The 56698-nt window shown below is 71.4% G+C and carries 53 protein-coding genes and 2 tRNA genes (1 of these 55 cut by a window edge); 14 read left to right on the forward strand and 41 right to left on the reverse strand.

All coding sequences use genetic code 11. The features are described 5' to 3' along the window. Positions 1-1913 (reverse strand): chromosome segregation SMC family protein (locus tag DC432_RS04175; RefSeq protein WP_165801174.1); only part of this gene is annotated, 1913 nt, incomplete at its 3' end. A 438-nt stretch (positions 1914-2351) separates the two neighbouring features. On the opposite strand from DC432_RS04175, the gene DC432_RS04180 reads away from it, so the two are divergent. Further along, positions 2352-2639 (forward strand): hypothetical protein, encoded by a 288-nt coding sequence (locus DC432_RS04180; RefSeq protein WP_116536815.1) that lies wholly within the window; start codon positions 2352-2354, stop codon positions 2637-2639. Between the two features lie 66 nt (positions 2640-2705). Next, a complete protein-coding gene (locus DC432_RS04185) occupies positions 2706-3788 on the forward strand; it encodes a GNAT family N-acetyltransferase (protein WP_116536816.1) in 1083 nt (360 codons plus the stop codon). Positions 3789-3861: 73 nt separating this feature from the next. Here DC432_RS04185 and mutM read toward each other — a convergent pair whose 3' ends face one another. The 6 genes from mutM to DC432_RS04215 form a co-directional block, all read right to left on the reverse strand. Then, entirely contained in the window at positions 3862-4752 is an 891-nt protein-coding gene (mutM, locus tag DC432_RS04190) for a bifunctional DNA-formamidopyrimidine glycosylase/DNA-(apurinic or apyrimidinic site) lyase (RefSeq protein ID WP_108319141.1), read from the reverse strand. Beyond that, positions 4745-5437 (reverse strand): ribonuclease III, encoded by a 693-nt coding sequence (rnc, locus tag DC432_RS04195; RefSeq protein WP_108319143.1) that lies wholly within the window; start codon positions 5435-5437, stop codon positions 4745-4747. Before rnc ends, mutM begins: the two co-directional genes overlap by 8 nt. A gap of 8 nt (positions 5438-5445) precedes the next feature. Next, positions 5446-5655 carry a 50S ribosomal protein L32 gene (rpmF, locus tag DC432_RS04200; RefSeq protein WP_013586329.1) on the reverse strand — a complete coding sequence of 70 codons (210 nt, stop codon included), beginning with the start codon at positions 5653-5655 and terminating at the stop codon, positions 5446-5448. A gap of 2 nt (positions 5656-5657) precedes the next feature. Continuing rightward, positions 5658-6152: a YceD family protein gene (locus DC432_RS04205; RefSeq protein WP_116536817.1), complete on the reverse strand. Its 495-nt coding sequence runs from the start codon at positions 6150-6152 to the stop codon at positions 5658-5660. A gap of 134 nt (positions 6153-6286) precedes the next feature. Next, complete coding sequence (coaD, locus tag DC432_RS04210) at positions 6287-6784, reverse strand: pantetheine-phosphate adenylyltransferase (RefSeq protein ID WP_116536818.1); 498 nt, start codon at positions 6782-6784, stop codon at positions 6287-6289. A 42-nt stretch (positions 6785-6826) separates the two neighbouring features. Next, positions 6827-9013 carry an ATP-dependent DNA helicase RecG gene (locus tag DC432_RS04215; protein WP_116536819.1) on the reverse strand — a complete coding sequence of 729 codons (2187 nt, stop codon included), beginning with the start codon at positions 9011-9013 and terminating at the stop codon, positions 6827-6829. A 93-nt stretch (positions 9014-9106) separates the two neighbouring features. On the opposite strand from DC432_RS04215, the gene rsmD reads away from it, so the two are divergent. Then, entirely contained in the window at positions 9107-9679 is a 573-nt protein-coding gene (gene rsmD, locus DC432_RS04220) for a 16S rRNA (guanine(966)-N(2))-methyltransferase RsmD (protein ID WP_116536820.1), read from the forward strand. Between the two features lie 6 nt (positions 9680-9685). On the opposite strand, the gene thiL is transcribed toward rsmD, so the two are convergent. Further along, positions 9686-10678, reverse strand: coding sequence for a thiamine-phosphate kinase (gene thiL / locus DC432_RS04225; protein WP_116536821.1), 993 nt, complete (start codon positions 10676-10678; stop codon positions 9686-9688). Positions 10679-10703: 25 nt separating this feature from the next. On the opposite strand from thiL, the gene DC432_RS04230 reads away from it, so the two are divergent. Further along, complete coding sequence (locus tag DC432_RS04230) at positions 10704-11195, forward strand: DUF3515 family protein (RefSeq protein ID WP_108317618.1); 492 nt, start codon at positions 10704-10706, stop codon at positions 11193-11195. Between the two features lie 645 nt (positions 11196-11840). Here DC432_RS04230 and DC432_RS04235 read toward each other — a convergent pair. From DC432_RS04235 to leuC, 6 genes are all read right to left on the reverse strand, one after another. Next, on the reverse strand, positions 11841-12917 hold the full coding sequence (locus DC432_RS04235; RefSeq protein WP_116536822.1) for a D-alanine--D-alanine ligase family protein: 1077 nt from the start codon (positions 12915-12917) through the stop codon (positions 11841-11843). Further along, positions 12817-13959, reverse strand: coding sequence for an NAD(P)H-dependent glycerol-3-phosphate dehydrogenase (locus DC432_RS04240; protein ID WP_116536823.1), 1143 nt, complete (start codon positions 13957-13959; stop codon positions 12817-12819). Before DC432_RS04240 ends, DC432_RS04235 begins: the two co-directional genes overlap by 101 nt. Beyond that, positions 13949-14689, reverse strand: a complete 741-nt coding sequence (locus DC432_RS04245; RefSeq protein ID WP_116536824.1) for a lysophospholipid acyltransferase family protein — start codon at positions 14687-14689, stop codon at positions 13949-13951. The genes DC432_RS04240 and DC432_RS04245 overlap by 11 nt, the downstream gene beginning before the upstream one ends. A gap of 5 nt (positions 14690-14694) precedes the next feature. Continuing rightward, a complete protein-coding gene (gene murA, locus DC432_RS04250) occupies positions 14695-16068 on the reverse strand; it encodes a UDP-N-acetylglucosamine 1-carboxyvinyltransferase (protein WP_108318620.1) in 1374 nt (457 codons plus the stop codon). Between the two features lie 63 nt (positions 16069-16131). Further along, complete coding sequence (gene leuD / locus DC432_RS04255) at positions 16132-16728, reverse strand: 3-isopropylmalate dehydratase small subunit (protein ID WP_116536825.1); 597 nt, start codon at positions 16726-16728, stop codon at positions 16132-16134. Position 16729: 1 nt separating this feature from the next. Continuing rightward, positions 16730-18211 carry a 3-isopropylmalate dehydratase large subunit gene (gene leuC / locus DC432_RS04260; protein ID WP_116536826.1) on the reverse strand — a complete coding sequence of 494 codons (1482 nt, stop codon included), beginning with the start codon at positions 18209-18211 and terminating at the stop codon, positions 16730-16732. 275 nt (positions 18212-18486) lie between these two features. Between leuC and DC432_RS04265 the strand changes: the two genes are divergently transcribed. Further along, positions 18487-19800, forward strand: coding sequence for an O-acetylhomoserine aminocarboxypropyltransferase/cysteine synthase family protein (locus tag DC432_RS04265; protein WP_116536827.1), 1314 nt, complete (start codon positions 18487-18489; stop codon positions 19798-19800). Further along, positions 19797-21110, forward strand: coding sequence for an LLM class flavin-dependent oxidoreductase (locus DC432_RS04270; RefSeq protein WP_116536828.1), 1314 nt, complete (start codon positions 19797-19799; stop codon positions 21108-21110). Before DC432_RS04265 ends, DC432_RS04270 begins: the two co-directional genes overlap by 4 nt. Positions 21111-21126: 16 nt before the next feature. Here the strand turns inward: DC432_RS04270 and DC432_RS04275 are convergent, their stop codons facing one another. Further along, the gene (locus DC432_RS04275; protein WP_116536829.1) at positions 21127-22188 is read right to left on the reverse strand and encodes a TerC family protein; all 1062 of its coding nucleotides are present in this window, start codon (positions 22186-22188) and stop codon (positions 21127-21129) included. A 171-nt stretch (positions 22189-22359) separates the two neighbouring features. Here DC432_RS04275 and DC432_RS04280 point away from each other — a divergent pair, with 171 nt between their 5' ends. Both DC432_RS04280 and DC432_RS04285 read left to right on the forward strand, forming a co-directional pair. Further along, the gene (locus DC432_RS04280) at positions 22360-22914 is read left to right on the forward strand and encodes an RNA polymerase sigma factor (protein WP_116536897.1); all 555 of its coding nucleotides are present in this window, start codon (positions 22360-22362) and stop codon (positions 22912-22914) included. Then, positions 22911-23963: a DUF4349 domain-containing protein gene (locus tag DC432_RS04285; RefSeq protein WP_116536830.1), complete on the forward strand. Its 1053-nt coding sequence runs from the start codon at positions 22911-22913 to the stop codon at positions 23961-23963. Before DC432_RS04280 ends, DC432_RS04285 begins: the two co-directional genes overlap by 4 nt. Positions 23964-24144: 181 nt before the next feature. Here DC432_RS04285 and DC432_RS04290 read toward each other — a convergent pair. Further along, a tRNA-Glu gene (locus DC432_RS04290) sits at positions 24145-24220 on the reverse strand. Positions 24221-24407: 187 nt separating this feature from the next. Between DC432_RS04290 and DC432_RS04295 the strand changes: the two genes are divergently transcribed. Then, a complete protein-coding gene (locus DC432_RS04295; protein ID WP_108319103.1) occupies positions 24408-25046 on the forward strand; it encodes an MBL fold metallo-hydrolase in 639 nt (212 codons plus the stop codon). Between the two features lie 84 nt (positions 25047-25130). On the opposite strand, the gene DC432_RS04300 is transcribed toward DC432_RS04295, so the two are convergent. Genes DC432_RS04300 through DC432_RS04315 form a run of 4 tightly spaced genes read right to left on the reverse strand, consistent with a single transcriptional unit; the run spans position 25131 to position 29260 of the window. Further along, positions 25131-25400: an HPr family phosphocarrier protein gene (locus tag DC432_RS04300; protein ID WP_108319101.1), complete on the reverse strand. Its 270-nt coding sequence runs from the start codon at positions 25398-25400 to the stop codon at positions 25131-25133. A gap of 27 nt (positions 25401-25427) precedes the next feature. Continuing rightward, positions 25428-27494, reverse strand: coding sequence for a PTS fructose transporter subunit IIABC (locus DC432_RS04305; RefSeq protein ID WP_116536831.1), 2067 nt, complete (start codon positions 27492-27494; stop codon positions 25428-25430). An 18-nt stretch (positions 27495-27512) separates the two neighbouring features. Further along, positions 27513-28478: a hexose kinase gene (locus DC432_RS04310; RefSeq protein WP_116536832.1), complete on the reverse strand. Its 966-nt coding sequence runs from the start codon at positions 28476-28478 to the stop codon at positions 27513-27515. After that, positions 28475-29260, reverse strand: coding sequence for a DeoR/GlpR family DNA-binding transcription regulator (locus DC432_RS04315; RefSeq protein ID WP_207770742.1), 786 nt, complete (start codon positions 29258-29260; stop codon positions 28475-28477). Before DC432_RS04315 ends, DC432_RS04310 begins: the two co-directional genes overlap by 4 nt. Before the next feature lie 161 nt (positions 29261-29421). Here DC432_RS04315 and DC432_RS16720 point away from each other — a divergent pair, with 161 nt between their 5' ends. Together DC432_RS16720 and DC432_RS04325 are read left to right on the forward strand one after the other, a co-directional pair. After that, complete coding sequence (locus DC432_RS16720; RefSeq protein WP_116536834.1) at positions 29422-30468, forward strand: ABC transporter substrate-binding protein; 1047 nt, start codon at positions 29422-29424, stop codon at positions 30466-30468. Between the two features lie 56 nt (positions 30469-30524). Beyond that, positions 30525-31514 carry a FecCD family ABC transporter permease gene (locus tag DC432_RS04325; protein WP_431739673.1) on the forward strand — a complete coding sequence of 330 codons (990 nt, stop codon included), beginning with the start codon at positions 30525-30527 and terminating at the stop codon, positions 31512-31514. Positions 31515-31579: 65 nt separating this feature from the next. Here the strand turns inward: DC432_RS04325 and DC432_RS04330 are convergent, their stop codons facing one another. The 5 genes from DC432_RS04330 to DC432_RS04350 all read right to left on the reverse strand — a co-directional run bounded on the left by DC432_RS04330 (position 31580) and on the right by DC432_RS04350 (position 35720). Further along, positions 31580-32008 (reverse strand): hypothetical protein, encoded by a 429-nt coding sequence (locus DC432_RS04330; protein WP_116536835.1) that lies wholly within the window; start codon positions 32006-32008, stop codon positions 31580-31582. Between the two features lie 228 nt (positions 32009-32236). Continuing rightward, positions 32237-32446, reverse strand: a complete 210-nt coding sequence (locus tag DC432_RS04335; RefSeq protein WP_116536836.1) for a hypothetical protein — start codon at positions 32444-32446, stop codon at positions 32237-32239. A gap of 199 nt (positions 32447-32645) precedes the next feature. Beyond that, positions 32646-32717, reverse strand: a tRNA-Gln gene (locus tag DC432_RS04340). Positions 32718-33250: 533 nt separating this feature from the next. Next, complete coding sequence (gene gltX, locus DC432_RS04345) at positions 33251-34759, reverse strand: glutamate--tRNA ligase (protein WP_116536837.1); 1509 nt, start codon at positions 34757-34759, stop codon at positions 33251-33253. A gap of 10 nt (positions 34760-34769) precedes the next feature. Then, positions 34770-35720, reverse strand: coding sequence for a LysR family transcriptional regulator (locus DC432_RS04350; RefSeq protein ID WP_243393024.1), 951 nt, complete (start codon positions 35718-35720; stop codon positions 34770-34772). Positions 35721-35801: 81 nt separating this feature from the next. On the opposite strand from DC432_RS04350, the gene DC432_RS04355 reads away from it, so the two are divergent. Next, entirely contained in the window at positions 35802-36890 is a 1089-nt protein-coding gene (locus DC432_RS04355; RefSeq protein WP_116536839.1) for an aminotransferase class V-fold PLP-dependent enzyme, read from the forward strand. A 366-nt stretch (positions 36891-37256) separates the two neighbouring features. On the opposite strand, the gene DC432_RS04360 is transcribed toward DC432_RS04355, so the two are convergent. The 5 genes from DC432_RS04360 to DC432_RS04380 all read right to left on the reverse strand — a co-directional run bounded on the left by DC432_RS04360 (position 37257) and on the right by DC432_RS04380 (position 43168). Then, positions 37257-38513 carry an MFS transporter gene (locus DC432_RS04360; RefSeq protein WP_116536840.1) on the reverse strand — a complete coding sequence of 419 codons (1257 nt, stop codon included), beginning with the start codon at positions 38511-38513 and terminating at the stop codon, positions 37257-37259. Then, positions 38506-39273: a fumarylacetoacetate hydrolase family protein gene (locus DC432_RS04365; protein WP_116536841.1), complete on the reverse strand. Its 768-nt coding sequence runs from the start codon at positions 39271-39273 to the stop codon at positions 38506-38508. The genes DC432_RS04360 and DC432_RS04365 overlap by 8 nt, the downstream gene beginning before the upstream one ends. 120 nt (positions 39274-39393) lie before the next feature. Continuing rightward, complete coding sequence (locus tag DC432_RS04370) at positions 39394-40500, reverse strand: branched-chain amino acid aminotransferase (RefSeq protein WP_116536842.1); 1107 nt, start codon at positions 40498-40500, stop codon at positions 39394-39396. 54 nt (positions 40501-40554) lie between these two features. Continuing rightward, positions 40555-41604 carry a 3-isopropylmalate dehydrogenase gene (locus DC432_RS04375; protein WP_116536843.1) on the reverse strand — a complete coding sequence of 350 codons (1050 nt, stop codon included), beginning with the start codon at positions 41602-41604 and terminating at the stop codon, positions 40555-40557. A 25-nt stretch (positions 41605-41629) separates the two neighbouring features. After that, positions 41630-43168 (reverse strand): MFS transporter, encoded by a 1539-nt coding sequence (locus DC432_RS04380; protein ID WP_116536844.1) that lies wholly within the window; start codon positions 43166-43168, stop codon positions 41630-41632. A 79-nt stretch (positions 43169-43247) separates the two neighbouring features. Between DC432_RS04380 and DC432_RS04385 the strand changes: the two genes are divergently transcribed. Continuing rightward, on the forward strand, positions 43248-43790 hold the full coding sequence (locus tag DC432_RS04385) for a TetR/AcrR family transcriptional regulator (protein WP_116536845.1): 543 nt from the start codon (positions 43248-43250) through the stop codon (positions 43788-43790). 97 nt (positions 43791-43887) lie between these two features. Here the strand turns inward: DC432_RS04385 and serA are convergent, their stop codons facing one another. The 9 genes from serA to otsA form a co-directional block, all read right to left on the reverse strand. Continuing rightward, positions 43888-45492 (reverse strand): phosphoglycerate dehydrogenase, encoded by a 1605-nt coding sequence (gene serA, locus DC432_RS04390; protein WP_116536846.1) that lies wholly within the window; start codon positions 45490-45492, stop codon positions 43888-43890. A 188-nt stretch (positions 45493-45680) separates the two neighbouring features. Continuing rightward, positions 45681-46031, reverse strand: coding sequence for a bacitracin resistance protein (locus tag DC432_RS04395; protein ID WP_108319083.1), 351 nt, complete (start codon positions 46029-46031; stop codon positions 45681-45683). Continuing rightward, entirely contained in the window at positions 46028-46603 is a 576-nt protein-coding gene (locus DC432_RS04400) for a DNA polymerase III subunit gamma/tau (protein ID WP_116536847.1), read from the reverse strand. Before DC432_RS04400 ends, DC432_RS04395 begins: the two co-directional genes overlap by 4 nt. 141 nt (positions 46604-46744) lie before the next feature. After that, positions 46745-47770 (reverse strand): ketol-acid reductoisomerase, encoded by a 1026-nt coding sequence (ilvC, locus tag DC432_RS04405; protein ID WP_108319079.1) that lies wholly within the window; start codon positions 47768-47770, stop codon positions 46745-46747. Between the two features lie 109 nt (positions 47771-47879). Further along, positions 47880-48389: an acetolactate synthase small subunit gene (gene ilvN, locus DC432_RS04410; RefSeq protein WP_108319077.1), complete on the reverse strand. Its 510-nt coding sequence runs from the start codon at positions 48387-48389 to the stop codon at positions 47880-47882. Between the two features lies 1 nt (position 48390). Continuing rightward, the gene (locus DC432_RS04415; RefSeq protein WP_116536848.1) at positions 48391-50199 is read right to left on the reverse strand and encodes an acetolactate synthase large subunit; all 1809 of its coding nucleotides are present in this window, start codon (positions 50197-50199) and stop codon (positions 48391-48393) included. Positions 50200-50243: 44 nt separating this feature from the next. Then, positions 50244-51962, reverse strand: a complete 1719-nt coding sequence (gene ilvD / locus DC432_RS04420) for a dihydroxy-acid dehydratase (RefSeq protein ID WP_116536849.1) — start codon at positions 51960-51962, stop codon at positions 50244-50246. Positions 51963-52051: 89 nt separating this feature from the next. Next, entirely contained in the window at positions 52052-52831 is a 780-nt protein-coding gene (gene otsB, locus DC432_RS04425) for a trehalose-phosphatase (protein WP_243393025.1), read from the reverse strand. 46 nt (positions 52832-52877) lie between these two features. Next, positions 52878-54365 (reverse strand): alpha,alpha-trehalose-phosphate synthase (UDP-forming), encoded by a 1488-nt coding sequence (otsA, locus tag DC432_RS04430; RefSeq protein ID WP_116536851.1) that lies wholly within the window; start codon positions 54363-54365, stop codon positions 52878-52880. A gap of 212 nt (positions 54366-54577) precedes the next feature. Here otsA and DC432_RS04435 point away from each other — a divergent pair, with 212 nt between their 5' ends. Next, positions 54578-54832: a hypothetical protein gene (locus tag DC432_RS04435; RefSeq protein WP_108317012.1), complete on the forward strand. Its 255-nt coding sequence runs from the start codon at positions 54578-54580 to the stop codon at positions 54830-54832. A 65-nt stretch (positions 54833-54897) separates the two neighbouring features. Here the strand turns inward: DC432_RS04435 and DC432_RS04440 are convergent, their stop codons facing one another. Then, on the reverse strand, positions 54898-56091 hold the full coding sequence (locus DC432_RS04440) for an acetyl-CoA C-acetyltransferase (RefSeq protein WP_116536852.1): 1194 nt from the start codon (positions 56089-56091) through the stop codon (positions 54898-54900). Next, on the reverse strand, positions 56088-56698 hold the 3' portion of the coding sequence (locus DC432_RS04445) for a CoA transferase subunit B (protein WP_207770743.1). Its footprint extends 61 nt past the window's final position; the window shows 611 of its 672 coding nt (coding positions 62-672); the start codon falls outside the window, past its right edge — the gene reads right to left on this strand; the stop codon is at positions 56088-56090. Before DC432_RS04445 ends, DC432_RS04440 begins: the two co-directional genes overlap by 4 nt.

A 56698-nucleotide genomic window follows, 5' to 3' on the forward strand; every position in this document is an offset into this window, starting at 1 on the left:
GAGCCGGCCCGCACGGTCAGGGCCGTGAGCACCTCGCCCGCGCGGGTCACCAGCGTCACCTCGGGGGGCAGTCCCGCCTGGAGCGCTCGACCCGCGGCGAGGTCGTCGACGACGAAGGTGCGGGACAGGATGCCGCGCACCCCCGCCGACGCGGTGACGACGTCGACGGCCGCGACCGTTCCCTCCACCTCGGGCGCGGTCGTCGGCGCGTCGGCTCCGGCGATCGCGATCTCGACGACCCCCATGTCGGCCGAGGCCGCCGTCCGCGCGGCGTCGAAAGCCGCCTCAGCGTCGTCGACGAGCAGTCCCTCGGCGAGCGAGCCGAGCGCCGCGGCGATGGCCGCCTCGTACCCGGCGGTGACCTTGACGTCGTCGCCGACCAGACCCCGTACGCCCGGACCGCCCGCGGCCAGCAGGTCGGCGGCCGCGTTGCGCACGTCGAGGGCGCGCCCCAGCGCCGTGGTCTGGGCCGTGAGGGCGTCGCGCTCGCGCTCGGCGGTGTGGAGTCGGTCGCGCATTCCGGCGACCGCGCTCTCGCGGTCGTTGGCGTCGCGCTGCGCGCGCTCGTACGCGGCGGCGTGCTCGGCGCTCGATGCGCCGGGGACGACCTCGGGATCGAGCTCGGCGCGGGCGCGCTCGGTCTCGGCGCGCCGCAGCAGGGCGGCGTCGAGGGCCCGCTGCTGCCGCTCGACACCCGCGCGGACCGCCGCGAGGGCCGAGCCGGCCGCCTCGGCGGTTCCCCGCAGGGCCTGAATGCGCATGTCGTGCTCGGAGACCAGCGCGCTCTGCGCGGCGATCTCGACGTCGAGCGCGTCGAGGTCCGCGCGCGCACGCGCCACCGCCCTCGTCGCCTCGGCCGCGGCATCCTGCACCTCTCCGAGACCCGCCGCGACCTCGTCGATCTCGGCGCGCAGGTCGTCGATGGCGTGCTGGCCGATCGTGGGGGTCAGCGTCGCCGCGTCGGCGCCCTCGTCACCGAGCAGGGTCAGCCGCTGGCCGGCCAGCGAGTACAGACCCCGCAGCCGTTCCTGCACCTGCTCGAGCGCGAAGGCGACGCTGCGCGCGCGGTCCACCGCCTCGGAACGCTGGTCGTTCTCGAGCCGCTCGACACGGCCGCGCAGACCCTCGGCCTGTTCCTGCAGTCCCAGCCGCTCGGTATGGCGCTCGGTCTCGGCGCGAGCCGCGTCGGCGAGTTGCGCGCGCAGACCCACGAGATCGTCCGCGTAGAGCCGGGCCTTCGCGTCGCGGACGACCGCGGCGATGGTCGCGGCCTCGCGCGCGATCTCGGCCTGCTTGCCCAGGGGCTTGAGCTGACGACGCAGCTCGCCCGCCAGGTCGCTCAGACGGGTGAGATTGGTCTCCATCGCCTCGAGCTTGCGCGCCGTCTTCTCTTTGCGACGGCGGTGCTTCAGGATGCCGGCGGCCTCTTCGATGAAGCCGCGCCGGTCCTCGGCGGTGGCCTGCAGCACCGTGTCCAAGCGCCCCTGGCCGACGATCACGTGCATCTCGCGTCCCAGGCCGGAGTCGCTCAGCAGCTCCTGCACGTCGAGCAGTCGGCAGGTCTGCCCGTTCATGGCGTACTCGCTCGCGCCAGTGCGGAACAGCGTGCGGCTGATCGTCACCTCGCTGTAGTCGATCGGCAGCGCACCGTCGCCGTTGTCGATGGTCAGCTGCACCTCGGCCCGGCCGAGTGGCCCGCGGGTCGAGGTCCCGGCGAAGATGACGTCCTCCATCTTGCCGCCGCGCAGGGTCTTGGCGCCCTGCTCGCCCATCACCCAGGCGAGGGCGTCGACGACGTTCGACTTGCCCGACCCGTTGGGACCGACGATGCAGGTGACCCCGGGCTCGAGGGCGAACGTGGTCGACTGCGCGAACGACTTGAAGCCCTTGAGCGTGAGGCTCTTCAGATGCACTCGCCGCTCCTCTCCTGTCGCCCGACGGGCACTGCGCCTCACGCTAGCCGAGGAACCGCGGAATTCCGCGGTGGCGAGCCGCGCGGTCGCCGCCGACGCGCCCGAGAGTCCATCGATTCTGAGCGAAAGCTTGACATTCGCTGAGCGCCTTCGCTAGCGTCGGGGGTCGCAACCGACGTCGAAAGGAGGTCCTCCCATGATTCGCACCATCACCGGCTTCACCGCCACCGGCTTCGTCGCCGTGCCCGTGCTCTCCGCACCCGTCACCGGAGTGACCACCGCCGTCGGCATGCCCCTCCGTCAGGGCTGACCGGTCGCGTCGAGACGCCTCGCGTCTCCGCCTCCCGTCGAGCGTTCGTTCGCTCGCCCGGACCGTCACGGTCCTCCACGCGCTCGTCGCGTCATCCATTCGTCTTCTCTTCCTCACGGAGCCTCCGCATGAACGCCCTGTTCACGCGCGCGCCGCAGCACGCCTCGGCCGCGCCTTCCACTCCTCCCACCCCTTCGACCGTCACGTTCGACACGACCGCCTACCGCCCGCTGGGCCTGCTGGACCGGCTGTCGCTGCGCGTCGGGCTGTGGCTGCTCGCCCGGCATGCCGATCGCGCCCGCGCACTCGACCACCAGGCCGTCTCGGCCTATCGGGCGCAGATGGCACAGGCCGAGCGCGAACGGCGCGAACGCGCCTGGCGGAGCGCCGCGGCCTTCAGCCGCCCGCCGTTCTGATCGGTGGGGCCGACCCCGGCGCCGGCCCCACCGGCATCCCCTCTTCTTCGACGCGAAAGCACCGTCATGACGACCCTTCCGGCCGGCCTCGAGCTGCGCCCCCTGCACATTCCCGCCCACATCGACGATCCGGATGCCGCGGACTTCCGCGAGATGGTCCGCCTGCGCAACCTCGTCTACGAGGAGATCTCGGGTCACACCGACGAATCCATCCCCGCCGATGAACTCCTCCCCGCGTTCCAGCCCCGTCCCGAGGTGAAGCGGTTCTCGTGGATCGCCGTCTTCCGCGGCGAGGTGGTCGGCCGCGCCGGTCTCGATCTGCCCCAAGAGGAGGGAGCGCGCACCGCCTCGTGGCTCATCGAGCTGCGCCGCAGCTCCTGGGGTCACGGCATCGGACGAGCCGCGTTCGCCCGGATCGAGCAGATCGCCCGCGCCGAAGGCCGCTCCGTCCTCCACACCTGGGCGGAGCACCCGGCCGCCCAGGGGCCGACTCTGTCGGCACCGACGGGATACGGGTCCGTGCCAGAGGATCACGCCGCGCGCTTCCTGCTGGCATCCGGCTGCACCCTCGAGCAGATCGTGCGGGTCAGCACCCTCGACCTCGCAGAGAACGGATCACGCCTGCGCGACCTGCTGACCGCGGCCGAGGCGGCGGCCGTGGGCTACCGGGTCGTGCAGTGGACATTGCCCACCCCCGATGAGTTCGTCGACCGGTTCGCGTGGATGAAGTCCCGGATGGCCACCGATGCGCCGTCCGCCGGCCTCGAGCACGACGAAGAGGTCTGGGATGCCGCCCGCCTGCGTCGCCACGAGGCCACCTACCTCGACGCCGGTCGCCACATGCTCGTCACCGCGGCGCAGCGCGTCGACACGGGTGAGCTGGCCGCGTTCAACGAACTGGTCATCGGCAAGGACCGCACCGCCGCGACGGGCCAGGAGGACACGCTCGTGGTGGCCGCCCATCGCGGTCACCGCCTGGGGATGCTCGTCAAGTGCGCGGGACTTCTCGCCTGGCGCGACGTCGCCCCGGACTCCCCGCGCGTGATCACGTACAACGCCGAAGAGAACCGCCCCATGCTCTCGATCAACGAGGCGATCGGCTTCGCGCCGATCTCGTACGAAGGGGTGTGGAAGAAGGTGCTCGACTGACCGCGCGAGTCACCGGTGTGTGCCGCCGGGCGCGCCTCGAGCGACGAATCCCGGCGACGCGCGCGAGGGGCGGTCAGCGCCTGCGCTGGCAGTGCGGGCAGAAGTGACTCGAGCGGTTCATGAACGACACCCGCACGATCGGGCGACCGCACCGCGGGCACGGCTGACCGGTGCGCCCGTAGGCGTTGAGCGAGTGCGCGAAGTACCCCGCCTGCCCGTTGACGTTGACGTACTGCGCGTCGAAGCTCGTGCCGCCCTCGGCCAGAGCCTTCTCGAGCACCGCCCGCACCTCGGCCAGCAGGCGGTTGACGGCCCGGGTCGGCAGGGCGGAGCCGGCGGTCTCGGGGTGGATGCGCGCCGCCCACAGCGACTCGTCGGCGTAGATGTTGCCGATGCCGCTGGCGACGGTCTGGTCCAGCAGGACGCGCTTGATCCCCGACGACGTCCGCGCGACGCGCGCGCGGAAGCGGCCCTCGTCGAACGCCGGGTCGAGGGGGTCCCGGGCGATGTGCGCGACCTGCGAGGGCACCCGGGCGAGAGAGGAACCCCGACCGCCGGCGGCGTGATCGGGGGTGTCGACGAGGGGATCGATCGCGAGCGAGCCGAAGGTGCGCTGGTCGGCGAAGACGACCGACAGCGACCCGTGCACCGGGTGCTCCAGCTCGACGCGGATCCGTTCGTGCCGTTCCTCGGGCGCCCCGGGGGTGCGCAGCAGCATCTGACCACTCATGCCGAGATGGGTGACGATCGCCTCGTCGTCCGAGACCGGCATCCACAGGAATTTTCCGCGACGCACGGCGGCCGAGATGCGCCGACCGGTCAGCTCGGCTTCGAAGTGCGCGGCTCCCCCGGTGTGGCGGGTGAGCGCGCGCTCGTCGCGGACGTCGACCGAGGTGATCAGTGCTCCCGCGACGGCGGGCTCGAGACCGGCGCGGACGACCTCGACCTCGGGGAGCTCAGGCACGCGCGTCGAGTTCGCGCCAGGCGGTGAGCGCGGCGGCCATCTCGGCCTGCTTCTTGCTCGAGCCCGGACCGGTGGCGACCACGTCGCCGACGGTGACCGTGGCGATGAAGCGTCGGTCGTGGTCGGGTCCGGTCGCCTCGACCCGGTACACGGGTGCCGGCAGGCCCTGTCGCGCGGCGATCTCCTGCAGGCTCGTCTTGGGATCCATCGCGGCGCCGTAGCGCTCGGGGTCGGCCAGCAGCGGCTCGACGAGCCGGAGCACCATGCGCGTCGCCTCATCGGGCCCGGCCGACAGGAAGGTCGCTCCGATGAGCGCCTCCATCGTGTCGGCGAGGATCGAATCCTTGTCGCGCCCGCCGGTGAGGATCTCACCTCGACCGAGACGGACGTACTCGCCGAGACCGATCGTGCGGGCGACCTCGGCGAGGGCCACGGTCGACACGACGCTCGCGCGCCGCTTGGCCAGGCTGCCCTCGTCGAGATCCGGGTGCCCGGTGAACAGCCGCACGGTGACGGCCTGCCCCAGCACGGAGTCGCCGAGGAATTCGAGGCGCTCGTTGTGCGGGATCGCGCCGTTCTCGTAGGCGAAGGAACGGTGCGTCAGGGCCAGCGAAAGAAGCTCGGGGTCGATGTCGACCCCGAGCTTCTCGGTGAGCGCTTGGCGCTCGGTGGTGTTTCGCGTCACGTCACCGATCAGACGTCGGCGACCTTGCGGCCCTTGTACTCGAGGAAGAGCTCGGTGCCCTGCGAGTCGGTGACGACCTTCGCCTGGTGGGGACGGCTGTAGACGACCTTGCCGTTCTCGATGGTCTTGACCAGCGCGGGGGCTTCGGCCTTCCACTGCGCGCGGCGCGAGCGGGTGTTGGAGCGGGAGACCTTCCGCTTCGGGGGGTTACCTGCCATGACTAGCTCTTCTCTGTCTTGGGGGCGGCGCGGAGCGCATCGCCGTCGTCTGGGGTGTACTGCTGGAGCGCAGCCCATCGAGGATCAACGGACGTCTGCTCCGATTCGCCGGGGCTTTCCGTCAGCCTCTCGCCCGTGTTCGGGTCGAGCCCGGGGCAATCCGGCTGACACACCGGCTGGAACGGAAGCGACAGGACGATGGCGTCCCGGACCAGGTTTTCAAGATCCACGTGGTCGTCTTGAACGCCGAAGTCACTCGCTTCGCCCCCAGGATACGCGAAAAGTTCCTGGAACTCGACTTCGACAGGCTCGGTGATGTCGATCAGGCAGCGCCCGCACACCCCGGTGGCGGTCGTGTCGACCGTGCCCGACACGAGGATGCCCTCGTGCACGGACTCCAGCCGCACGTCGAGCTCGAGGATCTCGCCCTCGGCGACCGAGACGAGCCCCTCGCCCCATTTCTCGGGCGTCGGCAGGTCGAGGCTGTGCTCGCGCATCTCTCCCGGGTGGCGCTCGATGTCGCGCACGGGGAGCTGGAAAGGTCCGGGTCGGTGAATTCTCACGGTCGACAATGCTACCCGCGCACCCCTGAACGGGGGCCGGGCGCCGCGCCCGATGCCGGGCGCACGGGTCAGATCCCGCGGGCCCCGGTGTCGAGCAACCGCGCGACCGCCGGGGGGACGTACGGCGACACGTCGCCGCCCAGGCCGGCGACCTGCCGCACGAGCGAGCTGGACACGAGAGCGTGCGAGGGGTCGGGCAGCAGGAACACCGTCTCGACATGGGCGAGGTCGCGATTGACGATCGCCATTGGCGTCTCGTACGCGACGTCGACCTGCGAGCGGATGCCCTTGACCAGCACGCGCGCCCCCACCTCGGTGGCGTAGTCGACGAGAAGGCCCACGCTCCACGCGGCCACGATCACGTCGCCCTCGATACCGGCCTCTTCGATCGACTGCTCGAGCAGGCTCTGCCGCTGCGCGATGGGCAGCATCGCCTCTTTGCCCGGGTTGTGCACGACCAGGACGTGAAGCTGGTCGAACAGCCCGGCGGCCCGGCGGATCACGTCGAGGTGGCCGAGGGTGGGCGGGTCGAACGAGCCGGGGACGACGGCGATCCGGGAGTCCATGCCGCCAGCCTACCGACGCCCCGCGGGCGAGCGGCCCGCCGGTCAGGACTTGGCCAGGGCGGCGCGCTCCTCGACGCCGACGCGGCGTTCGAGGGCGGCGGCGAGGGCCGGATGCCGCGTCAGGGCCGGGTCGTCGGCCAGCAGCTTCTCGCCCTCGGCCCGCGCCTCGGTGATGAGCGCCGCATCGGTGACCACGCGCAGCAACCGCAGCGACGACCGGGCCCCGGACTGCGCTCCGCCGAGCACGTCGCCCTCGCCGCGCAGGTCGAGGTCGATCTCGGCCAGGGCGAACCCGTCGAGGGTGGATGCCACGGCTTCCACCCGCGACCGGGCCGAGGTGCCGGGGGCGGCCTCGGTCACCAGCAGGCACAGCCCCGGCAGCCCGCCGCGGCCGACGCGGCCGCGCAGCTGATGCAGCTGCGACACGCCGAAGCGATCGGCCTCGAGGATCACCATGGTGGATGCGTTGGGGACGTCGACGCCGACCTCGATCACCGTCGTCGCCACGAGCACGTCGATGTCGCCGCGGGCGAAGGCCTGCATCACGGCATCCTTCTCGTCCGAGGGCATCTTGCCGTGCAGGATCTGCACCCGGATGTCGCGGAACGACGGCAGATTCGACAGCAGCGCGTCGACCTGCACGACGCCCCAGCGGGTGCGGTTGCCCTCGGCCGCGGTGGGGGCCGGGGCGTCCGGCGCGTCGGCGGGCTCGTCGCTCTTGCCGTCGGCGGCGACCTGGTCGGAGTCGATCGCCGGGCACACGACGAAGGCCTGGCGCCCGAGCGCGACCTCTTCGGCCACGCGGTCCCACACGCGCGCGAACCAGCCCGGCTTCTCGGCGAGGGGCGCGACGAACGATTGGATGCCGGCCCGCCCGGCCGGCATGGTCCGGATCGTCGAGACGTCGAGGTCGCCGAAGACCGTCATGGCGACCGTGCGAGGGATGGGGGTCGCCGTGAGGACGAGGGTGTGCGGAGCCTCGCCCTTCGAGCGCAGGGCGTCGCGCTGGTCGACGCCGAACCGGTGCTGCTCGTCGACCACGACGAAACCCAGGTCGGCGAAGGTGGTCGTGGCACTGAGCAGAGCGTGCGTGCCGACGACGATCCGAGCCTGACCGGATGCCACCCGCAGGGCCGCGCGGCGGCGTTCGGCCGCGGGCATCTGACCGGTCAGCAGCGTCGGCATGAGCTCGGGGGCCAGCTCGGGGCCGAGCATGCGCGCGATCGAGCGCAGATGCTGACCGGCGAGGACCTCGGTCGGGGCGATCAGGGCGGACTGCCCCCCGGACTCGGCGACCTGCAGCATGGCGCGCAGGGCCACCAGGGTCTTTCCGGAACCGACTTCTCCCTGCACGAGGCGGCTCATCGGCCAGTCGCCGACGAGGTCGGCCGCGAGCTGCGCGCCGACGCTCTGCTGGTCGGGGGTGAGCTCGAAGGGCAGGATCGCATCGAAACGCTCGAGCAGTCCCCCGGGCGTGGCCGGACGCTTCTGCGCCGACAGGGCCCGGACGAACTGGCGCTGCTGCAGCAGAGCGGTCTGCAGCACGAACGCCTCGTGCATGCGGAGCGTCTCGACCGCGGGGGGGATGTCGTCGTCGTGCGCGGGGCGGTGGATGTTCTCGAGCGCCTGCCGCGCCGAGAGCAGCCCTCGACGCGCGCGGAGCTCGTCGGGAAGGGGGTCGTCGACGTCGCCCAGGCTATCGAGCACCAGCGCGATCGTCTTCTGCACCAGCGTGCTGGGCACCGCGCTCGTGGCGGGGTAGATCGGGATGGGGCGCTTCGCGGTGACCTCGGCCTCGGCCATCGCCTCGGCGATGTCGTCGAAGAGCTCGTAGTCGGGGTTCGTGAGCTGGGTCTGACGACGGTACTCGCCGACCTTGCCCGAGAAGATGCCGCGCCGACCGGGGGTGAGGTCCTTCAATCGCCACGGCTGATTGAAGAAGGTCAGCGACATGCGCCCGTCGCCGTCGCTGATGACGACCTCGAGCAGGGACCCCCGGCGGTTCTGCATGCGCCGCTCGCTGGCGATGACCACCTCGGCGACGATCGTCACCGGCTCGCCCAGCGGAAGAGAGGCGATCGGGGTGAGCTCGCCCCGCCGGGCGTAGCGACGGGGGTAGTGCTCGAGCAGCTCGCCGACCGTGGTGACGCCGAACGCCTTGTCGAACGCGGTCGCGGTCTTGCCGCCGATGGCGCCGTCCAGCCGGGAGGCGAGCGAGAGACCGGGCATGCTCCGAGTCTAGGCAGGGGCCCCGACACCACCGGTCGCGACGCCCCCGTCCCCCTCGGGGACGACCCCCGCACCCCGCCCTAGGCTGGACGGGTGACCCGCATCATCTCGGGCCGCGCCGGCGGCACGGTCCTCGACGTCCCCCCGAAGGGCACCCGCCCCACGAGCGACCGCGTCCGCGAATCGCTCTTCGGTGCGCTCGAGGCCGCCGGGCTGATCGACGACGCCCGCGTCGCCGACCTGTACGCCGGTTCGGGTGCACTCGCCCTCGAGAGCTTGAGCCGCGGTGCGGCCTCCGCCGACCTGGTCGAGCTCTCGCCGACGGCCGCGACGCTCATCAAGAAGAACGCGGATCGGCTTCGCGCGGCCGGGGTGAGGGCCCCCGCGCGCGTGCACCGCGCGCACGTCACGCCGTACCTGATGGCATCCACCCAGGTGTGGGATCTGGTGTTCCTCGACCCGCCCTACGACATCTCGGACGACGACCTGACCAAGGCCCTCGTCGCTCTGGCGCCGCGGCTCAGCCCCGACGCCGTGGTCATCGTCGAACGGGCGAAGCGCTCCCCCGCCCCCGCCTGGGCGGCCGCGGGACTCGAACCCGAGCGCGACCGGGCCTACGGCGACACGACCCTGTGGTGGGGGCGTCCGATCCTCGCCGCCGACTGAGCGGGATCAGCCCCGGCCGGCGTCCCAATCGCGGTAGGGGTCCCAGCCGCCGCGGCCGGTCCACGCCCGACCGTCGACGGTCACGGCCTCGTCCTGCCGCGTCACGACCGTCCCGACCCGGCGTCCGATCGGGTCGGCATCCGCGGCGAAGGTCACCAGGAACCCGTGGTCCTCTCCCCCGTCCAGAGCCCGGGCGGGGTCCTCGCCGAGGGTGGCCGCATCGAGGGCGATCGTCACGTCCGAGGCGTCGGCGAGGCGCGTCGCGTCGAGGACCAGCCCGTCTGACAGATCCATCATGGCCGTGGCCCCGGATGCCGCGGCCCGCACCGCCTCGTCGAGCGGCGGGCGGGGCGTCAGCTGGCGCGACACCGCGCGGGCGTCGGCCGGGTCCAGCGCCTCGCGCGCCTCGGGGGTCAGCGCGATCGGCGCACCCCCGGCATCCGTGAAACGCTCGAAGAGCACGGCGAGACCGCGCGCCGCCTCTCCGAGCTCGCCGATGACGTACACGCCGTCGCCGACCCGCGCCCCCGAACGCCGGACGGGATCGCGGCCGTCGAGGCTGCCAAGGGCGGTCACGGCGATCGTGAGCGTGTCGGAGACCGTCAGGTCGCCCCCCTCGACCGCGCAGCCAGGGGCCAGCTCCGCGCACGCGGCGGCCAGACCGTCGGCGAAGCCGCGGACGAACGACACCGGCGTGGCGTCCGGCATCGCCAGCGCGACCAGCAGGGCGATCGGACGCGCGCCCATCGCGGCGACGTCGGCCAGGTTGACCGCCGCCGCCTTGAAGCCGAGGTCGAACGGCGACGACCACGCCAACCGGAAGTCCGGACCGTGCACGAGCGTGTCGGTCGTGGCGACCACCCGACCGTCCGGAACGGCCAGCACGGCGGCGTCGTCGCCCGGTCCCACCGGAGCGGTCGAGGCGGGGAGGCGGTCCAGGATGCCGCGCAGGATCTGCCCCTCGGACAGCTCCCCCACGGTGGTCTCGGCGTCTGTCACCCTCCCACGCTATTAGCCTGGAGGGGTGTCCCGCTCCCTCCGCCCCCTCGCGCTCGTCGCCGCCCTCGCCCTGCTGCCGGGTCTGGCCGCGTGCAGCACCACGGTCGCGATGCAGCCCGCGAAGGACGCCAACGACCCGGCCTGCGCCGAGGTGATCTCGCGCCTGCCGAAGTCGATCTCGGGCCAGGAGCGGCGCTGGACCGACGCCCAGTCCACCGGAGCCTGGGGAGACCCGGCCGCGATCCTGCTGACCTGCGGGCTCGAGACCCCGGGGCCCTCGACGCTGCCCTGCCGTTCGTTCGACGGCGTGGATTGGCTGGTCGACGAGTCGCAGGCGGCCGACAACCGCTACACGCTCACGACGTTCGGCCGCAGCCCCGCCCTGCAGATCTTCCTGGACTACGAGTCCGCGAGCAGCGCCGACGTCGCCCAGGCCATCGGCCCCCTCGTGCGCGACTACCTGCCCGCGACGGGGTCGGTCTGCACCTCGGCCGCCGACGCGACGCCCGCCCCCTGATCCGCCGGCCCGACGCCTCTGCTCCGCGGCGCTTCTGTTCCGGCGTCGTCAAGACCCCGTCCGCCGGCTCCGCCGTGCACAACGGCGGGCGCACGGCGCGACACGCCGGCCGAGCCGCCCACCGCACGGCGCGCCGCACGGGAACCCCGCCGTTGTGCACACCCCTCCGCGGCGGAGACCCCCACGGAACACGAACCGCCGCGACGAACCACCGCCCGTGCACAACGGCGGGCGCCGGACGCGACACGCCGGCCGAACGACCCACCGCACGGCGCGCCGTACGAGAACCCCGCCGCTGTGCACACCCCACCGCGGCGGAGACCCCCACGGAACACGAACCGCCGCGACGAATCACCGTCCGTGCACAACGGCGGGCGCCGGGCGGGACACGCCGGCCGAACGACCCACCGCACGGCGCACCGCACGAACCCCCCGCCGTTGTGCACACAGCCACCGCGGTGGGAGCCTCCGTGACGCACGGGCCGCCGCGACGAACCACCGTCCGTGCACAACGGCGGGCGCCGGGCGCGACACGCCGGCCGAGCCACCCACCGCACGGCGCGCCGAGCAAAAACCCCGCCGTTGTGCACACACCCAGCGCGGCCGGGACGTCGCGGCAGGAACCCGACGACCGGGTCAAGCCCTCTAGAGCGCCGCCTCGAGCAGGTCGCTGATGAGGTCGGGGTACGACAGGCCCGAGGCGATCCAGCACGTCGGGAACATCGAGATCGGCGTGAACCCGGGCATCGTGTTGACCTCGTTCACGTAGAACTCGGTCCCCGTGTAGAAGAAGTCCACGCGCGCGAGTCCCTGGCCGCCGATCGCCTCGAAAGCCTGCGCCGCGATCCGCTGCATCTCAGCGAGCTCGCCGTCGCGCAGGTCCGCCGGGCAGACCAGCTCCACACCCGGGGCGTCGAGGTACTTGGCCTCGAAGTCGTAGAACTCCCGACCCGTGACGACGATCTCGCCGGCGACGCTGACGCGGACGGGCCCGCCGTCGCGGCCGGGCAGCACGCCGCACTCGACCTCACGGCCGACGATGGCCTTCTCGACCAGCACCAGGCCGTCCTCGGCGAAGGCGGTATCGAGGGCGGCATCCAGGTCCTCCCAGCGCGACACCTTGGTCACGCCGACGCTCGATCCCGCCTCGTTCGGCTTGACGAAGACCGGCAGGTCCAGGGCGTGGATGCGCCGCTCCCACAGACCGCGGTCGCGCTCGAGGTCGGCGCGGGTGACGGCGACCCACGGCACCACGGGCACGTTCGCCGAGCGCAGCACGCGCTTGGTGACGTTCTTGTTCATGCCGATGGCCGACATGAGCACGCCCCCTCCGGCATACGGGATGCCGAGCAGCTCGAGCAGTCCCTGGACCGTGCCGTCCTCGCCGAAGCGGCCGTGCAGGATCGGCAGCACGACGTCGACCTCGCCGAGGGAGCGTTCGCCGGCGGCATCCGTCACCGTCCATTCGCGCGACAGCGTCGAGTCGGGCAGGCGCACGCGCGTTCCGTTATCGATCACCTCGGGCAGGGCCTCGGGGCGCAACGCGAACTTGTCGGGGTCGTCGTCCTCGAGGACGAAGGCGCCGTCGCGGGTGATGCCCACCGGGATCACCCGGTAGCGGTCACGATCGATCGCGCGCAGCACCCCGCCCGCCGTGGCGGAACTGATCGAGTGCTCGCTGGAGCGCCCGCCGAAGAGCACCACCACCACCGGTCTGGTCATTCTGCGTCCTCTCGCCCTGCGGCTGGTCGTCGTCTGTCGTCAGGTGCGGCGCGATGTCGCGCGGATCCATGGTGCCGTCGAGCACCATCTTCACCTGCTGCACGATGGGCATGTCGACGCCGACCTGCTTCGCGAGCTGCAGGACGGGGGCGACGGATGCCAGACCCTCGGCGGTCTGCTGCATCTGCGTCACCACGTCCTGGAAGCCGTACCCCTGCCCCAGCAGTCGGCCCGCGGTGTTGTTGCGGCTGAGCGGCGACTGGCACGTCGCGATCAGGTCGCCGAGGCCCGCTAGACCCTGCAGCGTCTCGGGCTGCGCGCCCTGCGCGACGGCGAAGTCGGTCATCTCGACCAGGCCGCGCGTGATGATCGAGGCCTTGGTGTTCTCGCCGTATCCCACGCCGTCCACGATGCCGATCGCGACCGCGATGAGGTTCTTCAGCACCCCGCCGAACTCGGTGCCGATGACGTCGGTGTTCACGAACGAGCGGAAGTACTTGTTGCGCGCGCACCGCGCCACCGCCTCGGCGGTCTCGGGACTCAACGAGCTGATCACGGCCGCCGTGGGCTGTTCGCGGGCGATCTCGAGGGCGAGGTTGGGTCCGGATGCCACGGCGATCCGCGCCGGATCGCACTCGAGCACCTGCTCGATGACCTGGCTCATGCGCAGGCCCGACGACTTCTCGACGCCCTTCATGAGCGACACGAGCGGCACGTCGGTGTCTTCGACGTAGGGGCGGATCGCGGCGAGGTTCTCGCGCAGCGACTGGCTCGGCACCGACAGGTAGATCTGCTCGGCGCCCCGCAGCGCCTCGGCGAGGTCGGTCGTCGCCGTCATGGACCGCGGCAGGTTGATGCCGGGCAGGTAACGGCTGTTGCGCTTGGACTCGGTGATCTCGGCGGCGAGCTCCGGTCGACGCGCCCACATGACGACGGTCGCCCCGCCGTCGGCGAGGATCTTGCCGAACGTCGTGCCCCAGCTTCCGGCGCCGACGACCGCGACCTTCGGACCCGCGACGGGATGAACGTTCTTACGACTCAAGGCGACCCGTCTCGTTCTGCCCGTGCTGCGACGGGTTCCACCGTTCGGCCGGGGCCGGAAGACCACGGATGCCGGACAGCATCGCGGTGATCCGGTTCATCATCTCGTCGGTCGCCTTCGTCAGCGTCGCGGGCTGCGTCGGCGCGTCGGCGTAGGCCGACAGGTCCATGGCGGGGCCGATCTCGACGACCACGTGCGCGCGACGGGGGAACTTCAGCTTGCCGTAGCGCGGGAGGATCTGCTGGACGCCCCACTGCGCCATCGGGATGAGGGGCAGGTCGCCGGCGAGGGCGAGGCGGACGGCACCGGTCTTGCCCCGCATCGGCCACAGGTCGGGGTCGCGCGTGAGGGTGCCCTCGGCGTAGACGATGACTCCTCGGCCGTCGCGGGCGATCTGCTCGGCCGCCTTCATGGACTGGTTCGCGCTCGTGGACGTGCGCGGCACCGGGACCATTCCGGTCGCCTTGAGCGCTGCCCCGAGCACCGGGACCTTGAACAGGCTCTCTTTGGCCATGAACCGCGGCGCGCGCCCTAACCGCCACACGGCGACCGCGACGATCACCGGGTCGAACTCCGAGTTGTGGTTGGGGGCCAGCACGTACGCCCCCTCGCGGGGGAGGTTCTCGGCCCCGCGGATCTCGATGCGCGCGAACAGCCCGGTGATGGGCACGATGATCGCCGCGAGCGGCCAGAAGGCGCTCGGCCGGCTCTTCTCAGGCGAGGCGGCCACGAGGGTCAGCCGACGACGTCGAAGTCGGCGTGCACGGCCGTGAGCTTCTCGAGGAACTTCTCGTAGCCACGGCGGATGATGCCGATGTTGCGGACCGTGGACTCGCCCTCGGCCGCGAGGGCCGCGATGACGTAGCTGTAGCCACCGCGCAGGTCGGGGACCTCGACGTCGGCGCCGTGCAGCGGCGTCGGGCCGTTGATCACGGCGGCCTGCTCGAGGTCGCGGCGCGGCACGCGGCGGTCGGCGCTGTCCAGACCCTTGGGGTGCACGACGATGTCGGCGCCCATCTTGTTCAGCGCGGCGGTGAAGCCCAGGCGGTTCTCGTAGACCGTCTCGTGCACGGTCGAGGTGCCGGGAGCCTGGGTGAGCGCCACGATGAGGGGCTGCTGCCAGTCGGTCATGAAGCCCGGGTGCACGTCGGTCTCGACCATGACGGGCTTGAGCGCGTCGCCACGACGGAACAGGATGCCGTCCTCGCGGACGTCGAACCAGCCGCCGGCCTTGCGGAAGACGTTGAGGAAGGTCAGCATGTCCTGCTGACGCGCGCCCTTGGCGAAGATCTCGCCGTCGGTGGCCAGCGCCGCGCACGCCCAGGACGCGGCCTCGTTGCGGTCGAAGATCGCGCGGTGGTCGTAGCCGACGAGCTTGTCGACGCCCTCGATGAAGATGACGCGGTTGGGCTCGTACGAGATGATCGCGCCCATCTTCTGCAGAACCGCGATGAGATCCATGATCTCGGGCTCGATCGCGGCGTTGCGCAGCTCGGTGACGCCCTTGGCGCGCACGGCCGTGAGCAGCACCTGCTCGGTCGCGCCGACGCTCGGGTAGGGCAGCGTGATGTTCGCGCCGTGCAGCCCGTTGGGCGCCGTGATGCGGATGCCCTCGTAGCTCTTGTCTACGACCGCGCCGAAGGCGCGCAGCGCGTCCATGTGGAAGTTGATCGGGCGGTCGCCGATGCGGCATCCACCCAGATCCGGGATCAGGGCCTCGCCGAGCAGATGCAGCAGCGGTCCGCAGAACAGGATCGGGATGCGGGAGGCTCCGGCGTGCGCGTCGATCTCTTCGAAGTGCGCGGCGACGGCGCCCGACGGGTCGAGGTGGAACGTGCCCTCTTCGTCGCCCTCGGTCACCGTGACGCCGTGCACCTCGAGGAGGGATCGGACGACCTTGACGTCGCTGATCATCGGAACGTCGCGCAGCGTGCTGGTGGTCTCGCCCAGCAGGGCCGCCACCATCGCCTTGGTCACGAGGTTCTTCGCGCCCTTGACCTCGACGGTGCCCCGCAGGGGCCGCCCGCCGCGGATGGTCAGGGTCTCTGCCGCCTCCCAGTCCGGCTGTCCGGGGGTCTGGTCTCCGGAATCGGTGATGAGTGTGCTCATAGGGGGGTGGACCTCACTTCGTGGACGAGGGGCGGCAGAACGACCCGATCGGGTCGATCGGGCTCAGCGGACCGGAAGGGTCCTGGGCCGCCATGCCTCGCGGCGCGCCTCGAACTGCGTGATCTTGTCTTCGTCACGCAGCGTGAGCCCGATGTCGTCGAGCCCTTCGAGAAGCCGCCACCTAGTGTAATCGTCGATTTCGAACGAGACCTGGAGGTCGCCCACCGTGGCGGTCTTCGCGGTAAGGTCCACGGTCATCTCGATGCCCGGGTTCGCCTCGAGGACGGCCCAGATCTTCTCGACGTCGTCCTCGGAGATCACGCCCGTGACCAGGCCCTGCTTGCCCGCGTTGCCGCGGAAGATGTCGGCGAACTTCGGGCTCAGCACCACCTGGAACCCGTAGTCGCGCAGCGCCCACACCGCGTGCTCGCGGCTGGAGCCGGTACCGAAGTCGGGGCCGGCGACGAGCACGGATGCCGCGCGGTAGGCGTCCTGGTTGAGGATGAACTCGGGGTCCTGGCGCCAGTTGGCGAACAGGGCGTCGTCGAAGCCGGTCTTGGTGACGCGCTTGAGGTACACGGCCGGGATGATCTGGTCGGTGTCGACGGCCGAGCGCTGCAGCGGCGCGACGATCCCGGTGTGGGTGGTGAACTTCTGCATGTCAGGCCTCCGCCCCGGTCGAAACGGTCTCGCTGGGCACGGGGCCCAGGTCGGCGGGGCTCGAGAGCGTCCCGCGCACCGCGGTGGCGGCGGCGACCAGGGGCGACACGAGGTGGGTACGCCCGCCCTTGCCCTGGCGTCCCTCGAAGTTGCGGTTCGAGGTCGAGGCGCAGCGCTCCCCCGGGGCCAGCTGGTCGGGGTTCATGCCCAGGCACATCGAGCACCCGGCGAAGCGCCACTCGGCGCCGAAGGCCTCGAACACCTTGTCGAGTCCCTCGGCCTCGGCCTCGAGGCGCACGCGCGCCGAACCGGGGACGACCATCACGCGGACGTTCTCGGCCTTGGTGCGGCCCTGGATGACCGACGCGAAGGCCCGCAGGTCCTCGATGCGGCTGTTGGTGCACGACCCCATGAAGACGGCATCCACGGGGATGTCCTTCATCCGCGTACCGGCGGCGAGGTCCATGTACTCGAGCGCGCGCTCGGCGGCGGCGCGCTCGTTCGGGTCGGAGATGTCGGCGGGCGTGGGCACGACGTCGCTCAGCGAGACGCCCTGGCCGGGGTTGGTGCCCCACGTGACGAACGGTTCGAGCTCGGCGGCGTCGAGGAACACCTCGGCGTCGTAGACGGCCCCCTCATCGCTGGGCAGGGTGCGCCAGTAGGCGACCGCGTCGTCCCAGTCCTGACCCTGCGGGGCGTGCGGCTTATCCTTGACGTAGGCGAAGGTCGTCTCGTCGGGGGCGATCATGCCCGCGCGGGCGCCGGCCTCGATCGACATGTTGCACATCGTCATGCGCCCCTCCATCGAGAGGGAGCGGATCGCGCTGCCGCGGAACTCGAGCACGTAGCCCTGACCGCCGTTCGCGCCGATCTTGGCGATGATCGCGAGGATGATGTCCTTCGCGGTGACTCCGGGCGCGAGCTCGCCCTCGACCGTGATGGCCATCGTTTTGAAGGGCTTGAGCGGCAGGGTCTGGGTGGCGAGGACGTGCTCGACCTCGCTCGTACCGATACCGAAGGCCATCGCACCGAAGGCGCCGTGGGTGGAGGTGTGGCTGTCGCCGCAGACCACCGTGATGCCGGGCATGGTCAGACCCAACTGCGGGCCGACGACGTGGACGATCCCCTGCTCCTTGTCGCCGAGCGAGTGGATGCGCACGCCGAACTCGTCAGCGTTGCGGCGCAGCGTCTCGATCTGCGTGCGACTGGTCAGATCGGCGATCGGCTTGTCGATGTTCAGCGTCGGGGTGTTGTGGTCCTCGGTCGCGATCGTCAGGTCGAGGCGGCGCACGGGGCGCCCCTCGGCGCGCAGACCGTCGAAGGCCTGCGGGCTCGTGACCTCGTGCACGAGGTGCAGGTCGATGTAGATCAGGTCGGGTTGACCGTTCTCGCCCTTGACCACCAGGTGGTCGTCCCAGACCTTCTCGGCCAGGGTGCGGGGGCGATCCGGGATCCGGATGCCGTCGATCGATGGGGTGCTCATGTTTGGCGTTTCTCCTCGGAAGGGGGTGTGAGGCCCGCGACGAACTCCGCGACGAGAAAGGCCTAGAACAAGGTCTCGTCGCGGCCGCTAAGGAGGAGGCGAGCGATCCGCACCCGGTCACGATACCACCGGCCGCCGCGCCCCTCTCCGCGTAACACGGCGCCGCACACTTCGCCGCGGCGGGCGCGACCGTGCGAACCTGTCCCGACCCGAACACCCTCGGATGCCGGCCCCGCCGCGCGGTCGCGTCCGACGCCGCAGGAAGGAGCGCGCCCGTGACCACGAGCGATGACACCGGATTCTCGACCCGGCAGGTGCACGCCGGCTCCGCCACCGCCCCCGCGACGCCGCGGGCCACCCCCATCTACCTCACCGCCGGATTCACCTTCAGCGACCTGGACGAATCGGCCGCGCACTTCGGCACGGGCGCCGGGTTCGGTTACAGCCGGACGGGAAACCCCACCGTGCACGCCGTCGAAGAGCGCCTCGCCTCTCTCGAGGGCGGTGACCAGGCGGTGCTGGTGTCGAGCGGACAGGCGGCCGTCACGGTCGCCCTGCTGGCCCTCGCGGGCGCGGGCGATCACATCGTGGTGTCGGAGCACATCTACGAGGGCACGCGCGGCCTGCTGCTGGACAACCTGGCCCGACTCGGCATCGACACGACCTTCGTCGACGTGTCGGACCACGACGCCGTCCGCTCCGCCATCACGCCGCGGACCAAGGCGCTCTTCGCCGAGACGCTCTCGAACGCGCGCAACGACGTCCTCGACGTCGCGGCGATCGCGGCGATCGGCGCCGAGCGCGGCGGCATCCCGCTCGTCGTCGACAGCACGTTCACCACCCCCTACCTGCTGCGACCGCTCGAGCACGGCGCCGCGATCGTGGTGCACTCGGCGAGCAAGTTCCTGGCCGGGCAGGGAGCGGTGCTCGGCGGCGTCATCGTCGATGACGGACGCTTCGACGCCGCGGCATCCGGTCACCTCTTCCCCCACCTCGTCCAGACCGACCGCTTGGGCGGAGCCAGCTTCGCCGAGAAGCACGGGCGCCGCGCGCGAGGCGCGTACATCCGCGAGAGCGTCGCGCCGCGCTTCGGTCCGTCCCCGTCGCCCTTGAACGCGTTCCTCATCGGGCAGGGCATCGAGACCCTGAGCCTGCGCGTCGAACGGCAGTCGCAGAACGCCCTCGCCGTCGCCACGTGGCTCGAGCAGCGTCCCGAGGTCGAGCGGGTCGACTACGTCGGACTGCCCTCGCACCCCCATCACGACCTCGGGGAACGCTACCTGCGCCGTGGCAGCGGCTCGGTCTTCACCGTGACCCTGCGCGGGGGCCTCGAGGCCGCCCGCCACGTCGTGCAGTCGGTTCGGCTGATCACGCACATGACCCACCTCGGTGACGTCCGCTCCCTCGTCCTGCATCCGCAGAGCACGTCGCACGCGGCCCGGTCGGTGGCCGAACGCGAGCGCGCGGGCGTGTTCCCGGGCACCATCCGCCTGTCGATCGGCATCGAGGACATCGACGACATCCTCGCCGACCTCGACCAGGCGCTCGTGGGGGTTCCCGTCGCCGAGCGCGAGACGGTCGTCCTGTGAGCCGCCTGCAGCACTTCGGCTGGTTCCTCGCGCGCGGCTTCGGCCCGCACGGCTGGGGCCACCCGTACCTGCGGTGGAACCACCGCTGGACCGAGCCGGGGCTGTACCAGGACTCCGCACGCACCCTCGAGCAGGCCGGTTTCGACCTGCTCATCATCGAGGACGCGCCCTCGCTGGGCAGCGCCGAGACGATCGACCTGCGCGTGCGCCACGCCTTCGGCGGGCCCAAGCACGACCCGCTGCTGCTCGCGCCGTACCTCTTCGCCGCCACGCGACACCTCGGCGTCGTGCCCACGGTCAACCCCGCGGCGTACCTGCCGTACACGGCCGCCCGGCAGTTCGCGACCCTCCAGCACCTCAGCGGCCACCGGTTGGGCCTCAACGTCGTCACCGACACCGGCAGCGCCCGCCACTTCTCGACCGCGGCGCAGCTCGGGCACGACGCGGCGTACGACCGCGCCGAGGAGTGGCTCGACGGCATCCGTCAGCTCTGGCGCAGCTGGGGCGAGGGGGCGCTCGTCGTCGACGAGGAATCGGGGGTCTACGCCGATGGGACGAAGCTGGATGCCACGCGCCACCGCGGCGAATACTTCGGCTTCGACGGGCCGCTGAACGCCGTGCCCTTCACCGACGGCGAGCCGGCGATCGTGTCGCCCGGGGGGTCCGGACGCGGACTGTCGTTCGCCGGTCGCAACTCCGACGTGCAATTGGCCCTCGCGCCCCTCGACGAGCAGAGCATCCGCGCCTATCGCGGACGCATCCACGCCGCCGCCGAGGCCGCCGGGCGCGCGGTCGACGACATCAAGATCCTCTTCGCCATCCAACCCGTGCTCGTGTCGTCGTCGGACGAGGCCGACCGTCTGGTCGCGGCATCCGCCCACCCCGACGACGACGCGCTGATCTCCATCGCACGCAAGCAGTCGAGCGACCTCGAGACCGATCTGACCGCGCTCGATCTGGACGCACCACTGGACCGCGGCATCTTCGGCGAGCACGTGTCGGAGGGCAGCATCCGCCGCCTCGTCGGCAAGCACGACGACGACGCTCCGCTGCGCACCCTGCTGGCCGCGCACGCGCGCCTGGGTCGACTGAACGACGGCTCCGGGTTCGTCGGCACCGCCGACGAGTTCGCCGACCGCATCGAGGAGCTCGGCGAGTGGGGCAACGACGGTGTGCTGCTGTGGGGCGACCTGCACCCGGTGACCGTGCACCGGGTGCTCGACGACCTCGTGCCGATCCTGCGCCGTCGCGGCATCCTGCGCGAGGAGTTCGTCGACGGGGGCCTGCAGGCCAACCTGCGCGCGTTCTGACGGCGGATGCCGCGCGTCAGTCGCGGTCGGGGGCCTCGACCGTCGAGGGGGTGCCCTTCTCGTCCGCGACCCGGGCCGCGGCATCCTGTCGTCCCTCGGCCGAGGGCTCGCGACGCGCCGCCACGAGGCTCGCGATCGTCGCGACCGCCATCGACACCAGGATCACCGCGAGCGACACCCACGTCGAGATCTCGGGCGCCCACTCGATGGGCTCGCCACCGTTGATGAACGGCAACTCGTTGACGTGCATCGCGTGCAGGATCAGCTTGACGCCGATGAAGGCGAGGATGAACGCGATGCCGAAGTGCAGGTACTTGAGGCGGTCGAGCAGGTCGCCGAGCAGGAAGTACAGCTGACGCAGACCCATCAGCGCGAACAGGTTGGCCGTGAAGACGATGAACGGGCTCTGCGTGATGCCGAAGATCGCGGGGATCGAGTCGATCGCGAACAGCAGGTCGGTCACGCCGATGGCCACGAAGACGATGATCATGGGCGTGAACAGCTTCTTGCCGTTCACGCGCGTGATGACCTTCTTGCCGTCGTAGGAGTCGCTCATCGGCAGCACGCGACGCAGCGTGCGCACGATGAGGTTCTCTTTCTGGGCGTCGTCGTCATCGTCGCCCGGGAACGCCTGGCGGATCGCGGTGTAGATGAGGAACAGACCGAACAGGTAGAAGATCGGGCTGAAGTTCTCGATGATCGTCGCCCCGACCAGGATGAACGCGCCGCGCAGGACGAGCGCGATGATGATGCCCACCATCAGCACCTCCTGCTGGTAGCGGCGCGGTACCGCGAACTGCCCCATGATCAGCACGAAGACGAAAAGGTTGTCGATCGAGAGGCTGTACTCGGTCAGCCAGCCGGCGACGAACTGCCCCGCCACCTCTCCCCCGGCCACGATCCACAGCACCCCCGCGAAGATCAGCGCGAGCGTGACGTAGAACACCACCCACAGCGTCGACTCCTTGGGCGCGGGGATGTGCGGCCGCTTCAGGATGATCAGCAGATCGGCGATCAGGATGACGACGAGCACCACCAGCGTGATGGTCTGGAAGAGCGGGTCGAGCTGCAGCTCCATCGCGGGGCCTTTCGTCGGGGAAACGCTCGAGTTTATCCGCCCGTCCTGGTCGGGCACGGGTTTGTGCGCGTAGTGCTCATTGCGCGGCTTTCGTGAGACGATCCGCCCCCGCCGGACACTTCTCAGTGAGAGAGTGCTCGCAGGGCTTCGCCCTTCACCGAACGGATGCCGATGACCGACGACGTGATCGACGACAGGGCGCTGGTCGCGCGCGCCGCCGGCGGGTCCGAGGCCGCGTTCCGCTCGCTGTACCGCGCCTACGTCCGCCCGGTGTACTGGGTGGCGTTCGGGCTGGTGGGCGACGCGGCCGACGCCGAGGACGTCACGCAGGAGACCTTCGTCGTCGCCTGGCGCAGGATCGCGTCGCTGCGGCTCGAGGGGGAATCGCTGCTGCCGTGGCTCGCCACCGTGTGCCGCTTGCAGGCGCAGAACCGCCTGCGGGCGCGGCGGCGGCACGGCTCGCACGCCGCCCTCGACGACGAGATCCCCGCGATCGTCGACGTCGAGGCGCAGGTCGTGCAGGCGCAGACCGTGGCGGCGATCCTCGCGGCGGTCGAGCGGCTGAGCGACCTGGATCGCGAGATCTTCCGGCTGTGCGCGGCGGAGGGATACGGCTACGAGGCCGCCGCCGCCTCGCTTGGCGTGTCGCACGGCACGGTGCGCAACCGCCTCTCCCGCATCCGGTCCCGGATGCGCGCCGAAGCGATGGAGACGGAGACCCCATGACCACCCCCACCCTTCCCCCGCTCCCCCACGACCGGGTTGATGCCATCGAGACCGCCGTCTTCGGCCGCATCGCCGACGAGCGCGACCGGGCCCGTCGCCGACGCCGCGGCATCTGGGGCGGCGTCGCCGCCGCCGCGGCCGTGGTGCTCGTCGCCGGTGTCGTCGGCCCCTGGCTGACCACGACCACGGGCACGAGTGCGTCGAGCACCTCGACCGAGGCCGGCGGTCTGACCGAGCAGTTCACCGGCGGCTCCGCCGGCGACGCGCCGGTGGTCCCCGTCGTCCCGGACTCGCGCTCCGCCTCCGGGGCGGCATCCGACGCCGCGGGGTCCGCCACGACGGCCGGGCGCGACGTCGTGGCCACCGGGTCGAGCACGGTCGAGGTGGACGACGTCCGCGCGGCGATCGACGAGGTGAGCGCGGCGGCCGCCGCGGCCGGGGGCTACGTCGAGTCCTCGCAGATCGGCGGGGGCCCGGTCGTCATGCCGATCGACGGCGCGTCGACACCCGCGGTCGGGTCGGGATTCGTCACGGTCCGGGTGCCCGCCGAGGCTCTCACGCAGGTCATGGCGGGCCTCCGCGAGATCGGCGACGTCACCGCCACGAGCGTCACCCGCTCCGACGTGACCGAGCAGAGCGTCGACCTGCGGGCGCGCGTGGCGGCCGGTGAGGCCTCGGTCGCCCGGCTGACGCAGTTGCTCGCGCAGGCGGCATCCGTCTCGGATCTGGTGACGGCCGAGTCCGCGCTCGCCGACCGTCAGGCGCAGCTCGACAGCGACCGCCAGGTGCTGCAGAGCATCGAGTCGCAGGTGGCCCTGTCATCGCTGAACGTGCAGCTGACCGAGCGGACGGCATCCGTCACGGCGGACCCCGCGGGCTTCGGCGACGGCCTGTCGGCGGGGTGGAACGGACTCGTGGCGACCCTGAACGGCGTGGTGATCGGCCTGGGGTTCCTGTTGCCGTGGATCGTCGTGGCCGGCGTGGTCGCCGCGGTCGTCTGGGCCGTCCGGCGGTACGTGCGCCGTCGGCGTACCGCGCGCGAGGGCTGAGCGCAGCGGGGGCTGGTGGTGACGCCGGGCGGGCCGCGCGGCCGACTCGCGCGCTCGAGGGCGTCGCTCGGCGGGGCGCACCGACCCCGCCCGGCGCCGCGCGCGTCGCGGCGGCTCGGCCCGGCATCCCGCCGACAACGAGAAAGAGCCCCGACCATTCGGTCGAGGCTCTTTCTCGTGTTGGTGACCCCAGCGGGATTCGAACCCGCGTTACCGCCGTGAGAGGGCGGCGTACTAGGCCGCTATACGATGGGGCCGCGTCGCAACGTGTTCAAGTATGCACCACGAATGACGCGCACGCAAAATCGGGGCCAAGCCACCGATATCCCGGGCGTGTCCGGCCACGGTACCGCGAACCCGCGCCCATCGGAAGACCCGTTAGGCGATGTTCACCCGGGGCGCCAGGACTTGCCGCCCTCCCCCGGCCGGGAGTTGACTCGGTCCATGCGCCTCACGAAGCACGAACACGCGTCCCTCGTCCTCGTCGAGAGCGGGCACTCGCTCGTCATCGACCCGGGCAGCTTCACCTCGCCCCTCGAAGACCTCGTCGGGCTGGTGGGCGTCGTCATCACGCACGAGCACGCCGACCACTGGACCCCCGAACACCTCACCCGCCTGCAGAAGGCGCACCCCGACGTGCCCGTGTACGGCCCCGAGGGCGTGCGCAACGCCGCCGCCGGGTTCGACGTCACGGTGGTGCACCCCGGCGACAGCCTGGACCTCGGCCCGTTCCACCTCGAGTTCTTCGGGGGACGCCACGAGGTCATCCACGAGTCGATCCCCGTCGTCGACAACGTCGGCGTCCTCGTCAACGACGCCCTCTACTACCCGGGCGACTCGTACGCGGTGCCCAAGCACAAGAAGGTCGCCCTGCTCGCCGCTCCGGTCGGCGCCCCCTGGCTGAAGATCGGCGACGCCATCGACTACGTGCTCGCAGTCAAGCCCGAGCGCGTGTTCGCCACGCACGACATGACCCTCTCGGTCGCGGGCAAGCAGATGGGCGACGCGCGCCTGACGTGGGCCGTCGAGCAGAACGGCGGCTCGTTCGTCGACCTCACGCCGGGCGACACGGTCGAGGTCTAGGCGCGGCGGGCCCGCCCCGAAATCGAAACACCGGATGCCACGAGCCCTGGGGCCCGTGGCATCCGGTGTTCTGCGGTGCGGGGTTTACTGCGCGTCGAGGTCCGTCTCGAGCAGGGCGACGAGCTCGTCGAGCGCCTGCTCGGCCCCCTCGCCCTCGGCCTTGAGCGTCACGACCGTGCCGTGGCCGGCACCCAGGCCCATCAGCGACAGGATGCTGCCGGCGTTGAGGTCGGGTCCGCCCTGGGCGGCGATGGTGACGGGCACCTTCTTCTCTTGCACGGCCTGCACGAAGAGCTTCGCGGGGCGGGCGTGGAGTCCCGAGCTGCTGGCGATGGTGGCCTGACGTTCTGCCATGGTGATTCCTTTCGAACCGGTGGGGTCTTAGGCGGCGACGGTGGCGGCCGGAGCGGCCTCGGCGACGGCCGCGTCCTTGGTGCTGCGTCCGATGCCCTTCAGAGCCACGATCAGCAGCGCCGTCACGACGGTACCCGCCACGATCGCGAGCGCGAAACCCCAGAAGGGGTTGATCGCGAAGAACACGAACACACCGCCGTGCGGGGCGAAGGACTGCACGCTCAGCAGCATGCTCAATCCACCCGTGATCGCGCCGCCGACCATCGAGGCGGGGATGACGCGCAGCGGGTCGGCCGCGGCGAACGGGATCGCACCCTCGGAGATGAACGAGGCGCCGAGCAGCCAGGCGGCCGCGCCGTTCTCGCGCTCCACCGGCGTGAACTTGCCGCGTGCCAGCACCGTCGAGGCGAGGGCCATCGCGAGCGGGGGCACCATACCGGCGGCCATGACCGCCGCCATGATCAGGTACGGGGCGGTGTTGGTCTGCGACGCGGCGGCGAGGCCCGTGGTGGCGAAGACGTAGGCGACCTTGTTGACGGGTCCACCGAGGTCGAAGCACATCATGAGGCCGAGAATGACGCCCAGCACGATCGCGCCGGCGCTCGAGGCGGCGAGCGAGGTGAGTCCCTCGGTCAGAGCCGCCATGAGGGCGGCAATCGGACGACCGAGGAAGAGGATCATCAGACCCGAGGCGAAGATCGAGCCCAGGAAGGGGACGATCACGACCGGCATGAGGCCGCGGAGCCACCGGGGTGCGTCGAACCGGCCGAGCCACCAGGCGATGAATCCGGCGAGCAGACCGCCGATGATTCCGCCGATGAAGCCGGCGTTCATGAGCACGGCGACGGCACCGGCGACGAAGCCGGGGGCGATGCCGGGGCGGTCGGCGATCGCGTAGGCGATGAAGCCCGCGAGCACGGCGACGATGAAGCCCATCGAGGTCGCGCCGATCATGAAGAAGACCGAGCCGAGGTACTGGCCCACGGGGCCGAGCGGCGAGGTGATGCCGTCGGTGGGCAGGTCCCACAGCGAGTTCTGGATGATGACGTTGGCCGCGTTCTGGGTGACCTGGTAGCCGCCGAGCAGGAAGCCCAGGGCGATGAGCAGACCGCCACCGGCGACGAACGGGATCATGTAGCTGACACCGGTCAGCAGCCAGCGCTGGATGCGGCGACCCACGGACTGCTGGGCGACGGGGGCGTCCGAGGCGGATGCCGCCGCGGCACCGCCCTGCACGCGGGCGGCGTTCGGGTTCTCGCTGGCGGCGAGGGCCTCGGCGATGAGCTGCTTCGGCTGCTCGATGCCGCGCTTGACCCCGGCGCGGACGACCGGCTTGCCCGCGAAACGCTGGGGCTCGCGGACGTCGACGTCGACCGCGAAGATCACGGCGTCGGCGTCGTCGATCACGCTCTGCGGCAGGGCCTTGTATCCGCTCGAGCCCTGCGGCTCGACGATCAGCTCGACGCCGTCGGTCTCGGCGCCCGCCGCGGTCAGGGCGTCGGCCGCCATGAAGGTGTGGGCGATACCGGTGGCGCACGCGGTGACGGCGACGATCTTCTTCGTCTTGGTGGCCGTGGTCGAGCGGGCCTCGGCGCGGGTGGCGGCGGCCGGAGCCGCGGCCTCGGCGACCGTGGGCTCGGCGGCCGGGGCGATGGCATCCGTGATGATGCGAACCGCGTCGGCGTTGGACGAGGCGCGACGCAGCCCCCCGGTGAAGTCGTCCTTCATGAGGCTGCGGGCCAGCTGCGACAGCACCGACAGGTGGGCCTCGTCGGCACCTTCGGGCGCGGCGATGAGGAACACGATGTCGGCGGGGCCGTCGGGGGCGCCGAAGTCGACGCCCGGGGTCAGGCGGGCGAAGGCGAGGGTGGGCTCGGTGACCGAGGCGCTGCGCGCGTGCGGGATGCCGATCCCGCCGGGCAGGCCGGTCTCGTCCTTCTGCTCGCGGGCCCACGCGTCGTCGAAGAGCTCCTGTGCGCTTCGGGCGCGGCCTTGCGCGACGACGCGCTCGGCGAGGGCGCGGATCACCGACTGCTTGTCGGTGCCCAGGGGCACGTCGAGGGTGACGAGCTCCGGAGTGATGATGTCGGACATTGTCGGTGACCTCCGTGGTCAGGGTGTGGCGATAGGGGTGGCGAAGGCGGAGACGGCGATCGGGCCCGCGGGCAGATCGGCCGGTGTCGGGGCCTGGGTCCCCGGCAGGGTCGCGGCGGCGGCGCCGTAGGCGATGCTGCGCGCGAGGCGTTCGGGGGCCGCAGCCCCCTCGACGGCGGCCAGCAGGTAGCCGGCGAGCGAGCTGTCGCCCGCGCCGACCGTGCTGGCGACCTGGATCTTCGGGGCGCGTCCGCGCCAGGCCCCCTCGGCGGTGAACAGCAGCGCGCCGTCGGCGCCGAGGGTCACGAGAGCGGATGCCACGCGATCGGGCACGAGGGCGGTCGCTCGCCGTGCGGCGTCGGCGAGTAGATCGGCGTCGGTCGCGTGGTCCTCGCCGACGAGCTCGGCGAGCTCTTCGTGGTTGGGCTTGATGAGGTCGGGCCGGGCCGTGGCCACGACGGCGGCGAGGGCCTCGCCGGACGCGTCGACCGCGATGAACGGGGCGTCCTGGCCCCAGCGCTCGCGCACGGCGACGATGAGGTCGGCGTAGAACGTCGGGGGAACTCCCGGGGGCAGGGAGCCGGCCAGGACGAGCCAGGTGGCGCCCTCGGCCGCGGCGACGACGCCGGCCGTCAGGGCCTCGGCCTCGGCGGCCGACAGTTCGGCACCCGGCAGGTTCAGCTTGGTCGTCTCGCCCGCGGGGTCGGTGATGGTGAGGTTCGCCCGGGCGCGACCCGCGACCTCGACCAGATCGAGGTCGATGCCGGTGTCCTCGAGCAGCATCCGGTACGGGTCGTGGGCGTTCACGGGGACGACGGCGCGAGCCGCGGCCCCGGCGGCGGCTACGACGCGGGCGACGTTGACGCCCTTGCCCCCGGCGTCCTCGCGCGAGGACACCGCGCGCTGCACCTCGCCGACGACGAGCTCGTCGGGCAGGACCACGGCGCGGTCGGCCGAGGGGTTGGCGGTCAGGGTGACGATCATGCGACGCGCACCTCGATGTCGGCGTCGGCGAGAGCCTCGGCCAGGTCGGCGGGCGGGGCCGCGTCGGTCACGAGAACGTCGATCTCGTCGAGCTGGGCGAAGCGCACGAGCAGTTCCTCTCCGAACTTGGCGGCGTCGGCGACGAGGACGACGCGACGGGCCGACTGGATGATCGCGGCCTTGACGGCGGCCTCGTCGGGGTCGGGGGTGCTGAGGCCAAATCCGGCGCTCACGCCGTTGGTGCCGACGAACGCGATGTCGGGGCGCAGCTGCGCGATGGTGCGCACGGTGTGGGCACCGACGGCGGCGGCGGTGACGCCGCGGACGCGGCCCCCGATGGTGGTGAGCGAGAGACGCTCCTCGCTCGAGAGCACGTGGGCGGCCTCGAGCGAGTGGGTGACGACCTCGACCCCGCCGATACCCGCACCGAGGGCGTCCGGAAGCAGAGCGGCGACGGCGGCCGAGGTGGTGCCCGCGTCGACGAAGATCGAGCCGCGGAAGTCGTGGCCGAGCAGCGCGACGGCGGCCGAGGCGATCGCGCGCTTGGCGTCGCCGTGGCGCTCGCGACGCTCGGTGAGCGGGGACTCGGCGGTGCTGGCGCGACCGATGTCGACGGCGCCGCCGTGCACGCGGCGGAGGGATCCCAGGCTCTCGAGCCGGTCCAGATCGCGGCGCACCGTCTCGGTCGTCACGTCGAAGCGACGGGCGAGGTCGACGACGCTGACGCGTCCGACATCGCGCAGTTCGCGCTCGATGAGCTGCTGGCGCTCCATTGCGTACACGGGATCTCCTTTGAAGATTCCCACACAGTACAACACGAAACCACAGAGGGCAACACGTTCCTGGTCGCGTCAGCGGCCATTCCGACACTCCCCGGCGACAGCGAAAGTGAGGTTACCCTTACCTAAGCAAGTCCCCCGCCCGCCCCGAAAGAAGATCCCGGATGCCACGCGCCCGCGCCCTCGCCCTGCCCCTCGTCCTCGCCACCGTCGGAGCCCTGCTCGCCGGCTGCGGCGCCTCCGAAGCCGTCCCCGTCGCGACGACCTCGACCGTGGGCGAGGGGAGCACCGTCTACCCGCTCACGGTGACCGACTGCGGACGCGAGGTCACCATCGACGCTCCCCCGGCTCGGGTCGTCTCGCTCGACCAGGACTCGACCGAGATCCTCCTCTCGCTCGGCCTGCAGGATCGCCTCGTCGGCACGGCATCGTGGACCGACCCCGTCCTCGACTCCCTCGCCGACGCGAACGCCGCGGTCCCCCGCCTCGCCGACAACGCGCCCACCTACGAGGTCGTCCTGGGCACCGACCCCGACTTCGTCACCGCCTCGTTCGGCCGCCACTTCGCCCAGGGTGGTGTCGCCACGCGCGACCGCTTCGCCGAGACCGGCATCCCCACCTACCTCTCGCCCACGGACTGCGACGGCGACGTCAGCGTCAACGCCGGGGGCACCCGCACGACCCCGCTCACCGTCGACGTGCTCTACGGCGAGATCCGCGACCTCGCCCACATTTTCGACGTCGCCGACCGCGGCGAGGCCCTCGTCGCCTCTCTGCAGCAGCGGGCGGCCGCCGCGACCGAGGGAGTCGACTTCGGCGGACGCACCGTGGCGTTCTGGTTCGCCGACACCAAGACCCCCTACGTCGCCGGCGGGTACTCGAACGCCGGGCTGTTGGCAGCCCTCACCGGAATGCGCAACGTCTTCGGCGAACAGACGGACGACTGGCCCGCGACGGGATGGGAGAGCGTCGTCGCGGCCGACCCCGACGTGCTCGTGCTGGGCGACCTGCAGCGCGACCGCTTCCCCGGCGACCGCCTGGACGACAAGATCGCCTTCCTCGAGAGCGACCCGCTCACCCGGACGATGTCGGCGGTGCGGAACGGGCGCTGGATCGCCCTGCACGGCGCCGAGCTGAATCCGTCGATCCGCTTCGTCGACGCGCTCGAGAAGATCCGCGCGTGGTGGGACGAGAACGGGAGCGCGCTCTGAGCGCCGCGATCGTCGCGCGGGTCCGCACCCGCGGGCGCGCCGCGGGCGCGGGGGCGGTGACCGCGGCGATCGTGCTGCTGGTCGTCTCGGTCGCCGTCGCGGTGACGCTCGGCCCCGCCGACGTGTCCCTGGTCAACGTGCGCGACATCCTGGCCAACCACCTGGGGCTCGCCGACATCCCCGTGAAGGCCGCGAAGGACGCGATCGTGTGGGAGGAACGTCTTCCCCGCGCCCTCGTCGCGGCCTGCGCCGGGGCGGGTCTGGCCCTCTGCGGCGTGGTGATGCAGTCCCTGCTGCGCAACCCGCTGGCCGAGCCGTTCGTGCTGGGCGTGTCGTCGGGGGCCTCGACGGGCGCGGTCGTCATCGGCGTGCTCGGCCTGGGCGGCGGCGTCCTCGGCCTGTCGGGCGGCGCGTTCGTCGGGGCGGTGGTGGCGTTCGGCCTGGTCCTGCTGCTCTCGCGCTTCACCTCGGCGGGGACGGCGGGCGTGGTGCTCGCCGGGGTCGCCGGGACGCAGTTCTTCTCGGCGATTACCTCGCTCGTGGTCTTCGCCGCGGCCGACAGCGACGAGACGCGCGGGGTGATGTTCTGGCTGCTCGGCTCACTCGAGGGCATGCGGTGGGACAAGGTGGCGCTGTGCGCCGCCGTCGTCGCGGTCGGCGGGGCCGTGTGCCTGCTGTCCGCGCGGGCGCTCGACGCCTTCGCCTTCGGCGATGAGGTCGCCGCGTCGCTCGGCATCCCCGTGGCGCGCCTGCGCGGGGGACTGCTCGTGGTCACCGCTCTCATGACGGCGGCACTCGTCAGCGCGGTGGGTGCGGTCGGGTTCGTGGGGCTCGTCGTGCCGCACGCCGTCCGGCTCGTCGTCGGCCTCCGTCACTCCCGCGTGGTGCCGCTGTCGGCCCTGGTCGGCGCCGTGTTCATGGTGTGGGTGGATGCCGCCACCCGCACCCTCTTCGCGCCCACTCCCCTGCCGGTCGGTGTGGGCACGGCGCTGGTGGGCGTCCCGGTGTTCGTCGCGCTGCTCGTGCGCCGCCGGGCTCGCGGCTGAGGCGCGGACGGGCGAGGGTCAGTACGGGACGACGGGCCCGCGACTGAGGCGCGGACGGGCGAGGGTCAGTACGGGACGACGGTGATGGTGAACGAGATCGTCCGACCGTCGGCACCGGTGAGGGTCGCGGCGGTGGTACCGACCTCGCGGACGAGGAACCCGGGCCGGAAGACCGCCCCTTCGGACGGCCCGCCCGGCGAGAACTCCGCGATCGCCACGTCGGCGGTCGTCCCCGTCCACTCGGCCTCGCTCGCGTCGGGGACGGTCAGCACCAGGGCCGTTCCGAGCAGCACCTTCACATCGGTGCCCTCGAGCTCGTCCGGGGCGACGAAGGTCGGCGGGAGCGCCCCCTCCATCGGCGATTCGGTGGGGCTCGGCGCGACGGCGGCGGTGCCGTCGCCCGACGGCGTGGACGTTGCCTCCGGCGCGCAACCGGCGAGAGCGAGCGTCGCCGTGACGGCCACGACCACGGGGAGGAGGAGAGCGCGTTTCATCGGGACCTTCTCTCGGAACGCGGGCGGATGCCGTTCGGACTCGGAGCGTATCGCGGTCCCTCGCCCGCACCTCGACGCACCGCCGTCACGGCTCCACACCGATCGGCGATCCGACGACGCGCACCCCCGCCTCGGCGCCCGGGTGGATGCCCGACGCGGAGGGCGACACTGCGACGGTCGCCGCGCCGTCGTGGGGCAGGGCGAGGTCCCGTGGTCGACCCCCGGCGGTCAGTCCGCTGTCGCGGGCGGCTCGGCCGTCTGGACGGGGATCTGCACCGAAGTGACCGGGGCGTCCATGAGACCGAGCAGGCTCACGGGTGAGGCCTCGGGGGCCGCGTCGTCCAGAAGCTCCTCTGCGCGCGAGCGCGGCCGCACCGGCTCGCCCGGCAGTCCCGCCCACTCGCTCGGTTCCTCGGGTCGCTGCACGAAAAGTCCCATGCAGGCATTCTGCGCTCGTTTCGATCGCCGCGGCTCCCCCGCGACGATTCGTCGCCTCCCGTCGCTCTCGCGACGAATCCGCACGGCGAAACGGCGACCGTACTCACCCCGTCAGACCGATCGGCGTCGACGCCGGCTCGTGCGCGCGGGCAACGCGAAAGCCCCGGTGATCTGGACGATCACCGGGGCTTTTCACGAGCTGGGGTACCTGGACTCGAACCAAGAACAACGGAACCAGAAACCGCCGTGTTGCCAATTACACCATACCCCAATGGCTCCGAGCCGTAACTCGTGCCGAGGATCAAGCTTACGCGAGACGGGCCGGAGCGCAAAACCGGCACCTCTGTCCGCGCGTCCCGGGCGCGTCCCGGCCGCGCCCCGCCCCCGTCCCAATAGCGCCCCCGCCGCGCCGCGAGCGCGCCAGGGCGGCCCACGCGCATTTGCGCGCGGTCCTCGCACCGCGCGCGCATCGATCTCGGAGCATCGTCCCTTTCTCGGAGTCTGCCCACCGAATCCTCCGAGCTTCAGCTCCTTCTCCGACTTCCGCATCGCCCGAAACCGCGCCCGCGTATGCCGGCACCCGGGCACCTCGCAGCGCCTTCCGGTCGCCCCCGGGCCCGCCCGTGCTCCGAACTCGGAGTTTCGCCCGATTCTCGGATTCTGCATGCGAAATCCTCCGAGTTCCGGCGCATTCTCCGACTCTCGCGACGCCGCCCGAACCCGCCCGGCCCGCAACAGCCGCGCCCCCGGAGCCACGAAGTCCCCGCCCCTCCACACGGAGAGACGGGGACCACGTCGGAAACGTCAGGCGAGGTGCTGCACCAGCGCGTCGAGGCGACGCAGCGTCTCGGCCTTGCCGAGCAGCTCCATCGACTCGAACAGCGGCGGCGACACGCGGCGCCCGGTCAGCGCGACGCGCGGCGGACCGTAGGCGACGCGAGGCTTGAGGCCGAGCTCGTCCACCAGCGCGGTCGACAGCGCGGTCTGCACGCCCTCGGCGTTGAAGTCGTCGACGCCCTCGAGAGCGCGGAGGGATGCCGTGAGCACCTCGGCGGCGTTCGCGGGCAGACCCTTCAGCGCGTCTTCGGCGTACGTCACGTCCGAGACGAACAAGAAGCCGAGCATCCCCGGCACCTCGCCGAGCAGTTGCACGCGCTCCTGCACGAGGGGCGCGGCCTGAGCGATGATCGCGCGGTGCTCGTCCGAGGGCTGCTCGGCGATCAGACCGGCGCCCGCGAGGTAGGGGACGATCCGGGCCGCGAAGTCGTCGGCATCCAGCATGCGGATGTGGTCGCCGTTGATCGCTTCGGCCTTCTTCTGGTCGAAGCGCGCGGGGTTGGGGTTGACGTCGGCGATGTCGAAGGCGGCGATCATCTCGTCGAGCGAGAAGACGTCGCGATCGCTCGTGAGCGACCAGCCCAGCAGCGAGAGGTAGTTGAGCAGTCCCTCGTGGATGAAGCCCTTCTCGCGCTGCAGGAACAGGTCGGCCTGCGGGTCGCGCTTGGACAGCTTCTTGTTGCCCGTCTCGCCCAGCACCAGCGGCATGTGACCGAAGCGCGGGATGAACGTGGTGATGCCGGCATCCACCAGGGCCGAGTACAGCGCGAGCTGGCGGGCGGTGGAGGGCATGAGGTCTTCACCGCGGATGACGTGGGTGATGCCCATGAGGGCGTCGTCGACCGGGTTCACGAACGGGTAGAGCGGCACTCCCCCGGCGCGCACGAGCACGAAGTCGGGGAACGATCCGGCCGGGAAGGTCACCTCGCCGCGGATGAGGTCGACGTAGGTCAGGTCGTGGTCGGGGACGCGCAGGCGCCAGGCGGGCTGGCGTCCCTCGGCGCGGAACGCGGCCTTCTGCTCGTCGGTCAGGTCGCGGTCGAAGTTGTCGTAGCCGAGCTGCTTGGCGCGACCGTTGGCCTCGTTGCGGGCGTCGATCTCTTCGGCGGTCGAGTAGCTCTCGTACACCGCACCGGCGGCGACGAGCTTGTCGAGCACCTCGCGGTAGATCTCGTGCCGCTGCGACTGGCGGTAGGGCGCGTGGGGCCCTCCGACCTCGACGCCCTCGTCCCAGTCGATGTTCATCCACCGCAGGGCGTCGAGCAGCTGCTGGTAGCTCTCTTCGCTGTCACGGGCGGCGTCGGTGTCTTCGATGCGGAAGACGAGCTTTCCGCCGTTGTGCCGGGCGTAGGCCCAGTTGAACAGGACGGTGCGGATCAGGCCGACGTGCGGCAGGCCCGTCGGTGACGGGCAGAACCGGACGCGAACGTCGGCGCCGGAGGCGGTCGTGGTGCGGGGATCGGGCGTGGCAGACATCCCCTCGATCCTACCGGCGGGCGCCGACACGCCCGTGGTCGGCCAGCACGTCGCTCACCACGTCGAGGGCGGCGCCGACGGCGGGGACGTGCTCGGCTCCGCGCGCGGTGACCACGTGCAGCGTGCGCGCTTCGGCGGCGGGCAGGCGCGGCGTCGCGATCCCCGCCGGAAGGGGAAGGGATGCCACCGCCATCCGCGGCAGGATCGCCATCCCGACGCCGAGGGCGACGAGGTTCTCGACGGCGATGTAGTTGTCGGTCTCGAACGCGATGTCGGGTGTGAATCCGGCGCGTCCGCACGCCTCGAGCAGGTGTCCGCGGCATTGCGGGCACCCGGCGATCCACCGCTCCCCCGCCAGCTGCGACAGGTCGATCGGATCGTGGGATGCCGCGGGGTGCTCCGCCGGGACCACGACGACCGTGTCGTCGTCGGCGAGGTGGCGCACCGACAGCCCCGCGGCCGCCTGCGTCAGCTGTTCGCGCCGATCGCCGGGGTAGCTGTAGATGAGGGCGATGTCGGCGCGGTCCTCGCGCACGGCGGCGATCGCCTCGGGGGGCTCGGCCTCGACGAAGCTGATCGAGACGCCGGGCCGACGAGCGGTGACGGCGGCGATCACCCGGGGCACGACGGTCGACGAGGCCGAGGGGAAGGCCGCGATGCGCACCCGACCGGCGCGCAGGCCGCGCAGTTCGGCGAGGTCGCCGGCGGCGGCATCCAGCGCCGTGGTGACCGTGGCGGCGTGACGCGCGAGGACGCGGCCGGCCTCGGTCAGTCGCACGCCGCGACCGATGCGCTCGACGACGGGCAGACCGACGCGCTGTTCGAGGCGGCGCAATTGCTGACTGACCGCGGGTTGGCTGTAGCCCAGGGCGCGAGCGGCGGCCGTGATCGAACCGGTGTCGGCGATCGCCTTCACGACCCTCAGACCGTGGGCATCGAGCCCGTCTTCTGTTTCGCTCACGCCCACACATAAGCAGATCGAATGCATCTCATGCAACACCTGCTCTAGTGCAATAGGCGCGATCGGGAGAGCCTTGGTCCCATGAGCAGCCTCGCCTCGCATTTCGCCGGCGGCCGCGACTACCTCGCCGCCTGCACCCTCGGCCTTCCGTCACGTGCCACGGTCCGCGCCGTCCGCGCCGACCTCGAGGCTGCGGCATCCGGTCGACCCGACGTCGTGGCTGCCTCTCAGGCCGTCGAGCAGGCGCGCGCCTCGTACGCCCGCCTCGTCAGCGCGCCGGTCGGTGACGTCGCGATCGGCTCGCAGACGTCCGTGCAGGTCGCGCTCATCGCCGCCTCGGTTCCCGACGGCGCCGAGGTGCTGTGCGCCGAGGGCGACTTCTCGTCCCTCGTGGCGCCGTTCGCGCACGCCGGGCGCGGCATCCGTCTGCGCACCGCTCCCCTGCCCGAGCTCGCCGACGCGGTGTCGCCCGACACGTGGCTCGTCGCGTTCTCGCTCGTGCAGTCGGCGACCGGTGAGGTGGCCGACGCGATGCGCATCGCCGCCGCCGCCGCCCGCGCCGGTGCCCGCACCCTGGTCGATCTGACGCAGGCCGCCGGCTGGCTGCCCGTGGACGCGACGATGTTCGACGCGACCGTGTGCCACGCCTACAAGTGGCTGTGCTGCCCGCGCGGCGTGTCGTTCCTGACCGTCTCCCCCGCGTTCGCGCGCGAGATCCGCCCCGTGCAGGCCGGTTGGTACAGCGGCGACGACCCCTGGTCGTCCTGCTACGGCATGGGCGGCGTCCTCGCCTCCGACGCCCGCCGTTTCGACGTGTCGCCCGCCTGGCAGGCGTTCGTCGGAGCGGCCCCCGCACTGGCCCTGTTCGCCGACGCCGACATCACCGCCTCGTACGCGCACACCACGGCCCTGGCCGCGCGCTTCCGTGACGGTCTCGGCCTGGCTCACCCCGAACGCCCCTCGGCCATCGTCACCTGGCCGGATGCCACGGGCGAAGCCCTCGCCCAGCTCACCGCCCACGGGATCACGGCGTCCGGTCGCGCCGGCCGGGCTCGCGTCGCTTTCCACGTCTTCAACGACGAGCTGGACGTGGACCGGGCGCTGCACGCGCTCGGCGTGCGCGGCGGTGACGATCTGTCGGCGTTCGACGGCCTGGTCTACGCGATCTGACCCGACTCCCGGCCCCTCGGGCTTCGCGACGGACCGTGCACAACCGCAGACCACCCCGCCGAGGCTCCGCCCACCGGACCCTCAGACGGCCGTGCACAACCGCGGGCCGTTCCGGCGACACGCCGCCCACCGGACCCCCGAACGGCCCTGCACAACCGCCGACCGTCCCGCCGAGGCTCCGCCCACCTGACCCGTAGACGGCCGTGCACAACGGCGGGCCGTTCCGGCGACACGCCGCCTCAACGGGCCTCGGCACGGCGTGTCGCGACGTCGCCCCGCCGTTATGCCCGCTCACGCCCCACGTCGCCGGCGCGCGGCCGGTGAGTAGGACACGAGACGTGGGCGGGACCGGCCCGACCCCGCCCCTCAGACGCGGGCGAGCGGCACGGACGAACGGGCGACCACCGCCGCGCCGAGACAGACCACCGCGACCGGGACGAGCGCCCAGAGCGCGAGGCCCGCGTACCCCGAGAGCCCGAGGATGATCCCGGCGAGCACCGAGCCGGCTGCGGCGCACGCGGTCATCAGCGTGTCGCTGCGTCCCTGACGGCGCGGACGCGCGGCGAGAGGTGTCGCCTCGGTCAGCAGCGCCGATCCGGCGACCGTCGCCGCGCTCCACCCGAGGCCCAGCAGCACCAGCGCCACGAGCACGCCGGCCTGCGCGTCCGCGAATGCCGCAGCGACGGCCAACGACGCCGCGAGAAGCACCTGTCCGAGCACGATGACGGGGATACGCCCCCATCGATCCGCGAGCAGCCCGAAGACGGGCGACAGACCGTACATGCCGAAGACGTGCAGCGCGATCGTGACGCCGACGGCGAGGGTGACGGCATCCGGGGCCACGATGTGCGAGAGGTGCACGGGCGTCATCGCCATCACCGAGGCCATGGTCACGTGCGACGCGGCCACGGCGAGCATGGCGAAGCGCGCGAGCGCGGGGCGATCCGCCGAGGGCGAGACCGGAGTGGATGCCGCGTGCTCGCGGTCGAGGCGCTGGGCGAGCAGCAGGGGGTCGGGGCGCAGCACGAGGACGTACAGGGCGAAGGCGCACGCCTGCGCGGCGAACGAGAACAGGTACGCGCCCGTCAGACGCGGCATGCCGATCGCGGCGCCCAGGAGTTCGCCCGGGGCCAGCAGCAGAGGCCCGATCACTCCCCCGACAGTGGTGGCCCAGACGACCGTCGCCAGATCGCGGCCGCGTCGCGCGGCGGGTGCCAGGTCGGTCGCGGCGAACCGCGACTGCAGGGTGCCGGCGTTGCCGGCGCCGATCAGGGCAATGCCCACGAGCAGCATCGGGAACGCGCGGGTCGCCGCGGCCGCGATGACGATGACGATGCCGGCGAGGGCGGCGAGATTCCCCGTCGTGAGTGCGAAGCGTCGACCGCGTCGACCGGCCACGCGTGCCAGCGGGATCGCGGTGAGGGCCGCGCCCAGCGTGACGGAGGCGGTGGCGAAGCCGGAGAGCGCCTCGTGCCCGGAGAGATCTGCGGCGAGCAGGGCGCCCAGCGACAGCGTCGCGCCGAACGCGACGCCGGTGAGCACCTGACCGGCCGCCAGCACGCGCACGGTGCGGCGCTGGGTGGCGACGAGGTCGACGGCCGTCGGCGCGGCGGCGTCAGGCATCGCGCGCGGTGTTGCGCAGCACCCCGATACCGTCGATCTCGACCTCGACGACGTCGCCGGCGCCGAAGGAGCCGATGCCGGCGGGCGTGCCGGTGAGGATGAGGTCGCCCGGCAGCAGGGTGAACACGGCGCTGGCGTACGCGATGAGGGCCGGGATGCCGTGGACCATGTCGGAGACGGGCCCGTCCTGGCGCACTTCTCCGTTCACCCGCGTGACGATGCGGGCGGAACCGAGGTCGAGGTCGGTCTCGATGACGGGCCCGACCGGGCAGAACGTGTCGAAGCCCTTCGCACGCGACCACTGGCCGTCGCTGCGCTGCAGATCGCGCGCGGTGACGTCGTTGGCGACGGTGTAGCCGAAGATGTACTCGCCCGCGCGCTCGGCCGGGACGTTCTTGGCGATGCGCCCGATGACGACGGCCAGCTCGCCCTCGTAGTCGGTCTGCTCGCTGAGCCGCGTGGGGCGCACGATCGCATCGTTCGGGCCGATCACCGAGGTGTTGGGCTTGAGGAACATCAGCGGCTCGGCGGGCGCCTCGCCGCCCATCTCGGCGGCGTGGTCGCGGTAGTTCTTGCCGATGCAGACGACCTTGGAGCGCGGGATGACGGGAGCCAGCAACGCGACCTCGGCGAGCGGGATGCGCTCGCCCGTGGTGCCGAACCCGGCGAACATGGGGTCGCCTTCGAGCACGACGAGGTGGTCGTCGTCGACGATGCCGTAGCGGAGGGCGTCCTGATGGCTGAACCGAGCGATCTTCACCCGGCCAGCCTAGCCGCGGGGTCGGACATCGCGCGGGCCCGACCCCTCGACGCCGGCGCGGACCGCGGACGACGAAGGGGCCCCCGGCATCCGGGAGCCCCTGTCGTGAACCGCCTCGGGTCAGGCGTCGAGGCGGTACAGCCAGCCGTGCTTGTCCTCGGCGCGGCCGTACTGGATGTCGGTGAGCTCCTGGCGCAGCTCGAGCGCGAGGGTGCCGGTGGGCTGCTCGTCGATGAAGTCACGTCCCTTGAGCGTGCCGATCGGGGTGACGACGGCGGCGGTGCCGCACGCGAACACCTCGACGATGTCTCCGGATGCCACGCCCTGGCGCCACTCGTCCAGCGAGACGTTGCGACCCTCGACGTGGTGCCCCCGGTCGCGGGCCAGCTGCAGCAGCGAGTCGCGGGTGATGCCCTCGAGGATCGAGTCGGACTGCGGGGTCACGATCGTGCCGTCCTTGTACACGAAGACGACGTTCATGCCGCCGAGCTCCTCGACGTTGCGGTCCTGGTCGAGGAAGACGACCTGGTCGCACTCGTTCTCGTACGCCTCGGACTGGGGCAGCAGGCTGGCGGCGTAGTTGCCGCCGGTCTTGGCCGCACCCGTGCCGCCCTTGCCTGCGCGCGAGTAGTCCTCGCTGAGCCAGATCGACACCGGCTTCACGCCGCCCTTGAAGTAGGCGCCCGCGGGGCTCGCGATGAGGTAGTACGCCACCTTGTGCGCGGGGCGGACGCCGAGGAACGCCTCTTTCGCGAACATGAAGGGCCGCAGGTACAGGCTCTGGTCGTCGCCCGAGGGAACCCACGCGCCGTCGACGGCGATGAGCTCCCGCAGCGACTGCAGGAAGTACGGAACGGGCAGTTCGGGCAGCGCGAGGCGACGCGCGGAACGCTGCAGGCGACGCCCGTTCTGGTCGGGGCGGAACGTGTGCACCGACCCGTCGGCGTGGCGGTAGGCCTTGATGCCCTCGAAGATCTCCTGCCCGTAGTGCAGCACCGCCGCGGCGGGGTCGAGCGAGATGGGACCGTACGGCGAGACGCGCGGACGGTGCCAGCCGCCGCGGACCGACCAGCAGATGTCGACCATGTGGTCGGTGAAGTTCTGCCCGAAGCCGGGGCTGGCGAGGATGGCGTCGCGCTCGGCCGCGTTCTTGGCGGCGAGGTTGCGGGTGACCGAGAACTCGAGCGGGTCGAGTCCGGTGTCGGGGTCGGTGTCGATCGTGGTCATCTGTGATCCAAAACTGTTCGTGTGCCGGGGGCGATGCGGGCCGATCGGTCCAGGTTACGCCTGGACGCGCGCGGCGATCGCGTCGCCGATCTGCGCGGTGGTGCGCTGGCCGTCGCGGTTCGCGATGTCGTCCTCGACCGCGCGGGTGACGCGGGCGGATTCGTCGGTGAGCCCGAGGTGATCGAGCAGCAGGGCGACGGAGAGGATCGCGGCCGTGGGGTCGGCCTTCTGGCTTCCCGCGATGTCGGGCGCCGATCCGTGCACGGGCTCGAACATCGAGGGGAACGCGCCGTCGGGGTTGATGTTGCCCGAGGCGGCGAGACCGATGCCACCGGTGACGGCGCCGGCCAGGTCGGTCAGGATGTCGCCGAAGAGGTTGTCGGTGACGATCACGTCGAAGCGGCCCGGGTTCGTGACCAGGAAGATGGTTGCCGCGTCGACGTGCAGGTAGTCTACGGCGACCTCGGGGAACTCGGATGCCACGGCATCCACGATCCGCTTGTACATCCCGCCCGCGTGGACGAGCACGTTCGTCTTGTGCACGAGCGTCAGCTTCTGCCTCCGGCGCCCGGCGAGGGCGAAGGCGTAGCGGACGACCCGCTCGACGCCGTAGGCGGTGTTGACCGAGGTCTCGTTGGCGACCTCGTGCGCGGTGCCGCGCCGGATCGAGCCGCCGTTGCCGACGTAGGGTCCCTCGGTGCCCTCGCGGACCACGACGAAGTCGATCTCGCCCGGGTCGGCGAGGGGGCCCGTGGCGCCGGGGTAGAGCTTCGAGGGGCGCAAGTTGACATAGTGGTCGAGCTCGAAGCGCAGCTTGAGCAGCAGGCCGCGCTCGATGTTGGCGTCCTTGAGGCGCGGGTCGCCGGGTACTCCCCCGACCGCACCGAGCAGGATCGCGTCGTGCTCGGCGATCGCGGCGAGGTCGTCGTCGGTGAGGGTGTCGCCGGTCTCGAGGAACCGTCCCGCACCGAGCGAGAAGGGCGTCTTCTCGAACGACACGTCGGAGGAGGCGGTGACGGCGTCGAGCACCTTGACGGCCTCGGCGACGACTTCGGGACCGATGCCGTCACCGGGGATGACGGCCAGCTTCACGACACGCGACATCGCTCTCCTCAGAGCTCGGGGCGCGTCACTTCGTCGACGCGCCGCGGGATGATCCCAGGGTAGTGGCAGCGATCACCCCGGCCACGACGATCAGTCCTGCTCCGATGAGCGCGGTGATCACGACACCCGAGTCGAACGCGTGCGCGGCCGCGAGGCGAAGGGCCTCGGCCAGGGCCGGGTCGTCGAGGGTCTGCGACACCGCGACGGCTCCGGCGAGGGTCTCGCGGGCGGCCTGGGCGGCGGCATCCGGCAGGCCCGCCGGCAGCACCAGCTGCGCGCGATAGAAGGCCGCGAGGATGCCGCCGAGCACGGCCGTGCCCAGGACGGCGCCCAACTCGTACGCCGTCTCGGATACCGCGCTGGCCGCTCCGGCCTTCGCCGACGGGGCACTCGAGAGGATGAGCTCGTTCGACACCGTCTCGGCCGCGCCGATGCCGATGCCGAGCAGGCCGAACGCCACGATCAGCTGCACGAGGTCGGCCGTCGAGAAGGCGACGAGCACGTACGCCACGACCGAGAAGGACAGCGCGCCGGGCACCACGACGCGCGGCGCGAAACGCTTGGCCACGGGGACGACCGCCAGACCCGAGACGATCATCAGCACCAGGCCGGGCAGCAGGGCGAAGCCCGCGACCATCGGCGAGAGGCCGACGACGAGCTGCAGGTGCTGCGCGACGAAGTACAGGAAGCCGACCAGTCCCACGACGCTCAACAGGTTGACCAGGATGGCGCCCGAGAAGGTGCCCCGGCCGAACAGCGTCATGTCGAGCATGGGGGTGGACAGCGCCCGCTGGCGGCGGACGAAGAGCCAGCCGAACACGACACCGACGACGAAGAGGACCGGTGCCAGCGAGAGCGGACCGTCGACGGCGAGCTTCTTGATGCCGTAGACGATCGGCACCATGGTCGCGAGGGACAGCAGCACGCTGACGGGGTCGAATCGGCCCGGGTTGGGGTCGCGGCTCTCGGGCACGAAGAACGGCGCGAGGATCAGCAGCGGCACGAGCACCGGGACGGCCATGAGGAACACCGAGCCCCACGAGAAGTGCTCGAGCAGGAAGCCGCCGACGATCGGGCCGAGGGCGGCGCCCGCTGAGAAGCCCGACGCCCAGATCGCGATCGCGAAACGCCGCTGGTCGCGGTCACGGAAGATGCTGCGCAGCAGCGACAGGGTCGAGGGCATGAGCATGGCGCCGAAGACGCCCATGAGCGCGCGGCCGGTGATCAGCAGGGCCGCGGTGGGTGCGAACGCCGACAGCGCCGACACGGCGGCGAAGCCGGTCGCGCCGATGAGCAGCAGGCGACGGCGACCGAAGCGGTCGCCGAGCGTTCCCATCGTCACGAGCAGACCAGCCAGGACGAGGGGGTACACGTCGATGATCCACAGCTGCTCGATGCTCGTGGGCTGGAGCGACAGGGCGATCTCGGGCAGGGCGAAGCTCAGCACCGTGTTGTCGACCGAGACCAGCAGCACGGGCAGCATGAGCACCGCCAGCGCGAACCAACCGCGCCATCCGGCGCGGGTCACGGCGATATCCGAGGTGGGCAACGACGAGGTGAGCATGTACCGTTTCCGTTTCTAAACCGTCCAGCCGGTATAGTATCAGAGGCGGGCGTCCGGCCGCCAGTACGATCGAGGAGTCATGAGTCGCCCCCCTCTCGCCCGCGAAGCCGTGCTCGACGCGTTCACGCGCATCCTCGTCGACGACGGCGAACGTGCCGCGACGATGGATGCCACCGCCCGCGCGGCCGGGGTGTCCAAGGGCGGGCTGCTCTACCACTTCGGATCCAAGAGCGCCCTCGAAGAGGCTCTCGTGCGCCGACTCGAAGAACTGGCGCGCGAGGACGTCGCCGAGATCGAGAGCGCCGACGAGGGCGTCGTCGCCGCGCACCTGCGGTCCTCGCAGAACACCGGCTCACCCCTGGACGTCACGATCCTCGCGGTGTCGCGCCTCGCGCAGAACGGCAATGACGCGGCATCCAGCTCGCTCCGCCGCGTGCGCGAACTGTGGGAAGAGAGCCTGCGCCCCCACACGCGGGACGAGACGGCGCTGCAGATGGTGCTGCTCGTCAGCGACGGCCTGTACTTCAACGCGGTGCTCGACCTGAACGCGGTCCCCGGCCCCTCGCTCGAGGGCGCGGCGCTCGACCGTCTGATCGACGCCGTCGTCACCGCGACCACCTGACGGCCCGGCGGGCGCGCACGAGCGCTGACGCGATCCCGGCGCCCTCCGCCGCCGACGAGGGGGGCCGCCGAAGCGACCCCCCTCACGACATCCGACCTCAGCCCTCGACGATCTCGATCTGCCGGAACAGGTCGGCACCGACGGACTCGCGCATCGCGTCGAGGATCTCGTCCGGCACCGGCGAGTCGACCGTGAGCACCGACAGGGCGCGGCCCGTGGCGTCCTGCGCCGCGACCTGCAGACCCGCGATGTTGATGCCGGCGTCACCGAGCTTCTGACCGTAGATGGCGACGATGCCGGGGCGGTCGGCGTAGCGCATGACGACGTGGTGCTGCTCGATGGGCACCTCGATCTCGTAGCCGTTGATGGACACGACCTTGGGCACCATGCGCGTGCCCGCGAGCGTGCCCGCGACCTCGAGGGTCGAGCCGTCGGCCAGGGTGCCGCGCAGGATCGTGATGTTGCGGTACAGCGGGCTCTCGGCCTCGACGACCAGTCGGGCCTCGACGCCGCGCTGCTCGGCGAACAGCGGCGCGTTGACATAGGACACCGTCTCGCTGACGATGCGGCTGAAGTAGCCCTTGAGCGCCGCGAGGCGGTAGACGCTGACGTCGTACTGCGCGAGCTCGCCGCGCACCTCGATGTCGAGGCTCGTCAGCGCGCTGTCGGCGAGACCGCTGAAGAACTGACCCAGCATCTCGACGAGAGCGATTCCCGGGCGCACGAAGGGGTCGATCGCACCGCCCGCGACGTTCACGGCATCCGGAACCAGGTCGCCCTCGAGCGCGAGCTTGACCGAACGCGCGACCGAGACGCCCGCCTTCTCCTGCGCCTCTTCGGTGCTGGCGCCCAGGTGAGGCGTGACGACGACGTTCGGCAGGTCGAGCAGCTTGCGGGCCGGACCGCCCTCGGCGGGGGGCTCGGTCGAGAACACGTCGAGGCCCGCACCGGCGATCCCGCCCGAGGTGAGCGCGTCGAACAGCGCCTCTTCGTCGATGAGCCCGCCGCGCGCGACGTTGATGACGTACGCGCTCTTCTTCATGCGGCGCAGCTGCTCGGCGCCGATCATGCCGGTGGTCTCGGGGGTCTTCGGCATGTGGATCGTGACGAAGTCGCTCTGGTCGAGCAGTTCGTCGAGCGAGACGAGCTGCACGCCCAGCTGCTGGGCGCGCGCGGCGGTGACGTAGGGGTCGTACGCGATGACGCGCATGTCGAAGCCCTGCAGGCGCGCGGCGATGAGGGCGCCGATGCGGCCCAGGCCGATGATGCCGATGGTCTTCTCGAACAGCTCGGTGCCGGTGAACGAGCTGCGCTTCCACAGTCCCTGGGCGAGCGAGGCGTGCGCGGCGGGGATGCGGCGCGCGAGGCTCAGCACGTGCCCGACCGTCAGCTCGGCGGCCGAGATGATGTTGGACGTCGGCGCGTTGACGACCATGACCCCGGCCGCGGTGGCGGCCTTGATGTCGACGTTGTCGAGGCCGACGCCGGCGCGGGCGACCACCTTGAGCGACGGGGCCGCGGCGAGGGCCTCGGCGTCGATCTGGGTGGCCGAGCGCACGAGCACCGCGTGCGCGTCGGCCAGGGCCGACAGCAGCGCGGGGCGGTCGGTCCCGTCGACGTTGCGCACGTCGAAATCGGGGCCGAGCGCGTCGATCGTGGCGGGAGAGAGTTCTTCGGCGATGAGCACGACGGGCTTCGTCACGGATGCGTCCTTCGAAACGGTGCTGGGGACCGGCGCGCACCGCCGCACACCGCCGGCGCGAGCCGGGCGCGCGGCCCGTGCGGGCCGTGTGTCAGCCTAGCGCGGCGTCGCGGAGCCTTCCGACCGTGTGACGCGACGCACCGGTCGCCCGCGATCGCGGATCGGTTCCGGATGCCACTCCCCCGCCGTCAACCGCCGTACAGGCCGTACGAGGTCGTGCCGTAGCCCACGATCGCGAGCCAGAACGCCGCCGACAGCGTGAGCCCTGCCAGCAGAACGATCGCGAACTGCCCGGCCGCGCGGCGGGCGCCGATCGCGAACGCGATACCGAAGGCGATCAGCGGGAAGACGATGGGCAGGATGTAGACGAACCACCCCAGCCCGTTCAGGCCGAGCGGACCGTTGACCTGCTGGATCAGCAGCGCGACCGCGCTCCACACCACGTAGGCGTAGAACAGACCGAACAGCCCGGCGATCGTCACGACCAGCCAGGTGGGCAGCCGGCGGCGGGCGACGGCATCCTTCGCCTCTGCGGTCATGCGAACACTCCCAACGACAGGAACGGCCAGGGCACGAGCAGCACGATGCCGAGGATGAGCAGCAAAAAGCGCTGCCAGGTGCGCCACGACCGGGTCAGGGCCAGGACCGCGACGAACCACACCATCGGTGCGAGCGCGGCGGCGATGGTCAGGGACACCAGGGTGACGTCGGGGATCGGCAGGCCGAGGCCCCGCAGCTGCAGACCTGCGATCAGCCAGCCGACCGCGAAGAGCACGAAGGTCGCGGCCACCATGCCGATGCCGACCAGGCCGACATTGCCGAGCGGGGCCGAGTGCGCGGCATCCGCGTCCGACTCGGTCCCGGGCTCGTCGCGCTCCGCCGGGGTGGACGGCTCAGGATGCCGCTCCGCCGGCGCCGCGGCGGACGTGGCGACGGGCTGCAGGGGCTCCGGGGTATCCGGCTGCAGGGGTTCCGGCTGCACCGGCTCCGCCGTCCGTCCCGGCACGGCCGGTTCATCGGCGCGGCCGGGCGCCCGCTTCTCGCCGACGTCGAGGGTGGGGTCGTCGTCACCGCCCCACGAGAGGGCGTCGTCATCGCGCGGAGTGCTCACCCGACCACGGTAGCGCCGCTCCCCCGCCGCTCGGCCGCGCCCCGCCGCGCGGCGGGGTGCGCGGCATCCGGGACCGAGAGGACTCCACGCAGACGGCGAACGCCCCGCGGCCGGAGCCACGGGGCGTTCGATCGACGCGGATCAGCGCGCGGCGGAACCCTCGACGTAGTCGGCGTCCTGCTGCTTCCACGCGAACAGGCCGCGCAGCTCGCGACCGGTCGCCTCGATGGGGTGACCCTGCTCCTTCTCGCGGAGCTCGAGGAACTCGGTGGCGCCGTTGTCCTGGTCGGCGATGAAGCGCTCGGCGAAGGCACCCGACTGGATGTCGGCGAGAACGGCCTTCATGTTCTCCTTGACATCGGGCGAGATGACGCGGGGGCCCGAGACGTAGTCGCCGTACTCGGCGGTGTCCGAGATCGACCAGCGCTGCTTGGCGATGCCGCCCTCCCACATGAGGTCGACGATGAGCTTGAGCTCGTGCAGTACCTCGAAGTAGGCGATCTGCGGCTGGTAGCCCGCCTCGGTCAGGGTCTCGAAGCCCGCCTGCACGAGGTGGCTCATGCCACCGCACAGCACGGCCTGCTCGCCGAACAGGTCGGTCTCGGTCTCTTCGGTGAAGGTCGTCTTGATGACGCCGGCGCGGGTGCCGCCGATGGCCTTGGCGTACGACAGCGCGGTGTCCCAGGCCGAGCCCGAGGCGTCGCGCTCGACGGCGATGATGTCCGGGATGCCACGGCCGGCGACGTACTCGCGACGGACGGTGTGACCGGGGGCCTTGGGGGCGACCAGGATGACGTCGACGCCCTCGGGGGCGTCGATGTAGCCGAAGCGGATGTTGAAGCCGTGCGCGAAGGCGAGGGTCTTGCCCGCGGTGAGCTTGTCCTTGATCGAGTCGGCGAAGATCGAACGCTGGTGCTGGTCGGGCGCCAGGATCATGATCACGTCGGCCCACTCGGCGGCGTCGGCGACGTTCTTGACCTCGAAGCCGTCCTCCTGCGCCTTGGCGGTGGACTTGGAGCCGTCCTTGAGGGCGATGACGACCTCGACACCCGAGTCGCGGAGGTTCTGCGCGTGGGCGTGACCCTGCGAGCCGTAGCCGACGATCGCGACCTTCTTGCCCTGGATGATCGAGAGGTCGGCGTCGTCGTCGTAGAAGATCTCTGCCATGGGGATGTTTCTCCTTGTGAGTGGTCTGTCAGGAAGTTGAGTGTCCAAGACACGCCGTCAGGCGTGGGGTCCGTGCGGCGAGTCTTGGACACTCGACCGCACGGGACGTTCAGCCGCGCAGGACGCGCTCGGTGATGCTCTTGCCGCCGCGGCCGACGGCGAGCAGGCCCGACTGCGCGAGCTCCTTGACGCCGAAGGGCTCGATCGCCTTGAGGAAGGCGTCCACCTTGCCCTTGTCGCCGGTGATCTCGATCACCACGGCGTCGGGGGCGTAGTCCACCACCGACGCGCGGAAGAGGTTGACCACCTCGAGCACGTTGGAGCGGCTGGCGTTGTCGGCGCGCACCTTCACGAGCACGTGCTCGCGCTGCACCGAGCTGGCGGGGTCGAGCTCGACGATCTTGATGACGTTGATGAGCTTGTTCAGCTGCTTCGTCACCTGCTCGAGCGGAAGACCCTCGACGTCCACGACGACCGTGATGCGCGACAGGCCCGGCACCTCGGTCACACCCACGGCGAGCGACTCGATGTTGAAGCCGCGGCGGGCGAACAGACCCGCGACGCGGGTCAGCAGACCCGGCTTGTCCTCGACGAGGAGGCTCAGAACGTGGCGCGACATCTCAGTCCTCCTGCTCGGCGAAGGCGGGCGAGTGATCGCGCGCGTACTGGACGTAGCTGTTGCTGACGCCCTGCGGCACCATCGGCCACACCATGGCGTCGGCGCTCACGACGAAGTCGATCACGACCGGGCGGTCGTTGGTGTCCAACGCGAGCTGGATCGCGGCGTCGATCTCGTCCTCTTTCTCGACGCGGATCGCGAGGCATCCGTAGGCCTCGGCGAGCTTGACGAAATCGGGGATGCGACGCGTGCCGTGCCCCGTGTTCAGGTCGGTGTTGGAGTGACGCCCCTCGAAGAAGAGGGTCTGCCACTGACGCACCATGCCGAGCGAGGAGTTGTTGATGATCGCGACCTTAATCGGGATGTCGTTGATGACGCAGGTCGCGAGCTCCTGATTGGTCATCTGGAAGCAGCCGTCGCCGTCGATCGCCCACACGGCGCGCTCGGGCTGGGCCACCTTGGCGCCCATGGCCGCGGGTACCGCGTAGCCCATGGTGCCGGCGCCGCCGGAGTTGAGCCAGGCGTTGGGACGCTCGTACTTGATGAACTGCGCGGCCCACATCTGGTGCTGACCCACGCCCGAGGCGAACACGCCCTCGGGGCCGGTGATCTCGCCGATGCGCTGGATGACGTGCTGCGGCGACAGCAGGCCGTCCGAGGTCGGGGTGTAACCGAGCGGGAACTCCTCGCGGAGGCCGTTCAGGTGGGTCCACCACTCGGTGTAGTCGTGGGGGTGCTCGGCGTCGGCGGCGCGGAAAGCGGCATCCAGATCGACGAGGACCTCTTTGAGGTCGCCCACGATGGGAACGTCGGCGGTGCGGATCTTCGAGATCTCGGCGGGGTCGATGTCGACGTGCACGACCTGCGCGTTCGGGGCGAACAGGGCCGCCTTGCCGGTGACGCGGTCGTCGAACCGCGCGCCGAGCGAGACGATCAGGTCGCTCTCCTGCAGCGCGAGCACGGCGGGCACGGTGCCGTGCATACCGGGCATGCCCAGGTGCTGATCGTGCGAGTCGGGGAAGGCGCCGCGCGCCATGAGTGTCGTGACCAGCGGGGCGCCCGTCGCCTCGGCGAACACCTTGAGCTCGGCCGCGGCGTTCGCGCGGATGGTTCCGCCGCCGACGTAGAGCACCGGCTTCTTGGCGGTGGCCAGCAGGTGGGCCGCGGCCTGGATCTGCTTGCCGTGGGCCTTGGTGACCGGGCGGTACCCGGGCAGGTCGACCTTGGGCGGCCAGATGAAGGGGGCCTCGGCCTGCTGCGCGTCCTTGGTGATGTCGACCAGCACGGGGCCGGGGCGACCGGTCGACGCGATCTCGAACGCGGCGGCGATCGCGCCGGGGATCTCGTCGGCCGTCTTCACCAGGAAGGAGTGCTTGGTGATCGGCATGGTGATGCCCACGATGTCGGCCTCTTGGAAAGCGTCCGTGCCCATGAGGGTCGAGAACACCTGTCCGGTGATGCACACGAGCGGCACCGAATCCATGTAGGCGTCGGCGATCGCCGTGACCAGGTTCGTCGCGCCGGGGCCCGACGTGGCGATGGCGACGCCGACCTTGCCGGATGCCGCGGCGTACCCCTCGGCGGCGTGGCCGGCGCCCTGCTCGTGACGGACGAGGATGTGGCGCACGTGCTCGTCGTCCATGAGCGGGTCGTAGACGGGCATGATCGCTCCGCCCGGCAGACCGAACACGTCGGTGACGCCGAGCAGGTCGAGCGAGCGGACGACCGCCTGGGCACCCGTCATCACGGGCGCCGGAGCGGTGCGGGCGGGCGGCCGGGGCACGGCCGCGGTGGGGGAATCGATGGACATGGGAGTACCTCGAGAACCGGGAGAAGGTGAGAAGGGGATGGCCGTCAGCCGGTGACCGCGCCCTCGGCGGCGGAGTGCACGAGCTTGGAGTACTTGGCCAGAACGCCACGGGTATAGCGCGGGGGAAGCGGTTCCCAGCCTTCACGGCGGGAACTCAGCTCGGCGTCATCGACGATCAAGTCGAGAGTGCGAGCGGCGATATCGACCCGTATCAGATCACCATCGCGCACGAAGGCGATGGGACCTGCGTCCACCGCTTCGGGAGCTATGTGGCCGATGCACAGGCCGGTTGTGCCGCCTGAGAATCGTCCGTCCGTCAACAGTAGTACATCTTTTCCGAGACCCGCGCCCTTGATGGCCGCCGTGATGGCGAGCATCTCGCGCATACCGGGACCGCCCTTGGGGCCCTCGTAGCGGATGACGATGACATCGCCGGCCTGGATCTCTCCGGCCTCGAGCGCGTCCATGGCGCCGCGCTCGCGCTCGAACACGCGCGCGGGACCCTCGAACACCGAGGCGTCGAAGCCGGCCGTCTTGACGATCGCGCCCTCGGGGGCGAGCGAGCCGTGGAGGATCGTGATGCCGCCGGTGGCGTGGATGGGGTCGTCGAAGCGGTGGATGACGTTGCCGTCCACCGGGTCGGGGTTCAGGTCGGCGAGGTTCTCGGCGAGCGTCTTGCCCGTGACGGTGAGCGCGTCGCCGTGCAGCAGGCCCTCGTCGAGCATCGCCTTCATGATGACGGGGATGCCGCCGTGGCGGTCGACGTCGTTCATGACGTACTTGCCGAACGGCTTCATGTCGGCGACGTGCGGGGTGCGGTCGCCGATGCGGTTGAAGTCGTGCAGCGTCAGCTCGACCTCGGCCTCGTTGGCGATGGCGAGCAGGTGCAGCACGACGTTGGTCGAGCCGCCGAGCGCCATGGCGAGGGCGATGGCGTTCTCGAACGCCTCCTTCGTCAGGATGTCGCGCGTGGTGATGCCCTGGCGCAGCAGGTTGACCACGGCCTCGCCCGAGCGGTGGGCGAAGTAGTCGCGGCGACGGTCGGCCGACGGCGGGGCGGCCGAGCCCGGGAGGCTGAGGCCGAGGGCCTCGGCGACCGACGCCATGGTGTTGGCGGTGTACATGCCGCCGCAGGCGCCCTCGCCGGGGGCGATCGCGCACTCGATGCGCTTGAGGTCCTCTTCGCTCATCTTGCCCGCGAGGCACGCGCCCACGGCCTCGAACGAGTCGATGATCGTGACGTCCTTCTCGGTGCCGTCGCTGAGCTTGACCCAGCCCGGCGCGATCGAGCCGGCGTAGAGGAACACGCTCGACAGGTCGAGACGAGCGGATGCCATGAGCATGCCCGGGATCGACTTGTCGCAGCCGGCGAGCAGCACCGAGCCGTCGAGGCGCTCGGCCATCATGACCGTCTCGACGCTGTCGGCGATGACCTCGCGCGACACGAGCGAGAAGTGCATGCCCTCGTGGCCCATCGAGATGCCGTCGGAGACCGAGATGGTGCCGAACTGCAGCGGGTAGCCGCCACCGGAGTGCACGCCCTCTTTCGCGCCCTGCGCGAGGCGGTCGAGGCTGAGGTTGCAGGGGGTGATCTCGTTCCAGCTCGACGCGATGCCGATCTGGGGCTTGTCCCAGTCCTCGTCGCCCATGCCGACCGCGCGGAGCATTCCGCGCGAGGTGGTGGCTTCGATGCCGTCGGTGACGACGCGACTGCGGGGCTTGATGTCGAACTCGCCGGTGTTCGGATTCTGCGGTGCGGGCATTCTCGAAGTCTATTGCGAGCGGCACGCACGCGACGCCGAACGAACGGCGAACGCGAGATTCGCAGACGGCGCGGCGGCCGATCGCGTTGTCAGCCCGTGTGCGCTCGGCGCAGCCGGACGATCTGCTCGAGCACCGCCACGAACGCCGGGATGTCGTCGACCCGCAGCGTCGCCGCCGTCTCTCCCCCGCCGACGCGGACGCCCAGGTCCCCCGCCCCCAGGGAGCGCAGCGCGTCCTCGTCGGTCACGTCGTCGCCGGCGAACAGCACGGCGCTCGCCCCGAGCCGCTCGCGCAGGTGCGCGACGGCGGAGTCCTTGCCCTCGTGCCGGAACGAGTACTCGAGGATGTCGTGACCGGTGCGACGGCGCCATTCCGGAGCCTCGGCGGACACCAGCGCGTCGACCTTCTCACGCGCCGTCGTGGCGGTCGCGGCGTCGGCCGTGCGCGTGTGCAGTCCCAGACCGAACTGCTTCGGCTCGATGCGCACGCCCGCGAGGGCGGCCACCGCGTCGGTCGCCTCGCCGATGAGGCGGTCGCGGAGCGCCAGCGCGTCGGCGTCGTCGGCCCCGTCGCCCGCACCGGCACCCGGCTGCCACGACTCGGCCCCGTGCGACCCCATGAGCCACCACGGCGACGAGTCGTCGTGCTCGGCGATGACACGCAGATCCGCGAGCGTGCGCCCCGACACGAGCGCCACGGTGGTCCGGGGCAGGGCGGCGAGCCCGTCGAGCGCCACCCGCGCCTCGGGCGTCATGCGGGCCGTCATCGGCTCGTCGACGAGCGGCGACAGCGTCCCGTCGAAGTCCAGGGCGATCAGCAGCTCGTCGGTGGTGGCGACGGCCTCGACCGCGGCGTCGGCGGCGGTCACGGGGCACCCTCCGCCGTGGTGCGGCCGGTCGGGGCGTGGGCGGCGGTCATCCGGCATCCGTCTCGTCGATCGGTTCGCGCTCGGGGGTCGATCCGTCGTCGTCCGCGGTGATCTGGGCCGCGGCGGCGGCGCTCGACGCCTTCTCGTGGAAGACCGACAGCGCCTCGAGGAAGTCCTCGGACCAATCCTCGACGTCGTGGTCGCGCACGCGCTTGCGGAGGGCACGCATGCGACGGCCCTGCTCGGCGGCGGGCATCTCGAGGGCGCGCACGATGGCATCCTTCATGCCGTCGATGTCGTGCGGGTTGATCAGCAGGGCGCTGCCCATCTCGTCGGCGGCGCCGGCGAACTCGCTCAGCAGCAGCACGCCGCGGTTGTCGACGCGGCTGGCGACGTACTCCTTGGCGACGAGGTTCATGCCGTCGCGCAGCGCGGTGACGAGCATGATGTCGGCGGCGAGGAACAGCGCGACCATCTCTTCGCGGGGGTACGACTGATGCAGGTAGCGGATCGCCGTATGGGTCGTGGTGTCGTGGTCGCCGTTGATGCGTCCCACGGTCATCTCGATCTCGTCGCGCAGCTGCACGTACGCCTCGACGCGTTCGCGGCTGGGGCTGGCGACCTGGACGAGGGTGGCGTCCTCGACGGTGGCGCGGCCGTCCTCGAGCAGTTCGCCCCATGCCTTCAGGCGGTGGCGGATGCCCTTGGTGTAGTCCAGGCGGTCGACGCCCAGCAGGATCTTGCGCGGGTTGCCGAGTCCCTCGCGGATCTCTTTCGCGCGCTGCTGGATCTCGGGCTTCTGCGCGAGCTCGATGTAGGACTCCGCGTCGATCGAGATCGGGAACGCCTTGGCGAGGGCGACGCGCGTGGTCTCGCCCTCGGGCACCAGGATGCCGCTGGCCTTGGTCTCGTAGCGCAGCTGACGCCTCACGGCGCGGGCGAAGTTGCCGGCGTCGGCGACGCGCTGGAAGCCGATCACGTCGGCGCCCAGCAGTCCCTCGAGCACCTGCTTGCGCCAGGGCAGCTGGGCGTACAGTCCATACGCGGGGAACGGGATGTGGTGGAAGTACCCGATCGTCAGGTCGGGACGCAGCTCGCGCAGCATCTTGGGCACGAGCTGCAGCTGGTAGTCCTGCACCCACACGATCCCGCCCTCGGCGGCGACGTCGGCGGCGGCCTCGGCGAAACGCCGGTTGACCTTGACGTAGGCGTCCCACCACGCGCGCTTGTAGGTGGGGGCGGCGATCACGTCGTGGTACAGCGGCCAGATCGTGTCGTTCGAGAAGCCCTCGTAGTACAGCTCGACGTCCGCGGCCGACAGGGTCACGGGGACGAGGTGCGTGCCCTCGAACTCGAAGGGCTCGACGGCGGTGTCGGCTTGCCCCGCCCATCCCACCCACGCGCCCTCGGCGCGGCGCATCACGGGTTCGAGAGCGGTGACGAGTCCGCCGGGTGAGCGTCGCCACCCCTCGTCGTCGGGGGTGCGGTCGACGGGCAGACGATTGGCGACGACGACGAAATCGGCCTGGGTCACAGGTCCTCCTCGGGGATCGTCCTCAGGCTAACAGCGGGCGTGGCGCGCGCACGGGGGCTGGACGTCCGGCGCAGGGCCACCCCTCGATAAACGCCGTCCGTGCCGAGACACGGCGGCTGGCCGCGTGTCTCGGCACGCGCGGCGTTTATCGGCGGGGTGGGGCGCGCTGTCAAGCTGCGGCGGGCGCTCTTCCACCTCGGTAGGTTGAGTCCATGCGCCAGTACATCTTCGGAACCGGTCTCCTCAGCGCCATCACCGGCGGCGTCACCCTGCTGCGCGGGCTCAAGAACGACGAGCCGTTCACGTGGCGCACGGCGCTGGCATGGCTCAGCTGGGGTATTACCCTCGCTCTCGCCATCGGCGCGGTCGTCGACACGCGTCGCGCGCGCCGCGGCCGCACGATCGCCGGCGACTCCCCCGTCTCGAAGAAGCAGGGCAAGCTGCTGAAGAAGCGTCTCGCGCGCTGACCCCTGACGATCGAGGGGATGCCGCCGCCCCGGGGCGCGGCATCCCCTCGTCGTTTCGCGAGGTGTCAGCGGGTGAGGATCAGCGCGTCGCCCTGACCACCGCCGCCGCAGAGGGCGACCGCGGCCGTCCCGCTTCCCCGCCGGACGAGTTCGTGCACGGCGTGGACCACCAGGCGGTTGCCGGACGCGCCGATCGGGTGACCGATCGCGATCCCCCCGCCGTGCGGGTTGACGATGTCGTCGGACACGCCGAGTTCGGCCTGCGAGCGGGCGACGACGGCGCCGAACGCCTCGTTGATCTCGACGAGGTCCAGGTCGGATGCCGCGAGCCCCTGCTTGTCGAGCGCTTTCGCGATCGCGCGGGCGGGTTGGGCGTGCAGCGAGTTGTCGGGGCCGGCGACCTGGCCCGCCGCGCCGACGACGGCCAGGACGTCCCAGCCGTGCTCCACGGCCGTCGCACGGGTGGTCACGACCACCGCGGACGCGCCGTCCGAGATCTGCGAGGCGTTGCCCGCGGTGATCGAGCCGCCCTCGGCGAAGGCCGGGCGGAGCTTCGCGAGGGTGTCGACCGTCGTGTCGGCGCGGATGCCCTCGTCCGCGCTCACGACGACGGGGTCGCCCTTGCGCTGCGGGATCGACACCGGCACGATCTCGGCGTCGAACACGCCGGCGGCTTGAGCTGCGGCGGCGCGCTGATGGGAGCGGGCGGCGACGGCGTCCTGGTCGGCGCGGGTCACCTCGTACCGGGCGTTGGCGCGTTCGGTCGAGGCGCCCATGCTCTCGCGGTCGTAGGCGTCGGTGAGTCCGTCGAATGCCAGGTGGTCGAGAACCTCGACCGAGCCGTAGGCGTACCCGTCGCGAGAGTTCATCAGCAGGTGCGGGGCGCGGGTCATCGACTCCATGCCCGCGGCGACGACGACGCGCGCGTCGCCCAGGCGCAGCATGCGCGCGGCGTCGATCACGGCGGTGAGCCCCGACAGGCACACCTTGTTGATAGTCGCGGCGTGGACGTCCCAGCCGATACCGGCGGCGACGGCGGCCTGGCGGGCGGCGTTCTGTCCGGCTCCTGCCTGCAGCACCTGTCCGACGAGCACCGCGTCGACGGTGTCGGCGGGGATGCCGCCGCGCTCGAGCGCTCCGCGGATCGCGGCGGCGCCCAGCTCGACGGCCGTGAGCGGCGCGAGCTGTCCCTTCAGTCGGCCCTGGGGCGTGCGGGCGGCGGCGACGATGACGACGTCGTTCTGCTCGTTCGTGGTCATGCGCGCTGCTCCTGTGCCATCGGCGTCTCCTCGGTGAGTCTCACGATCAACGGGGGCTCGGTGGCCGCCCGCACCTCGTCGACGCTCACCCCGGGGGCGGTCTCGACGAGCACCAGTCCATCCTCCGTCACATCGATCACGGCGAGGTCGGTGATGATGCGATCGACGACGCCGCGGCCGGTCAACGGCAGCGAGCAGGCGTCGACGATCTTGGGCGAGCCGTCCCGGGCGACGTGCTCCATGAGCACGATCACGCGGGCCGCGCCGTGCACGAGGTCCATCGCGCCGCCAGGGCCCTTGACCATCTTTCCGGGGATCATCCAGTTCGCCAGATCTCCGGATGCCGACACCTGCATCGCCCCGAGGATGGCGGCGTCGATCTTGCCGCCGCGGATCATGCCGAAGCTCAGCGCCGAGTCGAAGAACGCCGCCCCGTCGAGGGTCGTCACCGTCTCTTTGCCGGCGTTGATGAGGTCGGCATCCACGGCGTCCTCGGTGGGGTACGGACCGACGCCGAGGATGCCGTTCTCGGACTGCAGCACCACGGTGACACCGTCGGGGACGTGGTTGGGGACGAGGGTCGGCAGTCCGATGCCGAGGTTCACGT

The organism is Microbacterium testaceum (assembly GCF_003075375.1).
Classification (GTDB): Bacteria; Actinomycetota; Actinomycetes; order Actinomycetales; family Microbacteriaceae; genus Microbacterium; species Microbacterium testaceum_E.

Bases quoted from the DNA above. Each gene is read 5' to 3' on its own strand.
- DC432_RS04385 (WP_116536845.1), top strand. From the start codon at position 43,248: ATGAGTCGCCCCCCTCTCGCCCGCGAAGCCGTGCTCGACGCGTTCACG.
- DC432_RS04435 (WP_108317012.1), top strand. From the start codon at position 54,578: ATGCGCCAGTACATCTTCGGAACCGGTCTCCTCAGCGCCATCACCGGC.
- DC432_RS04205 (WP_116536817.1), bottom strand. From the start codon at position 6,152: ATGCGCGAGCACAGCCTCGACCTGCCGACGCCCGAGAAATGGGGCGAG.
- DC432_RS04185 (WP_116536816.1), top strand. From the start codon at position 2,706: ATGACGACCCTTCCGGCCGGCCTCGAGCTGCGCCCCCTGCACATTCCC.
- leuD (WP_116536825.1), bottom strand. From the start codon at position 16,728: ATGCAGAAGTTCACCACCCACACCGGGATCGTCGCGCCGCTGCAGCGC.
- DC432_RS04280 (WP_116536897.1), top strand. From the start codon at position 22,360: ATGACCGACGACGTGATCGACGACAGGGCGCTGGTCGCGCGCGCCGCC.
- DC432_RS04285 (WP_116536830.1), top strand. From the start codon at position 22,911: ATGACCACCCCCACCCTTCCCCCGCTCCCCCACGACCGGGTTGATGCC.
- ilvN (WP_108319077.1), bottom strand. From the start codon at position 48,389: ATGTCGCGCCACGTTCTGAGCCTCCTCGTCGAGGACAAGCCGGGTCTG.
- leuC (WP_116536826.1), bottom strand. From the start codon at position 18,211: ATGAGCACCCCATCGATCGACGGCATCCGGATCCCGGATCGCCCCCGC.
- DC432_RS04415 (WP_116536848.1), bottom strand. From the start codon at position 50,199: ATGTCCATCGATTCCCCCACCGCGGCCGTGCCCCGGCCGCCCGCCCGC.
- DC432_RS04370 (WP_116536842.1), bottom strand. From the start codon at position 40,500: ATGACCACGATCGACACCGACCCCGACACCGGACTCGACCCGCTCGAG.
- DC432_RS16720 (WP_116536834.1), top strand. From the start codon at position 29,422: ATGCCACGCGCCCGCGCCCTCGCCCTGCCCCTCGTCCTCGCCACCGTC.
- DC432_RS04380 (WP_116536844.1), bottom strand. From the start codon at position 43,168: ATGCTCACCTCGTCGTTGCCCACCTCGGATATCGCCGTGACCCGCGCC.
- DC432_RS04335 (WP_116536836.1), bottom strand. From the start codon at position 32,446: ATGGGACTTTTCGTGCAGCGACCCGAGGAACCGAGCGAGTGGGCGGGA.
- DC432_RS04440 (WP_116536852.1), bottom strand. From the start codon at position 56,091: ATGACCACGAACGAGCAGAACGACGTCGTCATCGTCGCCGCCGCCCGC.
- DC432_RS04330 (WP_116536835.1), bottom strand. From the start codon at position 32,008: ATGAAACGCGCTCTCCTCCTCCCCGTGGTCGTGGCCGTCACGGCGACG.
- DC432_RS04395 (WP_108319083.1), bottom strand. From the start codon at position 46,031: ATGACCGCAGAGGCGAAGGATGCCGTCGCCCGCCGCCGGCTGCCCACC.
- DC432_RS04375 (WP_116536843.1), bottom strand. From the start codon at position 41,604: ATGTCGCGTGTCGTGAAGCTGGCCGTCATCCCCGGTGACGGCATCGGT.
- coaD (WP_116536818.1), bottom strand. From the start codon at position 6,784: ATGGACTCCCGGATCGCCGTCGTCCCCGGCTCGTTCGACCCGCCCACC.
- DC432_RS04235 (WP_116536822.1), bottom strand. From the start codon at position 12,917: ATGACCAGACCGGTGGTGGTGGTGCTCTTCGGCGGGCGCTCCAGCGAG.
- gltX (WP_116536837.1), bottom strand. From the start codon at position 34,759: ATGTCTGCCACGCCCGATCCCCGCACCACGACCGCCTCCGGCGCCGAC.
- DC432_RS04360 (WP_116536840.1), bottom strand. From the start codon at position 38,513: ATGCCTGACGCCGCCGCGCCGACGGCCGTCGACCTCGTCGCCACCCAG.
- DC432_RS04310 (WP_116536832.1), bottom strand. From the start codon at position 28,478: ATGATCGTCACCCTGACCGCCAACCCCTCGGCCGACCGCGCCGTGGTC.
- DC432_RS04295 (WP_108319103.1), top strand. From the start codon at position 24,408: ATGCGCCTCACGAAGCACGAACACGCGTCCCTCGTCCTCGTCGAGAGC.
- rpmF (WP_013586329.1), bottom strand. From the start codon at position 5,655: ATGGCAGGTAACCCCCCGAAGCGGAAGGTCTCCCGCTCCAACACCCGC.
- ilvD (WP_116536849.1), bottom strand. From the start codon at position 51,962: ATGCCCGCACCGCAGAATCCGAACACCGGCGAGTTCGACATCAAGCCC.
- DC432_RS04305 (WP_116536831.1), bottom strand. From the start codon at position 27,494: ATGTCCGACATCATCACTCCGGAGCTCGTCACCCTCGACGTGCCCCTG.
- DC432_RS04355 (WP_116536839.1), top strand. From the start codon at position 35,802: ATGAGCAGCCTCGCCTCGCATTTCGCCGGCGGCCGCGACTACCTCGCC.
- DC432_RS04180 (WP_116536815.1), top strand. From the start codon at position 2,352: ATGAACGCCCTGTTCACGCGCGCGCCGCAGCACGCCTCGGCCGCGCCT.
- murA (WP_108318620.1), bottom strand. From the start codon at position 16,068: ATGAGCACACTCATCACCGATTCCGGAGACCAGACCCCCGGACAGCCG.
- DC432_RS04275 (WP_116536829.1), bottom strand. From the start codon at position 22,188: ATGGAGCTGCAGCTCGACCCGCTCTTCCAGACCATCACGCTGGTGGTG.
- DC432_RS04215 (WP_116536819.1), bottom strand. From the start codon at position 9,013: ATGCCCGGTCTCTCGCTCGCCTCCCGGCTGGACGGCGCCATCGGCGGC.
- DC432_RS04300 (WP_108319101.1), bottom strand. From the start codon at position 25,400: ATGGCAGAACGTCAGGCCACCATCGCCAGCAGCTCGGGACTCCACGCC.
- ilvC (WP_108319079.1), bottom strand. From the start codon at position 47,770: ATGGCAGAGATCTTCTACGACGACGACGCCGACCTCTCGATCATCCAG.